Raw genomic sequence first — 57,671 nt, forward strand, 5'->3', positions numbered from 1 at the left:
ACACAAAATCAGTCGATTTTTTAAAGAAAGCCGATCGTTTTCACGGAGCATGGCCACATTGGCTGGATGATAATACTGGTAAAGTGAAACCTTTCAGTAAATACGATAATGGCGGAGATTTGGTGGAAACTGCTTTTTTAATTCAAGGCTTGTTAACTGTAGCCGAATACTACAAGGAGGATACTTCAGAAGAGGCTAAAAAACTGGTTTCCGACATCCAGCAACTTTATGAAGAAGTGGAATGGGACTGGTACACAAAAGGTGAAAATGTATTGTATTGGCATTGGTCACCTCAATATGAGTGGAAAATGAATTTTCCTGTTGGAGGTTATAACGAATGTTTAATTATGTATGTTTTAGCGGCGGCTTCTCCCACGCATTCTATTTCTAAGGAAGTTTATGAGCAGGGATGGGCAAAGAATGGCGCTATCGCTAATGATACTACTTATTATGGTTTGGAAACTGAGTTAGACCATTACGAGCATAACCAAGATCCAGTTGGTCCGCTGTTCTGGGCGCATTATTCATATTTGGGATTAAACCCAAAAGGATTAAAAGATCAGTATGCAGATTACTGGAAACTCAATCGTAATCACGCTCTTATTCAATATCGCTATTGTGTAGACAATCCGAAAGACTTTAAAGGCTACGGTGAAAATTGTTGGGGACTTACATCCAGTTACTCAATGAGAGGCTATGCGGGACATCATCCTGGAAAAAGCGACTTGGGAGTTATTTCTCCAACTGCAGCACTTTCTTCTATGCCATACACACCAAAAGAATCTATGCAATTTGTAAGGTATATGTACAAAGAGCAAGATTCTTTAATTGGAAAATACGGTCCGTACGATGCGTTTAGTCTCGAAAATAATTGGTATTTGCCTAGATATTTAGCGATTGATCAAGGTCCGATTCCGGTTATGATTGAAAATTACAGAAGTGGATTGCTTTGGGATTTGTTTATGGAAAATGAAGACGTCCAGAAAGGACTTAATAAATTAGGTTTTACTTATGAAAAATAGATTAAAGTTAGTTAGCTTTTTTATTTTGTGTTTTCCCATGATTATGATAGCGCAACATGGTCTTTACGAAAAGAGTAATTTTGTTAAAGACGGGGATACGTTGCGCTATCGTATCATGCTTCCTAAAAACTTTACAGAAGGAAAAGAGTATCCTTTGGTGCTGTTTTTGCATGGAGCTGGAGAGCGTGGAAGCGATAATGAAAGTCAGCTAACTCATGGAAGTAGTCTTTTTGCTTCGGAAGAAAATCGAGAGAATTTTCCGGCGATAGTAATATTTCCGCAATGTCCAAAAGACTCCTATTGGTCCAATGCCGATGTTGATAGATCACCAGAGGGAGGCGTTAAACTCGTATTTAGTGATGGTAAAGAACCAACGAAAGCGTTAGGCTTAACTATGAATTTACTTGATGATTTTTTAGAAAAGCCTTTTGTGAAAAAAGATCAGGTTTATGTGGTCGGACTTTCAATGGGGGGTATGGGAACGTTTGAAATACTTTCTAGAAAACCAGAAACTTTTGCTGCAGCTATTCCTATTTGTGGAGGTGGTCGCGAGGAAGCGGTAAAGAGATATGCAAAAACACCTATTTGGGTTTTTCATGGCGCTTTAGACAATGTTGTAAGTCCTTTACACTCCGTAAAAATGGTAGAAGCACTTTTAGAAGCAGGCGGAAAACCAAAATTTACTCTTTATGATAATGCTAACCATAACAGTTGGGATCCTGCATTTGCTGAACCAGACTTTTTAAAGTGGTTATTCTCAAATACACTTACTAAACAATAAAATAATCTTTAACCGACTTAAACCTTAAAGGAAAAACAGAATACAATAAATATTTTAAAATGACAATACAAAAAAAGGTAGCGATGCTCATTGCTGTAATTTTTACTTCCGCAATGATGGCCCAAAATGACGAAAGAATTCCAGAAGTAGAATCACTTTTGGAAAAAATGACTATTGATGAAAAAATTGGTCAGCTGAATCTTTTAACACCAGGTGGAGGAGTAGCAACCGGTTCTGTGGTGAGCAAAAACGTTGAAGCAAAAATAAAAGCTGGAAATGTCGGTGGACTTTTCGGTGTTGCGAGTCCGGAAAAAATGAAAATGGCACAGGATTTAGCGGTAAAAGAAACTCGCTTACAGATTCCGCTGCTTTTCGGTTCTGATGTTATTCACGGATATAAAACAACATTTCCTATTCCGCTCGGACTATCCTCAAGTTGGGATATGGAACTTATTAAAAAAACAGCTCAAATTGCAGCTAAAGAAGCTACTGCAGACGGAATAAATTGGAATTTTTCTCCTATGGTAGATATTGCACGCGATCCACGTTGGGGTAGAATTGCCGAAGGGGCGGGAGAAGACCCGTATTTGGGTTCTGCGGTTGCAAAAGCAATGGTTACCGGTTATCAGGGAGACGATTTAACTGATAAAGAAACTATGTTGGCATGTGTAAAGCACTTAGCTTTATATGGCGCTGTGGAAGGTGGTCGCGACTATAATTCCGTAGATATGAGCAAGGTTAAAATGTTCAATCAATACCTACCTCCATACAAAGCGGCAGTAGATGCTGGCGTTGCAAGTGCCATGAGTTCTTTTAATGACATCGATGGTGTTCCGGCCACTGGAAACAAGTGGTTATTGACTGATTTGTTACGTGAACGTTGGGGTTTTAACGGTTTTGTAGTTTCTGATTATACTTCTTTAAATGAAATGATCGCCCATGGTTTGGGTGACTTACAAGCAGTTTCTGCATTGGCTTTAAAAGCAGGACTGGATATGGATATGGTGGGTGAAGGTTTTTTATCTACCCTTAAAAAGTCGCTGGAAGAAGGAAAAGTAACAGAAGAAGAAATAACCAATGCGTGTAGAAACGTATTGATTGCAAAGCATAAATTAGGATTGTTTGATGATCCTTATCGATATATTGATAGTTCCCGACCAAAAAAGGATATTCTTACCAAAGAAAACCGAGAAGTAGCTCGTAAGGCGGCACAACGCTCTTTTGTATTGCTTAAGAATGAAAACAATGTTTTACCGTTGGAAAAGACTTCCAATATTGCTTTGGTGGGACCGTTGGCAGATAGCCGAAATAACATGTTGGGAACATGGGCTCCTACAGGCGATTTAAAAAATGGAATCACCATTTTAGAAGGATTTAAAAATGTCGCTCCAAAAGCTACTATAAATTACGCTAAGGGAAGTAATATTTTAAACGACAAGACGCTGGCTAAAAACATAAATGTTTTTGGACCACGAGTGGAAATTAGTAAGGAATCTCCAGAAGAATTACTGAATGAAGCGCTAACCATTGCGAAAAAGTCGGAAGTTATTGTGGCTGTAGTTGGGGAAGCTACCGAAATGAGTGGAGAGGCTGCAAGTAGAACTGAGATTTCTATTCCAGATACTCAAAAGAAGTTGATAAAAGAATTAGTTGCCACTGGAAAACCTGTAGTTTTGGTGCTTATGAGCGGAAGGCCTTTGACTATTCCAGAGGAGTTCAATTTGCCGGTAAGTATCCTGCAAGTTTGGCATCCTGGAGTAGAAGCAGGAAACGCCGTAGCCGATGTTGTTTTTGGTGATTACAACCCTTCAGGTAAGTTAACCGCTACTTGGCCTCGTTCTATCGGACAAATTCCAATTTATCATAGTATGAAGATTACTGGAAGACCAGCGCCCGCTTCAGAAGAATTCCAAAAGTTTAAGTCGAATTATTTAGATGAAAAAAATTCGCCGTTGCTACCATTTGGGTATGGATTAAGTTATACCACTTTTGAATATTCAGATATAAAAATCAACAAAGAAACGATTCAGCAGGGAGAATCTGTAGAGGTTTCGGTAGCGCTTAAAAATACGGGAGCATACGATGGGGAAGAAGTGGTTCAGTTGTATTTGCGCGATGTGGTTCGCAGTGTAACACCACCAAGTCGTCAGTTGAAAGGCTTTAAAAAGGTGTTTTTGAAGAAAGGAGAAACTAAAACGGTTACAATTACACTTTCTCCGGAAGATTTAAAGTTCTATAATTCTGAACTTGAATTTGTAGCTGAACCAGGTAAATTTGAAGTATTTGTTGGCGGAAATTCCAACGCAACCTTAACAAAATCGTTTGTTTTAGAATAGCGATAGCGTATGAATTGTTTTCAGAAGAAATTATTTAAAAAACTAAAATCTTTCGTTGAACCAGTTTCAATGTCAGGTCGAGCGGAGTCGAGACCTTCTTTTGAAGGAATAACTGTTAAAAACCTCTCAACTCCGTTTGAGGGAATAATAAGAATTAAACGTTCTTCTAAAAACTATGTGATAGTTTTAATCTTTACTTTTTTCATATGGCAACTTTCGGCTCAAGAGCGTTTTAAAGATATTGTTTATAAAGAAGTTTCTTCAAAAACGTTTACGTACAAAGATACTTTGCAATTGGATTTTTATGATTCGGATGTTGATTCAAAAAATGAAAAGAATAAATTTCAGTTAGTGAAAAAACCGCTGCTCATGTTAGTTCATGGGGGCGGTTTTGCTTCTGGTAAGAGAGACAACCCTTTGGAGAAAAAGTTTTGTGAGGATATGGCAAGAAGAGGTTATGCCGTTGCTTCCATAAGTTATCATCTTGCACGCAAAGGAAAATCTTTTGGTTGCGATTATGCTTCCGAAGGAAAAACAAAAACATTTGATTCTGTAACTGAAGATATTGTTTCAGCAACAAAATTTTTACAAGAAAAATCTTCAGAATTAGAATTTGATCCCAACAAAATTATTTTGGTGGGGAGTAGTGCCGGTGCAGAAGCTGTATTGAATACGGTATTTGTTGAAAATAAACACCAAGGAATACATTACGCCGGTGTAGTGTCTTTTGCGGGAGCTGTCATAAGCTTAGACGGACTTACCAATGAAAATGCGGTTCCATCTATCTTTTTTCATGGGGAAAAAGACAATCTCGTTCCTTATGGCGTTGCTCCGCATCACTTTTGTAAAGAGGATGCGCCAGGATATCTACTTTTATACGGCCCGGAAGCAATGTCGGAAAAACTTGAAGCGTTAGGCGAGTCTTATTTATTGGTGCACGATCCAAACGGCAACCACGATTGGGCCAATATCGGTTATAGATATACCCAAGAGATTGCCAATTTTGTCGCAGAGACGATTATAAAAGGGAATAAAATTCAATCAAATCTTGAAATTATAGCTAAGAAATGAAACATCCATACTTAATTTTTTAAGCTATAGCAGGATTATTATATGGATGTTCCATGTGACATTTGAAAAAAACATAATTAAAGACACATGAAAATGATTTATAAAATACTATCATTGGTAACTTTCGTTTTGCTTTTCGCAAATTGTAAGAATGCAAATGAAAACACCACGGAAGAAGTAGCCGATAACAATGAAAAGCCAAATATATTGTTTATTATGGCTGATGATCACGCTTTTCAAGCCATCAGTGCGTACGGACATCCATTAGGCAAATTGGCGCCTACGCCAAACCTTGATAGGATCGCAGAAAATGGAGCCATTTTTAACCATACCTACTGCACCAATTCCATCTGCGGTCCCAGTAGGGCGGTAATCTTAACAGGAAAGCATAGCCACATTAATGGTTTCCGTCAAAATGGGGAGCGTTTTAACGGAGATCAACCTACCTTGCCTAAAAAAATGCAGCAGCTTGGCTACCAAACTGCTTTGGTGGGAAAATGGCATTTGTACGGTTATCCGCAAGGATTTGATTACTGGAACATTATAGACGACCAAGGCCATTATTATAATCCAGATTTTATTAGGATGGGCGATTCTATTCGAATCGATGGGTATGCTACCGATATTATTACAGAAGATGCGATTGATTGGTTAAAAAATAAAAAGACGACTGATAAGCCTTTCTTTATGATGCTTCATCACAAGGCACCGCATAGAAACTGGATGCCACCATTGCGCTACTTAACTGTGTATGATTCTATTCAATTTCCGTTACCGGATTCTTACTTCGATGCGCATGAAAATCAAATTGCAGCGCAACAACAATTGCAAACTATCTATGATGATATGTATGAAGGGCACGATCTTAAATTGAGCAAGGAATATGGAAGTACCGAACTTTCAGTAAATCCGTGGACAAACGATTTTGACCGTATGAGTGCGGAGCAACGCAAAATTTGGGATGAAGCTTATTTACCGAAAAACAATGCTTTTTGGAAGGCAAACTTACACGGAAAAGAATTAGCAGAATGGAAAGGGCAACGTTACATGCACGATTATTTGGCAACAGTAAAAGCTGTGGATGATGGTGTTGGAAAGGTATTGGATTATTTGGAAGAGAATGATTTAGCTGAAAATACAATCGTGGTCTACACTTCGGATCAAGGCTTCTATCTAGGTGAAAAAGGTTTTTTTGACAAGCGCTTCATGTACGAAGAATCGTTTAGGATGCCGATGTTGATTCAATATCCAAAATCAATAAAACCTGGAACAGTAATAGATGCACTTACCCAGAATCTGGATTTTGCACAGACATTTTTAGATTATGCAGGAGGAACCGAGCTCACCCAAGATATGCAAGGAAAATCGATAAGGCCACTTTTAGAAGGGAAGGTTAAGGATGATGATTTTAGGGATGCATTGTATTATCATTACTACGATTTCCCTGCTTTTCATATGGTGAAAAAACATTACGGAGTTAAAACAAAGCGTTACAAACTAATGCACTTCTATGATGATATCGACGAGTGGGAGTTTTACGATTTGCAGGAAGATCCGCAGGAATTGCACAATGCCATTGATGATGAAAAGTATGCTTCTGTTATTGAAAAAATGCATGCCAAATTAGATTCGCTTCAAAAAATTTACAAGGTAACCGACAAAGAGTTCGAGCAAGCACCGAAAAAGAGAATCGAAAACACGTACAAGAATTTTGATAGAATGCGTGGAACACCTATTGAGTGATTTAGAAATGAATTAAAAAGCTTAGGCTGTAAGTAAGTAAACATAGCACCGTATCTCCTCGAGCCCCCGCCTACCAAAGCATTTCGGGCAGGCAGTCGAGAGGTTATTAAGTGTGAAGTTTAAAAAATGAGGTCTCGACTGCGCCTGTCTGCCGACAAAGGCAGGCTCGACCTGACCTAGGCGATTTTTTATAGGATCAACTGCACAAGCTAGATAAAAATTTTATTCAGATGAAATCAACTATTTTCTTTGCTTTTTTAATCTTTTCCGTGTCGATGATCGGTCAAGATTTAAAAGTAATGACGTATAATATTAAATACGACAACCCGAAAGACACAGCAAACAATTGGGAGACTAGGAAAGCATTTCTAACCTCCCAATTAAATTTTTATGCGCCCGATATTTTTGGGACTCAAGAAGGACTACATCATCAATTGAAAGATATTGAAAACGGACTCCCAAGATATAAATTTGTGGGTGTAGGTAGGGACCATGGGAATAATGAAGGAGAGTTTTCTGCTATTTTTTACAACACGGAAAAATATAAAGTTAAAGAAGAAAGCACCTTTTGGTTATCAACCACGCCAGAGATACCCTCCAAAGGATGGGATGCAGCGATTAAAAGAATTTGTACGTATGCGATTTTTAAGGCAATAGAATCGGGTAAGGAGTTCATGGTTTTTAACACTCATTTTGATCACGTCGGTAAGCAGGCGCGTTTGGAAAGTTCAAAATTGATTCTGAAAAAGATAAGAGAAATTAATACTAAAAAACTTCCTGTAATTCTAACGGGCGATTTCAATTTGGAAAGTAATTCTCCAGGGGTTATTGCCATAAAAGAAGAACTTTTGGACACGCATTTAGAAGCTGGAAAAAATGCTTTCGGTCCAGAAGGAACCTTTAATGGCTTTCATTTTGAAAAACCTGTAAAGCGAAGAATTGATTTTGTATTTATTTCCAAAGATGATTTTGAAGTTGTAAAAAGCGGCATTTTAAGTGATTCCAAAAACTTAAAATACCCATCGGATCACTTTCCGGTAATCGCATATTTAAATTTTAAAAATTAAAAACGACAGTTACTTATTAATTTTAAAAGTACCTGTTTCATTATTAAAGGAAATAAGATCTTTTGGGAAGAGGTTTTGAAAACTCCCTTTAGAAATTAAATGGCAAGGCTCATCAAAAGTAGTTTCGTTTTTGTCTAAAATCAACATTTTATCGCACAACTGAATGGCCAGATCTATTTCATGTGTAGAAAATAGAATGGCTTTTCCCGTTTTCTTGGCAATTGTTTTCAGTAATTTTAAAATATAGGCTTTGTGATAAATGTCCAAATGCGTTGTCGGTTCGTCCAGCAGGATAATCGATGTGTCTTGGGCTAATGCACGAGCAATCATAACCCTTTGTAGCTGACCGTCACTCAGCTCAAAACAATTTTTGTGTTGTAAAGTGTCTAGACCGACTAGGGAGATAACTTCTTTTACTTTTTCTTTATCGATTTCGGAAAGACTTCCAATCCAATTCGTGTAAGGCTGTCTTCCGAGTGCAATTACTTCAATTACACTTAAATTTTTAGCTGGAATATGTTCTGTAAGAACCACACTTATTTCTCGCGCTAACTGAACTGGCGAATACCGTTTCAATTCTTTGCTTTTAACTTTTATTTCTCCGCTTAATCGGTTTTGTACGTTTGCTAGCGTTCTTAACAAAGTAGATTTACCAATTCCGTTTGCTCCCACCACAGCCACTAATTCACCCATTTCAATTTTAAATTGAATGTTTTCAGCAACAGAAATGTTTTCTTTTTTTGCTGAATATCCAACAGTTAGTTTATTGGTTTCGAGGATGATATTTGGATTTGTTGTCTCTATCTTTTTAAATTGAAGTTGTAAATATAAAATGAAATTAGGGATTCTTTTTTAAAACACCATTTTTCGCTTACGTACCAATAACCAAATAACCACGGGTGCACCAACGATGGAAGTGATTGCGTTAATGGGCAATGAATATTCGCTGGTTGGTAATTGCGAAATGGTATCGCATATCAACATTAAAATAGCGCCAAATAAGATAGTGGCGGGAACCAAGACATGATGGTTTTGCGATTTAAATAATTGACGGGTTAGGTGCGGCACCGCCAAACCAATAAAGGCAATGGGTCCTGCAAAAGCTGTAATTCCCCCTGCTAAAATGCTCGCAGCGAGTATTATTAAGAATCGCGATTTTTTAAGTTGAATACCCATGCTTCGAGCATAATTTTCACCTAATAAAAATGCATTTAATGGTTTTAAGACAGCAATTGTAATGAAAACCCCCAATAGGAACAGACCACTTAATAATGCTAATTGGGTCCAGCTTAAATTACCTAGACTTCCGAAGGACCAAAAAATGTATTGTTGCAAGCTTTCTTTACTCGTAAAATAGGATAGCACACTTACTACCGCCGTTGTAATGCTTCCAAACATGAGTCCGATAATGAGTAACGCCATTGTATCCTTTATTCGGTGGGCTACCACAATTATGGAAAGCAACACCAAAAAACTTCCGATAGTGGCTGCCATAGCAATGGAAAATCCACTTACTAAAAAAGAGGCAAATGTGCCCACAAAAAGTGAAGATCCCATGATAAGCAAAGCCACTCCCAAGCTGGCGCCCGAGCTAATCCCTAAAACAAACGGCCCCGCTAACGGATTTCTAAAAAGTGTTTGCATCAGCACACCACTTAGGGAAAGTCCGCCACCCACTAAAATAGCGGTAAAAGCCTTGGGTAATCTATAATTTACAATAATATATTGCCAAGATTCTTTTTCGATGGAATGACCCATTAGGATATTCAAGATGTCTCTTAAGGGAATTTTTACCGACCCCAAACTTATATTCAGAAGAAAGAAAAAGATCAGCAGAATTGCGAGCAATATGTATTGTAATTGGTATGTTTTAATTGAATTCAAGGTTGCAAGGGCTTAAAAAAGACCGGTTCATGGTCTTCTAAAATTTCAGGATGCAAAATATGGATTAAATCTTTTAAAACAATGTCTGGACGGGAAGGGGCTAATTCGTAAAAAAGTAAACCGCCGGTTTCTCCTTTAGTAAGACCAAATGTATAGATATTTTTATTTTTGAAAACTTCAAATTGTTCATAATGCTTATTGCTGTCACTTAATTGGGAATAACTTGTAAATTGACCTGAACCAATCCAGTAATCGGCGTTTTGGGCTTTTTCTAGCACGCTTTCAAAATTAAGGGATAAGCTGCCCGTGCCTTCTGATTCATTCCATAAATAATCAACATTGGCATCATTTAGAAACTGAGCCATCCAACTTTCTCCTGCGGGAACATACCAAATATCCCTAAACATCGATCCGCTTAGAACCGTAGGGCGTCGTTTGGTTTTTTTTGCCAAGGTTTTCGCTTTATTATAATTGGAAGCAACAGTTTTAAAAATACTATCGGCTAATTTTTCTTTTTTGAAAAGAAGTCCGAAAAATTTAATCCATTCTGCTTTTCCCAACGGACTTTCCTCCACCCAGTCGCCATTATAAACCACCGGAATGTTGGCATTTTGTATGTTTGAATAGGTTTTGTTTTCACCATTCACCGTGAACCCCATGACCATTTCTGGCTCTAAATCTAAAAGCACTTCCGTGTTTATCTGTTCGTTAAGTCCTAATTCTTTTATCCATCCTTCTTTAATTTTAGCTCTAATACCTTCCGAAGAAATATAATCTAAGCCTGGAAAGCCAACTAATTTATCACTTATACCTAGCGCTTCAATGGCGGGAATATGTGTAGTGGAAGTCGCCACAAATTTGTTGACAGGAGTCGGTATTATAGCATCGTATTGGGAAGCATCAAAAGTGATTGATTTTAAATCTTCCTTGTCAATCAAGGCATAAGTAAACGTTTTTGTGGCATTGGGCCAAGGAGCAGTAACCTTAACCGTAGTGATTTTTCCTAGATTTTCTATATGAAAACCTTTTGCATAATCAATCCTTACCGAAGTGTTTTGGTTTACAGGGAATTCACCGGAAATTGGTAGCGCTTCTTTTTTTGGAGCTTCTTTGCAATTTACTAGAAACAATACCAATAAAAACGTTAGTATTCTCATTTTGTACACTAAAAATTCAGCATTAAAATTAATATTATTAAATCTTTTTAAGGCAACCTTAAGGAAATTGTTTATTTTCGTGGCGAATTTATGGTTTTAAATCTGTTTTCAACGGATTTAAATTAAAAGGGAATACGGTGAAATTCCGTAGCTGTTCCCGCAACTGTAAACTTTATGCTGAGCGCGTTCCTTCTGAACTCGTTTCAGTATCTTTTAAAATTTGCTTTATGCTTTTTTAAAAGTGTGTTGTTTACTTCATAGAAACCACTGTTTTGAAGAAAATTTCGGAATGGGAAGGTGAAGCAACATAAAAGTAAGTCAGGAGACCTGCCATAATTCATGGATAATGTCAAACTTTCGGGATAAAGGTTTGCGTATGGGTAAACTCATACTTTTTTCCCTTTTATTAAAATCTAACAATGAACAAAAGAGTTATTTCTCTTTGTGCGCTAGGAATATTGTGTTCCATTGCCAACGCACAAGAAAAAAAGCAAGAAGAGGTTGAACAGCTGGAAGAGGTGGTTGTCTCTGATTCTCGATTTGAACTGAAACGTGAAAACTCCGGTAAAACGGTAATTACCATTTCTCAGGAGGAATTACAACGAAATCAAGGAAGGTCGGTTGCTGAAGTGATTAACACAAAAAGTGGCATTGAAATTAATGGAAGCCGAAGTAATGCCGGACAAAATCTAGGGACTTATGTACGTGGTGGAAATAACCGTCAAGTATTGGTGTTGGTTGACGGGATTCAAGTAAGCGATCCGTCATCATTGGCGAACGATTTCGATTTACGTTTACTGGATTTAAATCAGATTGAATCAATAGAAATAGTAAAAGGGGCTGCCAGTACTTTATATGGTAATAGAGCTGCTACGGCAGTAATCAATATTACAACCAAAAATGCAGGCGCTAAAAAGATAGCTGCTAATTTTGAGAGTAGTATCGGTTCCAATCAATCTTCAGAAGAAAGTGATTACAATCTAACAGATTTTTCCAATAGGGCATCCGTTAATGGAACTTTAGGCAAATTTACTTACTTGGCAGGATTTGGAAATCAATATACAGACGGACTTTCAGCAGTTATTGGGGAAGAGAAAGACCCTTTTAACCGCATTAACTCTAATGTTAATTTGGGCTATCAATTTTCTGAAAAATTTTCATTTAAAGTATTGGGATATTACGACAAGTTTAAAGCTGCTTTCGATAGTTCCTTGCCTTTAATGGATACCGATGATTATTCAGAAAGCGAGCAATTTAGAGTAGCTATAAGTCCGGAATATAAATACACCAATGGTAGTGTAACATTGAATGCTGCTTATAACACTATAGATAGGGATGTATATTCGGCTTATCCAAACTCGTACGGAGCTAAAAGTACAGTTGTGGATTTGTTCAATAAATATAACTTCAGTGATCAATTCTATACTATTATCGGACTTAACTATATTAAAAATGAAGCCGTTTTAGGCGCGGACACCGATTTTAGTATTACCGATCCTTATGCCAATGTGGTTTGGGTTTCAGAATTTGGACTGAATGTAAATGCGGGTGGACGTATGAATAATCACAGTGAATACGGGAATCATTTTACGTATAATTTAAATCCGTCTTACACATTAAAATTCGATCAGGATTATGTTAAGTTTTTCGGGTCGTACAGCACATCGTACATTGCACCCACGCTACCACAATTGTTCGGTGCTTTTGGTGCCAATCCCGATTTAGAGCCAGAAGAAGATAGAACTATTGAAGGTGGAGCAGAATACAACACAGATGTTTTTAGGTTAAGTGCTTTGTATTTTAATAGGTTTGAAGAAAATTTTATTGCTTATACTGATATCGGTTATGTAAATTCTGAAGAAGATTTTACGGTTCACGGAGTGGAGGTAGAAACTTCTCTTACCCCCATTGAGTCATTGATTATAGATGCCAATTACACTTTTACAGAAAATAGGGATAAGGTGGCCTTACGTATTCCAAAGCATAAAGCGAATGCCAGTATTCAGTATGAGTTATTTACAAAAACAAACTTTGGATTACAGTATCAATATACAGGAGAGCGATTAGACATTCAGTATAATCCAGACTTTACTTCTCAAAATGTTGAGTTGGATGCATTTTCATTACTGAATTTTAATGTAAACCATAGTTTCTCTGAGAAGTTTACGGTGTTTGTAAACTTTGATAATATTCTTAATGAAGACTACGAAGAAATTTTAGGGTACACTACCCGCGGAAGAAATATAAGAGCTGGCTTTAGGTTAGGTTTGTAGTAGAAAATGAAAGGGCGTAAGCTTTGGCTTACACCCTTTGTTTTTTACAGTTGGTTGACGAAAAGCCCCGATTTATCGGGGCTTTTTTTTAGTTTGCCCCACCTGCTAATTGTTCATCTGAAGGTAAGATGTACATTTCCTTAGAGAATTTTTTAGGCTTTAAATTTGATAAGGTTTTAAAAGTTTTCAGACCCTTAAACTGCTGTGTTCCTTTCGCGTTCATACCTGCTATGTCGTCTAATGTTACTCTTAATAAAACTTCATTGGTATCACCAAAGGGCAAAATATTTGCGGCAAAAGCAGCTTCTTCAATAGTTATATCTGGATCGAAACCATCATCATAATCGTTCTCATTCTGGCTGTTGAATATTTGGAATACAATGGGTTGCATTCCGAAGCTATGATTTGGATTTCTGTTTTCGCTATTTGTATAAGGAGCACCCGAATCGTAGACCGTAATAGAGCCTTCATTTTTACCTGTAGTTGTTTCGCCTATCAATCTTACAGGCATAAAAGGTAACAAACCATTTATGATCATTTCACTGGCAGAAGCAGTGCTGTTTGAACCAATTACGTATAACCTATTCAATGTGGTTAACCTATTCATAGGAATGTTTTCGCCTGTATATTCGAAGGTGGATTTATCGAACAAAAATACTTCATCAAAGAACGGATAAGCGAATCCTTCTTCTTCATCTCGTTTAGAGTTGTATTGCAGGTTAGCAAAAACAGTGTTTGTAGATCTGTTTCCGTCAATCATACTTGCCAAAAGAGCAGCTGTTAAAACAGAACCTCCTCCATTATAGCGTAAATCCAAAATCAATTCGTTAATACCCTCAGCTTTAAAATTGGCAAAAACATCATTGAGTTCACTATGGTAAGTTCCGACAAAACTGTTATAAACTAAATAACCGATTTTTTTGCCATTTTCTTCAATTATAGAATGAAAATGCACTGGGTTTTCGTTCAGCTGAACGGCCGTAAGATTTATATCTGAACTTCCTTTCACAAAACTTCCACCTTCAACCGTCCCTATTCCAATAGAAACATTGGGACTGGTTGGTGATAATAATTCATTGGCTTCACTAAATTCGTCAATGGTAAGTTCAATCCCATTCACTTTATAAATTAAATCCCCGCGTTTAACTCCGGCTTGTTCGGCAGGGGAATTTGGAATGACGTACGAAACAAAAACTACTGCCAAACCATCTCCGTCAGCTTGAATAATTTTTGGTTTTATGTTCAATCCAAAAGATTCAGAAATTCCAGCGAAAGCATTTTGTTGTTCTTCTACATCTTCAATAAACCATGAGAAGTCATCTTCTTTACTGAAAACAAGAGCGTTAAAAAGATCTTCAGGAGTGGAATAACTGTTAAGAAAGTTGAAATAAGAATTTTGATTATCATTTTTAGAATCGGCTAAATCGGCTACTTGATCTTGGTAGTAATACCAATAATTCATTCCTTCCCAAACAAAATCATTTATTTCGTTATCAAGAGTAGTAGGACCAGAAGCGTCATCATCATTACTACAGCTGTAGGTAAAAATCAAAGCAAAAATTAGTGCCCATTTTAAATTAAAGAGCTTTTTCATAGTGTATTTTTTAAAAATTATAATCAGTCAACTTAGGCTTTCAGTCGCTTAACTTATTAAAACCTATCAATTTGCGTGCCGATTATTCGTTAGCGTTATAAGCGTAATATTACTTACATTTATTGAAATAAAAAATTTATTGTAACAAAAACTAGCTTAGTTCGTCTTGAAAGTAGAGAGTGATGTAAAACATTGCTTAACCAAACCAAAAAATGCAACAAACGGAGTTTTTACATATTGTTACACCCTTTAAGGATAAACTGTTTCGGTTGGCAAAACGGCTGTTGGTTTCCACGGAAGAAGCCGAGGACGCCACACAGGAAGTGCTTTTAAAATTATGGTCGAATAAAAAAAAGATACATAATTATAAAAATATAGAAGCGTTTGCCATGACAATGACTAAAAATTATTGTTTCGATAGGTTAAAGTCCAAACAGGCGGGGAATTTAAAATTGGTACACACCAATTACGAGGATAACAACACCTCTCTTCAGAAAAAAGTAGAGGTAAACGACAGCCTCGATTGGATGCAAAAAATAATGAATGCCCTACCGGAACAACAACGGATGGTTTTACAACTTCGGGATGTGGAGCAATATGAATATAATGAAATTGAAGAAATGTTAGGTATGAACCCAACGGCAATACGGGTAACCTTATCGAGAGCACGTAAAGCAGTTAGGGAGCAATTATTAAAAAAACACAGTTATGGCATCAGTAAATAAGAATAAGAATTCTAAAAATAAAAACGTGAGAAGCATGTTTGATAACAACGATGCTCAAAAGAAATACTCCGTTAAGGAGATAGAACAACTATTGGAAAAATATTTTGAAGGTGAAACATCCATTGCTGAAGAAAATGGATTGAAACATTATTTTTCTCAAGATGGGGTAGCTGACCATCTGGAAGAGTACACACCGCTTTTTACTTATTTTTCCGTAGCCAAAGAAGAGAAAAGCACGCAAGACGTTCCATTACAACCTAGAAAAAATAGAACATATTTAAAATGGATTTCTGTTGCAGCCGTGGTTGCTATTGCCTTTGGAGTTTATTTAAACAGACCTGAAAGTCCGCAAGTGGTGCTTCAAGAGGAGTATTCACCAGAGGAAATTAAGTCTGCTCAATTGGCGCTGGCCTTGTTCACCAATAATTTTAACAAAGGAACGCAGGGTGCAGCTTATTTAAAAGAATTTGAAAAAAATACGAATCGTTTTTTACCCAATGAAAGTTCGAGGAATTAAAGAAACGTAAAGGTTCCTCAAAAAAACAATAAATTTAAACAGATGAAAAAGATAATTTTAATAGTAGCCTTGGCCATAGCGCCACTCTTTTCCCAAGCACAGTCTATTTTTGACAAGTATTCGGAAAACAACGAAGTAACCTTTGTTGCTTTGCAGCCCAAAATGTTTCAGATGTTGAGTAAAATCAACATCGATACAGACGATCCCGATGCGGAAGCCGTATTTAAATTGGTGAACAACATCACGAGTTTTAAGGTGATTACTACGGAAAACCCAAAAATCACCAAAGATATCGATGGTTGGGTAACCAATCACTTAAAAAGTTCGTCTTTTGAAGAATTGATGCGTGTACGCGATGGTGAATCCAATGTGAAGTTTTACGTAAAAGAAGGTGCCGACGAGAATCACGTAAAAGAGTTGCTCATGTTTGTAACCGACCTTAATTACGAAGAGTTGGAATTCAACGGAAAAAAACCAGAAACGGTATTACTTTCTTTAACGGGTAACATCGATTTACGCCAAATTTCGAAACTTACCAGTAAAATGGACCTTCCTGGCGGAGATCAACTGGGGAAAGCCGGAAATAAAAAATAAATTTTAGAGTTTAGTCATGCTGAGCTTGTCGAAGCATTCTTAAAGTTTGAAAAGCCCTTCCATAAGCTCAGGGTGACATCAATTATCGAGAATTTAGAATGAAATTTAAAATGAATAACATGAAAAATATAAAGAATACGATAGCATTCCTTCTTTTGGCAGTCATTTTGGTTGCTTGTGGCGATGGAGACCCAAGCCTTCAAGAATATTTTGTAACCAGAGGGGAGAACCCGAACTTTATTTCTTTGGATATTCCGTCCAGTATTTTGGATGTAAATGAAACTTCATTGGACGATAAACAGAAAGAAGCGTACGAATCCGTTAGGAAATTGAATGTATTGGCTTTTAAACTAAATGATGCCAATAAATCTGAATACGAAGCAGAGAGAAATACGGTACAAGACATTTTAAAAGATGAAAAGTACGAAGAACTGATGGTTATTAACAGCGGAAAAAACAAAGGCGTAGTAAAATTTTTAGGAGATGACGATTCTATTGATGAAGTGATTCTTTTTGGTAGCGACGATGAGCATGGTTTTGCTTTGGTACGTGTACTGGGAAAAAAGATGAAACCCGAAAATATGATGACTTTGGTTGAAGCAGTGGAAAAAGGAGCTGTTGGAACGGGAGGCCTTGAAGGGCAACTAAAAGGAATTTTCAACTAAAAATGTAACTATCTTTGTGGTTTTAGGTAATTGACAGTAATGAATAACGTAGAAAACAAAGAGTTTCTTTTAAAGTTAGCCTATGCAAAAATGCCCTTTGGGAAATATAAAGACCGATATCTTGTGGATATTCCTGAGCCCTATTATGTTTGGTTCAAACAAAAAGGTTTTCCAAAAGGTCAATTAGGAAAACAGTTGGAGGCCATGTACGAGATAAAAGTAAACGGCTTGGAAGGTCTAATCCACGGAATACGAAAAGCAAAATAGCGATTTTTTAAGCAATAGGTGAAAGTCGAAGTGCTGTAAAAAACAATAGTAAAATCAAACGGCCAGAGGGCCGTTTTTTTAATTCTTATTTGTATTTTTGCCGCGATATTTTTAAGAAGCTTTTTTGAGGCTTTTTTCAGGGCATAGCGAAATTTAAGACAACTAAGAATAGATAAATGGCAGATACCAAATACATTTTTGTTACGGGTGGTGTAACCTCTTCATTGGGGAAAGGAATTATAGCAGCATCATTGGCGAAACTTTTACAGGCTAGGGGGTATAAAACTACAATTCAGAAACTCGACCCATACATCAATGTAGATCCGGGAACCTTAAATCCTTATGAACATGGAGAATGTTATGTTACCGATGACGGTGCAGAAACCGATTTAGATTTAGGTCATTACGAGCGTTTTTTAAATGTAAACACTTCTCAAGCAAATAACGTTACTACTGGAAGAATTTACCAAAGTGTTATTGAAAAAGAGCGTAAAGGTGAATTTTTGGGGAAGACCGTTCAAGTTGTTCCCCATATCACAAACGAAATTAAAGAACGTATCCAAATTTTAGGTAAAAGCGGAGATTATGATATTGTGATTACTGAGATTGGTGGTACAGTTGGTGATATTGAGTCGTTGCCATATATTGAAGCTGTAAGACAGTTGATGTGGGAGCTTGGCGATAACAACGGCTTGGTTATTCACTTAACGTTGGTGCCTTACTTGTCGGCTGCTGGAGAGCTTAAAACAAAACCTACACAGCACTCTGTAAAGACGTTGATGGAAAGCGGAATTAAAGCTGATATACTAGTTTGTAGAACAGAACATGAGCTTTCAGATGATCTTCGTGAAAAGCTTGCTTTATTTTGCAATGTGAAACGTGAAGCGGTTATTCAATCCATTGATGCTTCTACAATTTATGATGTTCCTAATTTAATGTTGGGCGAAGGACTTGACAAAGTTGTTCTTAAGAAGTTGTCTTTGGAAGAGCGTTCTGAACCCGATTTGGTACGTTGGGATCAATTTTTAGATCGTCATAAGAATCCGAAAGATGAAGTTCATATCGGGTTGGTAGGAAAATATGTTGAGCTTCAGGACAGTTATAAGTCTATTTTAGAGGCTTTTATCCATGCCGGAGCAGAAAATGAAGTTAAAGTGAATGTAGAATACATTCATTCAGAATATATTGATACAAAAGTCCTTCAGAATAAAATTGCCAAATTAGACGGTGTTTTGGTAGCGCCTGGCTTTGGTGAACGTGGAATTGAAGGGAAGATAGAAGTTATAAAGTATGCCCGTGAAAACGATATTCCTTTCTTGGGAATTTGTTTGGGAATGCAAATGGCAGTGATTGAGTTTGCCAGAAACGTTTTGGGTATTAAAGATGCCAATTCTACGGAAATGAATGCTGGTTGCAAAAACCCTGTTATCGATTTAATGGAAGAGCAGAAGAACATTACCCAAATGGGGGGAACTATGCGACTGGGAGCTTGGGATTGTAATATTGCTGAAGGTAGTTTGGTAGAAAAAATATACGGTTCCAATGCTATTTCCGAACGTCATAGACACCGTTACGAATTCAATAATAAATACAAAGAGCAAATTGAGGCTGCCGGTTTAAAAGCTACGGGATTAAATCCTGATACTGGATTGGTAGAAGTGGTAGAATTGCCTACACATCCTTGGTTTGTTGGGGTACAATATCATCCCGAATATAAAAGTACGGTGGCAAACCCGCATCCATTGTTCGTTGGGTTTGTAAAGTCTGCTTTGCAGCACAAATTGAATAAATAGTGTCAGTTTGACATAAATAAAGGTTTTGGACATATCTTTGAAAGCTAAATAGCTAAAGAAGATTGTCCTTCTTTTTTAAAGAAACAATCTAATTAATCGTAATTAAATGGAAGAAAAGAAATTTGACATCAACTCAATACTTGGTTTTGTGCTAATCGGAGCCATTTTAATTTGGGTGATGTACAATAATCAACCTACTGAAGAAGAAATTCAAGCAGAGAAAGCAAAGCAAGAGCAGGTTGAAAAAGCAAAGCAGGAAGAAAAAAATGCAGCGGTAATCGATGAGGTTCCTTCAGTAGATTTACAAGATTCTACTGCGTTGGAGCAGTATAAAGGTACTTTGGGTGCATTTGCTTACTCAGCAACGTTACCTTCAGCCAATGATAATGTTACTACCTTCGAAAATGATTTGGTTCGTTTTAAAATCAGTAACAAGGGTGGACAGATAGTAGAAGCTGTGCTGAAGAATTTCAAGACATTTGATTCTATCCCAGTTTACTTGGTTAAAGATGGAAACGCAACTTTCAACTTAACTTTTGGCACAACAGACAATAGAACGTTAAATACTCAAAACCTTTATTTTGAGCCCAAGTTAACTAAGAATGGGGAAAATCAAGTGCTCTCCATGAAGTTAAAGACTGCTGCGAATAAATTTTTAGAATATCGTTACGAATTAAAGCCGGACGATTATTTAGTGGATTTTACCATTAGATCTCAAGGGTTGAATAATGTAATTAACAGTTCGCAGCCGGTAACCCTAGACTGGAATTTAAAAGGAATTCGCCATAGCCGAAGTATAAATTATGAAAATCGTTATACCCGTTTAACGTACCAACATGACGGAAGTACGAGCAAACTTTCCCAAGGTGGGGATGACGATGAAACTGAAAAAGATGTTAAATGGATTTCTTACCGTCAGCATTTCTTTAGTTCTATTTTGGTAAATGCCAATGCAGGCTTTTCAGAAGCAGCTCTTACTTCAAAACAGTTGTTTGAGGACGAAGGTCCGGAAGAAAAGTTTGTAAAAATGTACACTACAACAACTCCATTAGAATTAAAAGGAGGGGAGTTGAATGAAAACTTAAAGTGGTACTACGGACCAACCGATGCTAGAATCTTCAAAAAGTACAAAGATTATAATTTAGCAGATTCCATTCCATTTGGTTGGGGAATCTTCGGTTTCATAAATAAACATGTATTTACACCGCTATATGACTTTCTGAGTTCAGTTTTCCCTTACGGAATTGCCATTATTGTTATGACGATTATTGTAAGAATTGCTTTGTCGCCGGTTACCTACAAGTCGTATGTTTCCCAAGCTAAAATGAAAGTAATAAAGCCAGAGGTTACTGAAATTTCCCAAAAGTATAAAGACAACCCAATGAAGCGTCAGCAAGAAACTATGAAGCTTTATAGAAAAGCGGGCGTAAGTCCTATGAGTGGTTGTGTTCCGGGATTATTACAAATACCCGTATTTTACGCATTGTTTATGTTTTTCCCAACGGCTATTATGCTTCGACAAAAACCATTTTTATGGGCAGACGATCTTTCCTCTTATGATATAGTGTATGAATTCCCTGAAGGATTTAGCATTCCATTTTATGGAGATCACGTGAGTTTGTTCCCGATTTTGGCTTCTGTGGCTATTTTCTTTTATATGAAAATGACTACCGGTCAACAACAGGCAATGCAGCAACCGGCTCAAGAAGGAATGCCAGATATGGGTAGCATAATGAAGGTGATGATTTACATTTCACCAATCATGATGTTGTTTTTCTTCAATAATTACGCGAGTGGATTGAGTTTGTATTATTTTATATCTAACTTAATTACCATTGTGATTATGTTGGTTATTAAGAACTATATCATTGATGATGAGAAAATCCATGCGAAGATTCAGGAAAACAAGAAAAAACCTAAAAAGGAGAATCGTTTCCAGAGAAAGATGCGTGAAATGATGGAGCAGGCAGAGCAGCAACAGAAAAAGCGCTAATATTCAAATATGAAAGCATACAAAAAGCCCCAAGATTTTTTAATCTTGGGGCTTTTTGTATGTTGGGAAATTAAGAAATTATCCGTGAATCGTTTCTTTTTTGCTTAAATCTTTCATGATCTGTGCTTCAAATTCCAATAGCGACTGCCATTTTTCATTTACCTTCTCGGTATCGCCATATTTACGGGCAAATTGTAGAAACATGGTGTAGTGATTGGCTTCGCTTACCATTAAGTTTCGGTAAAAGGTAGCCAGTTCTTCGTCTTCCAGTTCTTCAGAAAGTAAACGAAAGCGCTCACAGCTTCTCGCTTCAATAAGAGCTGCATACAACAATTTATTTACAAGGAAATCGGTTCTGCTACCTCCTTTCGGAAAGAAAGTCATCAGCTTGTTAACATAATCGTCTTTTCGATCCCTTCCTAATGTCCAGCCACGCTCCAATATTTTGTCATGCACCATTTTAAAATGACTTATTTCTTCTTTAACCAAAGCAGTCATTTCCTGAACTAACTCAGAATATTCTGGAAATAAAACAATAAAAGAAATGGCTGTGCTCGCCGCTTTTTGCTCGCAGAAAGCGTGGTCGGTTAATATTTCTTCAATGTTTTTCTCTACAATATTTACCCACCGCGGATCGGTAGGAAGCTTTAATCCTAACATAACTCCAATAAATTGTTTGTTTGCAAATATACTACCATTTGCTGGATGTTGCAGGAAATGTGTGGCTCAGAAGATGGTTGAACTTTAAACATCATATTTGTTATGGTAAATTAATAGGTGATTGTTCCCGTAGTTTCCAAAATGGGATTATGGGATGTAAAGCAAATCTACAGACACCAATTTTTGATTCACTAGTTTTACAACGTAGAGATTAGCGTTATTAGTGTCTTCAATGTCCTCATAGCGATCTTCACCAATTATTTTATTTACTAACACGGGAACGGTGTTGCTGTGACCCACAATAAGCACATTTTCATGCCCTTTTTTAAATATCTCCAAGAGGTTTAAGTTTTCCGGTTCGTACTTAATTATGTCCAAATTGTTTTTATATGCGGTTGGCGATGCGGTTTCTACCGTGCGTGTATAGGCTGTGGAATAAATTGCATCAAAAGTTATATTCTTAAAAACATCGCTCCATTTTTTAGCTCTTGCTAAGCCTTTTTCTGTTAAGGCGGGGTCTTTATCATTGGGATTTTCCCTGTTTTTTTCTGCATGTCTTATAAAATAGAGGGTCGTAATGGTATCTGCTTTATCTACATCAGTAGTATTACAAGCAGTTAGTACTATGGCGAAGAATGCGAAAAGTATAGTTTTCATTCAAATGTATATTTATTCAAAGAGGTTCTTGCTTCAAAATTAACATAATGTAGCTTTTGGGCAAACAGAAAACGGTTTAACGAGATTTTCCGAGGTTTCATAGTGTTTCTAGAACTGTGAACTGATAAATTTCGTAGGTGGTTTTAGAAACTCATAATTCATATTTCAAAAAATACCTATGCATTTCATCGAAAAAATAGGTTTTTAAACGATTTTTATTTTTTGTTTAATACATTTGGTATATGAAAATTGAAAACGAATTTTAAATCCGATTCAATTTTTCAAGTAATAAGAGTTTAAGAAGTACCCAAATTTTTTAAAACGCTACTTATGAAAAAGTTAACAGCAACCATCGGAATTTTATTCACGCTATTTACCGCAAATAGCTTCGGTCAAAAAATCAATGCTCCTGAATTGCATTTTGAATTCGCCTGTGTGAATACCTCTTTTAATACATTTAATGCTACTTTTTCTTTTGATGAAAAACCATTTAATGCAGATAATAAATTTTATATTGAGTTGTCTGACAAGAATGGTGCATTTTCATCTCCAACGGTTTTAAAGACAATTGAAGGTGAAAACTTTTCATTTAAGTTCGATGCCTCTTTTTCACTTCCAGAAAAGGTTTACGGAGAAGATTATAAAATTCGTTTGCGAAGTACCTCACCTGCTATTACGGGGCCTTCAACAGCTCCTTTTGATGCTTTTTTCGTACCTAATGAAAATTTGGTGTTAAACGAATATCAAGATGTTAGCTTATGCGGTACATCTGGAGCTACTATAGAATTGAATCAAGATATTGCAGATGAGTATGTGTGGTACAAGAATGGTGAAATTTTGAAGGTTACGAAGGATAATTTTTTAAAGGTGACTGAAGCTGGTGAATACTATGCGGAGCCTTACTATGGAAATTGTACTGGTAAAATATATTCTAATTTGGTTATTGTAAATCAAGGTGAGGCTTTTGAAGTTTCTATTTTGGGAAATAAAAGTATTGAGGCCTGTACAGAAACCAGTATCGTTTTACAAGCTTCCATAGATGAGGAAAACTATATTTATACATGGTTTAAAGACGACGCTAAAATAGATGGCTTGTCTAGTTATATGCCTAAATTGGAATTAGACAATTCCAAAGGGGATAATTTGGGAGCATACAGAGTAGAGATTACCAATGGTGGTGGTTGTACATCTTCATCGGAAACTGTGAATATTCTGCAGAACAAATCTACCATTGTGGAAGTTACTTCACCTTTGAATGCAGTTATCATTGGAGATAATACGGCAACACTTTCCATTAAAACTAATAGTAAAGAGAACGAGATAACTTGGTTTAAAAATAGTGAGGTGATTCCAAGTGCTTTCAACCAATCAAGTATAGTTGTAAGCACACCTGGGGAATATTATGCTGAAGTTGCTTCAAGCAATTCTTGCGCAGGAAATGTAACTTCCGAAACTTTTAGAATCTTCGAGCCAATTGCTTTCAATGCAAGTTTGGTGACAGACGCTGGGTATGAAGCTTGTAAAACCGCTACTGCGACACTTAAAATGGATGGTATTGTAGGAGCTTTAAAAAATGGGGATCGAGTAACCATTGGAGAAGATTACTTTCATAATTTTAATGTAAGATGGTTGAAGGATGGTAATTACTTAAAAAATACTAGCAATTCTTTGGCATTAGACTATAAGGCGAATGGCAATTATCAGGTGGAAATTACTTACAAAGGACAAAGCTATTTGTCTGATAAAAAAGAAATGGTTCTTGGTTTGCCTAGTTTAAACTTACAAATTGAAAGACCTGTAACATGTGCAAACTTAAATGGAGTTCTTTCTGTTACTGCTATAGATGGTGCAAACTACAAGTGGTATAACGGAAACACGCTGATAAATGAAGGAAGCTTAAATAGCCTTACAACCGCCAGCCTTGGCGAGTACCGCGTAGAAGTTGCTTATGGTGGTTGTGCTATAACATCTAAAACCGTAACCTTAGATCAAAACACAGACGATTTGGTAGAGGTTTATCCTGGAGAGCAAATTACGATTTCTCCAGACAGAGTTGTGGAGGCTACGGCTACAGGAGCAGATTCTTATCAGTGGATGGATGCTGAAGGAAATATTCTTAGTAAAACAGCACTGTTTAGTATTTCTGAAGAGGGCGTTTATACGTTAATTGCCAAAGTAGGGGAGTGTGTTGTGGAAAAAACGTTAACAGTGGATTCTAACAATGTCGTGGAAATTCCGAACGTTATTAGTCCAAATAACGACTCAGTAAATGATAAGTGGACACTTCCGCAGAAATTTATCAACGACCCAGAGGTAGAGGTGATTATTTGTGATTCGTACGGGGCAACTGTCTTGAAGACAAATAAATACGAGAATAACTGGCCCAATTCTTCTATGAATAATACCGTAGAAACTCCTGTTTTCTATTATTTTGTTAATAAAAAAGGTAAGAATATTAAAAAAGGTTCTATTACATTAGTGAACTAAAAGCTAAAATTAACCCCAAATTAGTTTAGTTCTATATGGCAAAGAAATACCTACTTACCTTTGGTTTGCTGCTCACGTCGTATGTGCTATTTTCTCAAGTTGAAAACAGAAGCGTTACCGTAGATTGGCGACAGCAAAACCTTGCCAAATACAATCGCTTTTTGGTAAACCCGACCTACAGTATTGTTGGGAACAACACCAAAGCCGTGAGTTTTTGGAGTAGGATTCAGTGGACGGGCATTGAGAATTCGCCGCAAACATACCTGCTAAGCTATTCTGGTAAGGTAGGAAAGAGGTCTGGTGCCGGACTAGGGCTTTATCAACAAAATTTAGGACTGCTTACCGATTCTGGTTTACTGCTTAACTACGCATACAGCGTTCCTTTTAGCGATGAAACATCCTTAACCGTGGGGTTAAACTCCACTATGTTTCGACGCGGACTTAATAAAAACGCCATTAATTCTACCGAGCCTGATCCAGCTGTTTTGGAGAACCAAGACGACTTTTTATGGTTGGTAATGCCAGGGATTAATTTAACGGTTGGAAGCTTCGATGTAGGTTTTTATGCTGAAAACTTATTCGATTATAACTTTAATGACTCCAATACCGTTACCGATTTTTCAGATAAGATATTTTCAGGACAATTGGCCTATAGCAAAACTTTTGACCGTGCAGTAGGCTTTATGGATAATGCCGTTTGGAGAACAGTAGTTTATGGAAAAACACTTCCAAATGAAGACTTTCAGATTGGATTTAATTCCATTATCGATTTACCTTACACCGGTTGGTTCCAAGCTGGTTATAACACAAACTATGGTATTGCCGCTGGTTTAGGGGTTAAAGTTGGTGAAGGGATAAGTATAGGTATTAATTACGAAAACGGTACCAGCAATACAAACAATTCCTTTGGAGCGACTTACGAGGCAATTGCAACTATTGAATTAGGTCCGCGGGAAATGCGTAAAAACCAAGCACCAAGTGGAGGTAAAGCGGTTGCGACTAAAAATGTTAATGAAGAAGATTATATCACGTCTGAAGAGCTTCGTCAAAAAAGAGAAGAGGATGTAAGCAAGATGTTGAATTCTTCATCTTCTGAAGAGGTAGTGGCAGAGAAATCAACAGAATCTACGGAAGATGCTACTTCAAAATACGCCCTTTATGGAAGAGAAGCTAAAACAAATGAAGATAAGAATGAAGTTGTAGATACTTCAGTAAGCAAAACAGCTGCTGAGAATAAGTCAGTTGAAGAGAAATCAACCGAGGCAGCCAATAATAAGTATGCCTTGTATGCAGGTTCCGCCAAGAAAACTTCAGAAAAAAATACAGGAAAATCAGAGGCTACGGAAATTAAAAATGATGTGGCGGATGAATATGCGATTTCTGAAAAAGCTTCAAGTCATAATGAAGTTGCTGATGATACTTCTGAGGAATATGTTTCAAATACATCGGCCACTTCAAATACTGCCAAATCTGAAGAGAGCAACGACGTTTCAGAATATCCTAAAAGTCAAGCATCCGTTACGACTTTAGAAAAAACTGAAAAAACAGATGTGGATGAATACAATGTAGCGGTGCCAACTTCAGCAGTCGTTTCCGCAAATGCTGTGGATAATGTTGATGAGTATGGAAAAGCACCTAGTAATGCTGAAGAAAATAACAAAGCAGTTGTTTATGAAGCGGATGCAGAGGAATATGCAAAGGCAGCCCAAGAACAGTTTAATGCTACCGCTAAAAAAGATGAGAACACAAATGTTAACAATACTGAGACCGCAACGCGCACGGAAGAAGAAATTATTGAGGCAGAGTATCAGGCATTCTTAAGAAAAAGCGATTCGCTGGCAAATACTATTCAGACCAAAAGTGTAGATAGCACCGCAGTAACCGCAGAAATTTTTGGTGCAGATACAAGTTATAAAACCATAAGCAGTGCGCCGGGGATTGAAAAAGGGTTTTATTTGGTTGTCAATGTCTTTTCTAAGGCGTCCTATTTTAATGAATTTGTAGACGATTTAAGAAGTCGTGGTTTCGAGCCTAAATTCTTTATCAATCCGGAAAACGATTATTATTATGTGTATTTATATAAAGCCGACCGATACTTAACCATAAAAAGCCTGCAACGCAACAATGTAAACGACACTTATTTTGCCGATAAATGGGTACTTTGGGTAAAATAGGGGTCTCTAAAATAGATAGGTATTGTTGTTGCTAGGCGCTTAAGCTCTTTTCAGATTTTTGGGAAGGGCTTTTTTTAAAGTACAAAATGGAGGCCTAAATTGTTCTGAAATTTCCGAAGATAACACTGCATAAAGCACAGGATGGTCTGCTTAGCTCACTAATTGTTAAAATGTAGAAAATGAAGGTTTGTTTGGAAATTAAATCATTCTAGTTCAAATAAACGGATGCTTTGCTTAAGAAACCTCAAAAAAGCTAAAAACACTTCCACCGTATTTGCGAGCTTCTGTGAATCCTTTAAAATCGCTCAAATCGGTGTGTTTTGAATGTTCTATTATCAAAATACCTTCTTCTGATAAAAGATTATTTTCGAAAATAAGAGTAACTATCTTTTGGAATTGCTCTAAATCAAAATTGTAAGGAGGATCCGCAAAAACAATATCTGCCTGTTGGGTAGTTTTTTCTAGGAAGGCAAACACATCACTCTTAATCGGCTTTATAGGGAAATCCAGCTCATCTTTAATTTTACTTATGTATTTTACACAACCTGCATCGCCATCTACGGATGTGATGCTCAAAGCGCCTCTGCTCGCAAATTCATAGCTGATGTTTCCTGTTCCGGAAAATAAATCCAACACCGTTGTTTCATCAAAATAGAATTGATTGTTCAGAATGTTAAATAACGCTTCTTTGGCAAAATCGGTAGTGGGTCGCACCGGTAATTTGCTGGGCGCAATTAGTCTTTTTCCTTTGTATTTTCCAGATATGATTCGCATTAAAGACTGTTTAGTAAAATGACTGTGTTTGAATTTGTGTTTATTTCCCCTAAATTTTGGACTTCCTTATTATTTGAAGATATTTCAATTATCTCAAGGTTTCGAATGTACTTGTAAGCGAGGGTATAAAGGGCATGCTCTTTAGATATCGCTCCAAAAAGATAGGTAGGTGTTTCCTCAGGATTTAAGTTTAGTTGCTCGATGGTGAACAGAAGATAATAAAGAAAATCTTCCTTTTCTTGGTAGGAGAATGTGTTGTAAAGAATAAGTTTCTTCTGATGCAGAACGACAATTTCAAAATGATTTTCACAAACATGAACAAATACCGTTTCCGCATCATTTTTTTTAGGGACTTTAAATAGTGTTTCTAGAAGAACAGTAGAAAAATGTTTGTATTCAAAGTCACCAAACTTTTCAAATAGATAATTATTAATGTTTGTAAACGGAACATACACGTTGAAAATATCGTGAGAGGTTAGCTCGTCATAATTAATATAATCAGTCTCTAAAAGCTTGACATTATATTTTAGGTAATTGGAAAGATTGCTTTCGTTGAAGAGGGATTTTGGTATAAAAGCAGAAAGTTCATTTTCATGAATAACATTAATCCTTTGAAAGTTTATGCTTTTAATACTTTCTTTTTCAAACCAAGTATTCAGGTGTGTTTGAAGTTTTTCTGGTGTTACCTTTTGATTAAAGGAGACAGTATCTAGCTTTTCAATTTTATTTTGTGCAGTATCTAGGATACAAAAAGAAAGTCCACTCAAGCTAACTTGAATGGACAGTTCTTTAAAATTTTTAGAAAGTGTATTACTTGTTGTCTTTTGTGTCATAATAAGGTGGCCAGTTTGCGCTTGTACTTACCTTGGTAAGACTACCTACTTTTATTTCAGGGCCATTAACTTCTTCCACCGAAATAGCTGCTTTTTCATTAGCAACAAGATCTTCCGGTTGGTCGTATAGCAATACAGACTTGTCAACTTTCACTTCAAATACAGGAGCTGTAAATCCGTTAGCGTTAATGGTTTTAGCGCTCATGTCGAATTTCTCGTTGTTTTGCGCATAAGGCACAGACGCTAGGTTTTTGTAGGAATCAGACCCACCAAACAAAGAATCTTTTACAGGAACAAACCCTAATGTGTCAATAATTTTAACCTCTCTTTCCATGTCAATTTTATACACTTTATCATACTCCATGTAAGAGGAATCCCTTTGCTGTGTAAGCGTGTACTGTGCAGTATCAATAAATTTAATAAGGCTAGGGAAATCTTTCGCGAACTTTCCTGTAACAGTTCTGTGCGCTTCTTGTGCATCCCTAATGTCTTTTAATTTTTCAATAGCGGCCGAGTATCTTTCTTTTTTGATTTTATCAAATTTAATAGGTCCCATAACCGATTGATAGATTTGGTAACCGAAAAAGATGCTTAAAAGCCAAAGAGCAATTTGTATTACTGTCTTCATTTTCTAATTTTTGAATTAAAGAGGTTTTACGCAAATCTACAATTTTTTTTTATTCATGAAAGGTATAGCTCAAAAAAACATCAGTAATTTTGGGTCTGAAAACGATTTTATGGACGCCGCATCATTTTATAAATTACTAAAAGAAAAGTTTCCGCATACCCCTACTTTGAAGCAAGATATTGTGCTTCAACAACTTTCGGATTTTATTTTTTCAGAAAATAAAAATGAACTGTTTTTGTTGAAGGGATTTGCAGGAACGGGAAAAACTACAATTATTGGTGCTGTGGTTACCAATTTATGGAAAACCTTAAAAAAATCGGTTTTATTGGCACCTACTGGTAGGGCAGCCAAGGTTATCACAAATTATTCTGGAACTACAGCGCATACCATTCATAAGCATATTTATTTTCCGAAGAAAGAAAAAGGAGGGGGTGTTAAATTTGTTTTGTCGCCCAATAAGCATAAAAACACCATTTTTATTGTGGATGAAGCCTCAATGATTTCCGATACGTCTTCCGATTCTAAAATTTTTGATAATGGTTCCTTATTGGATGACCTTATTATGTATGTGTATTCCGGACATAAATGTAAATTGATTTTAATAGGGGATACTGCACAGTTACCGCCTGTAAACACAACCCTTAGTCCGGCACTGAATGAAAACACACTTTCCTTGAATTACAACAAGGAAGTAAAGAAAATGGAACTCGACGAGGTGGTGCGTCAGCAATTGGATTCTGGAATTTTACTGAATGCAACCAACCTTCGTGAGCAGCTTCAAGATGATTTTGTTGATGATTTTAAATTTCAGTTGGGGAACTTTAAGGACATTGTTCGTTTAATTGATGGTTATGAAATACAGGACGCCATAAACGATTCCTACAGTGAAAACGGAAAAGAAGAAACAGCCATTGTGGTTCGCTCCAACAAACGCGCCAACCTTTATAATCAACAAATCAGGGGGCGAATTCTTTTTTTGGAAAATGAATTGGCTACAGGCGATTATTTAATGGTGGTCAAGAACAATTATTTTTGGTTGAAACCAACTTCGGAAGCCGGATTTATTGCTAATGGTGATATTGTTGAAGTGTTGGAGATTTTTGCCATTAAAGAATTGTACGGATTTAAATTTGCAGAAGTAAAAGTCCAAATGGTCGATTATCCAAATATGAAACCTTTTGAAACGGTCCTAATGTTGGATACCTTGGATATAAATTCGCCTTCGCTTTCTTACGAGGATGGAAATAAATTGTACCAAGAAGTGATGTTGGATTATGAGGAAGAGACTTCAAAATACAAGAAATTTCTAAAGGTTAAGAATAATAAGTACTTCAACGCATTACAAGTGAAATTCTCTTATGCCGTTACCTGTCATAAAAGTCAGGGTGGTCAATGGGATACGGTATTTGTAGAGCAGCCTTATTTGCCAAATGGAGTGGACAAGGAGTATTTACGCTGGTTGTATACCGCAGTAACCCGTGCCAAAAGGAAACTATACCTAATCGGATTCAAAGACGAATTTTTTCAAAAGTAATTTCGAGCTATACTTATCTGCAAAGTTTCTATTGTAAAAAATGCTTACATTTATATAAATGCAAGGTAAATGACTTCAGAAACAATAATAAGTATATTTTTAGGGGTTGGCTTGGCGGCTTCGGCCGGCTTCCGTGTTTTTTTGCCTTTGTTTATACTCAGCTTGGCAGCACACTTTAACGTAATAGACGTGAGCGGTAACTGGGAATGGATAGGTTCCGTAGCAGCTATAATCACACTTGGGGTAGCCATGCTATTTGAAATTTTTGCTTATTACATTCCATTTGTAGATAATGCGTTGGATACAATTGCGGTTCCGCTGGCAGCAATTGCTGGTACGGCTGTAATGGTTTCAACTATTGCCGAGCTTTCTCCAGTAGTAACTTGGGCTATGGCTATTATCGCTGGAGGCGGAACAGCAACTTTGGTAAAAGGAGCCTCAGCGGGGACCAGATTAACTTCTTCTGCAACAACGGCTGGCTTGGGAAACCCTGTTGTTTCTACTGTGGAGACGGGTAGCGCGTTATTTATGTCTGTTGTGTCCGTGTTTTTTCCCTTTTTAGCAGTTATATTTACTATTTTAATATTGTTGTTAATTTTTTGGTTTTATAAAAAACTGAGACCAAGTAAGAACTAAATTCTCGATTATATCCTTATTTTTGTTCAGAAGAAATGCAAAATAATATGAAAATCATTTCCATGATACCGGCACGTTATGCCGCTTCCCGCTTTCCAGGAAAACTTATGCAAGACCTTGGAGGCGAGACTGTAATCCTCCGAACATACAAAGCAGCCCTCAAAACAGGACTTTTTGACGATGTTTTTGTAGTGACCGATAGTGAGATTATTTACCAAGAGATTGAAGATAATGGAGGAAAAGCAATCATGAGTATTAAAGAACATGATTGTGGTAGCGACCGAATTGCCGAGGCGGTAGAAAACATGGATGTGGATATTGTGGTGAATGTGCAAGGGGACGAGCCATTTACCGATAAGGAAAGTTTAGCAAAGGTAATCGAGGTTTTTAAAGAAGACGAAGCTAAGGAAATAGATTTAGCTTCTTTAATGACCAAAATTGAAGATTGGGACGAGATTAACAATCCCAACACGGTTAAAGTAATTACTGATAACCGCGACTTTGCACTTTATTTTTCACGTTCCCCAATTCCTTATCCGAGAGATAAAAGCGTAAAAGTAAATTACTTCAAGCACAAAGGCGTTTACGCTTTTAGAAAACAAGCTATTGTAGATTTTCAAAAGCTACCCATGCTTTCTCTGGAGGCTACAGAAAAAATTGAAGCTATCCGTTATTTGGAGTACGGGAAGAAAATAAAAATGGTCGAAACCGATTCGGAAGGAATTGAAATTGATACTCCAGAAGATTTAGAACGCGCTAAAAAGGTTTGGAAGTGAATAAAGAAAGTATAAAGGTAATCGGTTTTGATGCTGATGATACCCTATGGGTTAACGAAACCTATTTTAGGGAAGCAGAACAAGAGTTCGCAAAGCTTTTATCAGGATATGAGACTGAGAATAAAATAGATCAGGAACTTTTTAAAATGGAAATGCAAAATCTGGAAATCTATGGTTATGGAATAAAGGGTTTTATGCTTTCTATGGTAGAAAGTGCCATCGATTTGTCAAATGGTAAGGTTGATAATGCAACCATTTCCAAAATTTTGAATCTTGGAAAAGAGATGCTTAACAAACCAGTGGAAGTTTTAGATGGGGTAGAAGAGGTTTTAAAGACGTTGGTGGATAAATATCGCATCATTTTATTGACAAAAGGAGACCTGCTGGATCAAGAAAGAAAGCTTGAAAAATCCGGACTTTCAAAATATTTTCACCATATTGAAGTTTTAAGTGATAAAAAGGAAGAGAACTATAAAAACTTATTGGAACATTTAGAAATAGATGTAAACGAGTTTTTAATGGTAGGGAATTCATTAAAATCAGATGTTTTGCCCATTGTGAATATTGGTGCAAAAGCTATTCACGTACCCTTTCATACAACTTGGGCGCACGAAATGGTAAAAGAAGAAGATGCAAGCGGTAATTATAAAACTGCCGAACATATAAAGGAGATATTAAAGTGGTTGTAATATCCCAAAATTATAGATTGAAGAGTAAACAGAGTAAGATATAAATTCAAAAAGCATACATGAAGTATAAAAATTTTCCAATGGTTCCAAGAGTGGTTTTTGGACGAGGAAGCTTTAGTCAACTCGACGAAATATTGATGCCTGAAAGAAAAAATTCTGAGGCACCATTTATATTTTTGGTAGATGACGTTTTTGAGAATGATGAAAAAATGCTTTCCAGGATCCCATTGTTATTCAATGATCAAATCGTTTTTATTCCAACGGAAGAAGAACCGAAAACCGATCAAGTGGATGTGTTGGTTGATAAAATAAAAGGTATAAGTGAAGTTACACCTTCCGGAATAGTTGGAATAGGTGGTGGAACCGTAATGGATTTAGCCAAAGCTGCCGCTATCATGCTTACCAATCCTGGTAAAGCAGAGGACTATCAAGGATGGGATTTGGTGAAAAGAGAGGCGGTGTACCATGTTGGTATTCCAACAATAAGTGGTACTGGAGCCGAAGTTTCTCGAACAACTGTATTAACAGGACCCGATAAAAAGCTGGGTATTAATTCCGATTTCACCCCGTTTGATCAAGTAGTATTGGATCCTGAGTTAACAAATGGAGTGCCAAAAGAGCAATGGTTTTACACAGGTATGGATTGTTTTATTCACTGCGTAGAATCCCTGAATGGAACTTACCTGAACGCTTTCAGTGAAAGTTATGGCGAAAAAGCGGAAGAACTTTGTAAAGAAGTTTTTTACAATGGGAATTTATCTAAGGAAGAATCCCAAGACAAACTGATGATGGCTTCCTGGCACGGAGGTATGAGTATTGCTTATTCTCAAGTTGGGGTGGCACATGCTATGAGTTACGGACTTTCATATGTTCTGGGAACAAAACACGGTATTGGAAATTGTATAGTTTTTGATCATCTAGAGGAATTTTACCCAGAAGGCGTGGCCATGTTCAAGAAAATGAAAGATAAATACAACATTCAATTGCCAAAAGGTTTATGTGCTAATCTTACGGATAACGAACTGGATACCATGATTAATGTTTCGCTTGGTTTAGATCCTTTGTGGGAAAATGCTTGTGGAAAAAATTGGAAAGACATCATAACCCCTGAAAAACTAAGGAGTCTCTTTAAGAAGATGTAATGAGTAAATTTTCGGGTTGGATTTTTAGAAAAATTTTGGGATGGAAGCTCGTTGGGGAGTTTCCAAACTTAAAGAAATATGTAATAATTGTCGTGCCGCATACCAGCTGGCACGATTTTTATTTAGGCGTGTTAGTGCGCAGTATGGTTGCTATTGAAATGAACTACGTTGCCAAAAAAGAGTTGTTTGACTCTCCGTTGGGATGGTATTTTAAATGGACCGGCGGTGCCCCTATTGATCGTTCTAAAAATAGCAATACAGTCGAAGCTGTTGTTAAGCTTTTTAATGGGAAAGAAGAATTTAGATTGGCACTTTCCCCAGAAGGAACCCGAAAAAAAGTTAAAACTTGGAAAACTGGCTTTTATCATATAGCCAAAGGAGCCAAAGTGCCCATCGTTATGGTGGCTTTTGATTATAAAAATAAAGAGGTTCGTATAGAACCTCCTTTTTATCCTTCAGATGATATGAAATCTGATTTTGATTTTATGTATGCAAATTTTGACGGCGTACAGGGAAAAATTCCTGAATATTCTTTTCAAATAGATTAATCCTCTTCGGAAGATTCTTCCATCGTGTGATATACATTTTGTACATCATCGTCTTCTTCGATTTTTTCCAAAAGCTTTTCAACGTCTGCTGCTTGTTCTTTAGTTAACTTTTTAGTTACCTGTGGAATACGTTCGAAACCAGAAGAGAGGATTTCAATATTTCTTCCTTCCAGTTCTTTTTGAATGGCTCCAAAGCTTTCAAACGGAGCATAAATTAAAATACCATCTTCATCGGCAAAAACTTCTTCTGCACCGAAGTCGATCATTTCCAATTCCAGTTCTTCAGGGTCGATGCCTTCCGCAGGAATTCTAAAGTTGCAGGTATGGTCAAACATAAATTCAACAGAGCCGCTAGTTCCCAAGCTGCCGTTACATTTATTAAAGTAACTGCGAATGTTGGCGACAGTTCGGTTGTTGTTGTCGGTAGCTGTTTCTACCAAAATAGCGATTCCATGGGGCGCATAGCCTTCAAATAAAACTTCTTTATAGTCCTGGGTTTCTTTATCGGAAGCTCGTTTTATGGCTCTCTCGATGTTATCCTTCGGCATGTTTACCGACTTGGCATTTTGGATAACTGCACGTAAACGGGCATTGGTATCGGGATCGGGACCTCCTTCTTTTACCGCCATTACAATATCTTTTCCAATGCGTGTAAAAGCTTTGGCCATTGCCGACCAACGTTTCATTTTTCTTGCTTTTCTAAATTCGAAAGCTCTTCCCATAAAATCTATTATTAAAATTTCTGAACAAAAATAATTAATACCAGTTCTTTTGTGAAATACCACAGCAAAAAAATGAATATTTTTTTATGAAGCGAATTAGAAAATCTAAGCATAGCCTTAGCTACGGTTTTATTTTATACTAAAGCATCATGAAAAAAGAACATTTTTTTCAAGGTAATTTTACATCAGAAAAGGTATATAGCGTTTAAAAGTAGAAAGTTTAGTGCATCAATTTCTAGCGCCAAAAATACTACTTCCAATACGTACCATGTTACTGCCACATTCAATGGCGATTTTGTAGTCGCCACTCATTCCCATGGATAAAATGGTAAAATCGAGTTTTTGGGATGTGGGAAATTCATTTTTGGTGGTATCAAAAAGCTGCTTTAAATATTCAAATTCACTTTTAACCCTTTCTTCATTGTCGGTAAAAGTAGCCATTCCCATCAGTCCGACTATCTTCACATGCTTCATTTCTTTAAAACTTTCCGAAGCAAGAAGTTCGTGGACTTCCTCTTTATCCATTCCAAATTTAGTTTCTTCTTTGGCGATATGAATTTGTAGCAAGCAGTTAATTACACGATTGTTTTTCTTCGCTTGTTTCTCGATTTCTTTAAGGAGTTTTAAAGTGTCCACTCCATGGATTAATCTTACGAAAGGAGCCATGTATTTCACTTTATTTCGTTGAACATGACCAATCATGTGCCATTCGATGTCTTTTGGCAATGCTTCCCATTTCTGGGTCATTTCCTGAACTTTATTTTCTCCAAAAACGCGCTGTCCGGCATCATAAGCTTCTAAAATATCTTCATTCGGTTTGGTTTTGGAGACGGCTACCAAAGTAACGTCTTTTGGAAGCTCTTTTTTTATATTTTCTAAATTCTCTTTGATTGACATTCTATAGTTTTTATCAAATAATAAATTTAAAATTCGTAAATCGTAAGTCCGCTTTTTAATTTTGGTTCGATGTACGTAGTTTTAGGAGGCATTTTTAAACCATCATCTGCAATTTGCTTCATTTGCGAAACTTCAACAGGAAAAAGACTAAATCCAACGGAAAACTGACCAGCATCAATCGAATCTTTCATTTTGATAGTGTTGTATTTGCCAGAACCGTATTGAATACGTTTGTCTTTTCTTAAATCTTTTATGCCTAAAATAGGTTTTAAAATAGTGACAAACAAAATTTGGGCATCCAGTTTGCTTAGAGAATCGGTAAAAGTATAATTTTTCCGAAGATAAAGGGAATAAAATTCTCCGTCTAAATACATGCCGAAATGGTGAATTTTAGAAGGTTTGTATAAATCGGCACCATGATTTTCTATTCTAAAATGGGTGTCCAATTGTATAAGAAACTCCTCTTTGGTTAGTCCGTTTAAATCTTTCACCAGTCGGTTGAATTCATATATTTTCAGATTGGATTCGGGAATTATATAGCTCATAAAAAAATTATAAGATTCTTCCCCAGAATGGTCTTTATTCTCCTTTTTAAGTTCCTTTGCTAACAAGCTTGAAGAAGCCGAACGATGATGTCCGTCGGCAATATACATACATGGTATTTCATCAAAAGCTTGTTGAATTTTTAGAATAATTTCCTGATTATCTACCTTCCATAAATAATGAATGGACTTATCGGTAGTAGCGAATTCAAAATCGGCGGGTTGTTGAGTAACCGATTGTAAAATCGATTCAATTTCTTGGTTATCTGGATAGGTGAGCAGCACAGGTTCTGCATTGAATCCTACAGTTTTCAAATAGTCCTTAAAGAGTTTCTCTCTATTTTTTAGCGTGGATTCATGTTTTTTAATGGCATTATTTTGATATTCTTTTACGCTTGCTCCGGCAAAAATTCCGCAGAAAACCGTTTTCTTGGTTTTCATTTTATAAATGTAAAAGGAAGGAGATTTGTCTTTTTGAAAAATTCCTTCTTCCAAAAATTCTAAATACCGATTGCGAACTAAAGAAAAACGCTTTTCACCGGAAATATCATGATGAAATTTATAGCCCGGATTTACAATGTGTAAAAACGAAAAAGGGTTGTATTCCAGCGTAGTGTTTAATTCGTCTGCAGGATAATCTTCGTATGAACGCGAAACTACCAAACCAACATTGGCTTTAGTAGGTCTTACAGCTGCAAACGGAATTATTTTAGCCATTGTTTAGAGCCTGTTTATAATTTATATTAATTGTTTTTCTATGCCTATTTTTGCGCATGATTTCGTTAAAATTTCATCAAGTAGCCCAGCTATTATCTTCAATTTTGCCTTATCCTGCATCAAAAATGGGCTATACAAAATGTCAATCATACAAATTTAAACAGGCTCTTAATTATTTCTGAAATTGCTTCGAAATGGTTTCCGCTTTTTTATTTTCAGAATAATCATAAAACCCTTCTCCTGATTTCACCCCTAATTTGCCAGCAGTTACCATGTTTACTAAAAGCGGACAAGGAGCGTATTTTGGATTTTTGAAACCATCGTACATTACATTTAAGATAGACAAACACACATCAAGACCGATAAAATCTGCCAATTGCAGTGGTCCCATAGGATGCGCCATTCCCAATTTCATTACCGTATCGATTTCATAAACGCCTGCAACTCCGTTGTAAAGCGTCTCGATAGCCTCATTTATCATGGGCATTAAAATTCTGTTGGCAACAAAACCGGGGTAATCATTTACTTCAACCGGAACTTTTCCAATGGCTTCAGAAAGAGAAAATATGGTTTTAAGGACATCGCTGCTGGTATTGTAGCCTTTTATTACTTCTACCAATTTCATAATCGGTACGGGGTTCATAAAATGCATTCCGATAACCCGTTCTGGATTTTCAACCGCTGTTGCAATTTTAGTAATGGAAATAGAAGATGTATTGGTCGCCAGAATGGTTTCTTTTGAACAAAACTCATTAAGGTCTTTAAAGATTTTTAGCTTTAGAGTTTCATTCTCTGTGGCAGCTTCTACAACCAAGTGAACATCTCTTACACCACTCTTTACATCGGTGTTGGTATTTATGTTGGACAAAGTATTTTTCTTGTCAGACTCTGTTATTTTTTCCTTGGCTACCATTCTGTCAAGATTTTTCTCAATGGTTCCCATGCCTCTTTTGAGAGAGTCTTCAGAAATATCAATAAGTTGAACTTTGTATCCGTTTTGCGCAAATGTATGGGCAATTCCATTTCCCATTGTTCCTGCGCCAATTACGGCTATGTTTTTTATTTTTTTCATTTTATAAACTTAAAATTTGTTTGACTGGTTGAGTTTCTGTTCGGGACACAACTTTCCTATATCGAAAACCCAGCAGAGCAATTTTCACTGTAAACTTTAAATAATCGAATACTCGATTTACTTTTCAACCAACGCAACTATTTCCATGGCAACCTTTAAAGCTGCTGTACCGTCTTCTAGACTTACCGGTGGTTGTGTGTCGTTATAAATAGCGTCTGCAAACGATTCTAGCTCATCTAAAATGGCGTTGTTTTGGGTTACTTTAGGGTTTTCAAAATAGATTTGCTTTTTATCGCCTTCAGCATTTTGCAAAACTAAAGCATATTCATCAGGCTTTTTAGGCGCATCTTTCATTTTAACAACTTCCACTTGCTTTTCCAAAAAATCTACAGAAATATAAGCGTCTCTTTGAAAAAATCGGGATTTACGCATGTTTTTCAGGGAGATTCTACTGGCCGTTAAATTTGCCACACAGCCATTTTCAAATTCAATCCGTGCATTGGCTATATCGGGAGATTTACTAATTACCGAAACTCCACTGGCGTTAATTTTTTTTACAGGTGATTTTACCACGCTTAAAATAACGTCAATATCGTGTATCATTAAATCCAAAACCACTGGCACATCCGTTCCCCTCGGGTTAAACTCTGCCAAGCGGTGTGTTTCAATAAACATTGGGTTTTCAACCTTTTCCTTAACAGCTATAAAAGCAGGATTAAAACGCTCAACATGCCCAACTTGTCCCTTTACATTGTTCTCTTTAGCCAGGGCAATTAGTTCTTCGGCTTCTTCCACCGTTTTGGTAATCGGTTTTTCCAAAAAAACATGTTTTCCTTTCTTAATGGCTTTTAAAGCGCATTCGTAATGGGAAAGGGTAGGGGTGACAATATCAACTACGTCCACCGCATCAATAAGTTCTTCTATAGTTGGGAAATATTTATAACCGAATTCTTTTACAATTTTTTTAGCGTTTTTCTCATCAGGGTCGTAAAATCCAACAAGTTCATATTTGTCGGATTGATTGATAAGCCTTAAATGAATTTTCCCGAGGTGACCCGCACCTAGAACACCAGCTTTAAGCATAGAATATGTTTTTAAACAAAAATAAGGTTATTGTGGCATAATCCCAATGAGTATGCAGATTTTAAATTAAGTATTTCCTCGCCTGTTTCTAAGATATCACGAATGAATCTCAATTGTGTACGACGCCCGAAATGTATTTTTAGGAGACAACCTAAGAATTCCTTCTTTGTTTTCTATATCACCATTTGTATCTGCATGATCTGTTATACCGAGCCAAGGCTCGATACAAATAAAATCTCCGTTTGTCTTTGCCCAAATCCCCACGTAATCAAAGTCTGAAAAACGAACAGTAAGAATTTTTCCTTTTGAAGTATGAGCTAAATGAATGCTTTTAGAATTTAAATCTTTAAAGATGAGCGCATCACTTTTAAATAAATCGTGCGTAAGTGGGAGGATATCGCCATCATTGAAAAAAGGCTCGGTTTTTCCGTTTTGTAACCCATTTTCATCAATTAAAAAACGGGCACTGTTTTCTTTTTCTGAAAATTGCAGTTCATAATCACTATACTTTTCTCCATCATTCAGTGGACATTTAAATGCTGGATGACCGCCAAGGGAGAACAAAAGCTCATTATCTCCATGATTTATAACTTCATGGAATATTTTAAGCTGTCGTTCATGTAAAGAAAATGAAATAAGAAACTCAAATTTAAATGGATAGTTTTTAAGTGTTTCTTCGGAATATTTATATTGAAAAGAGATGCTGTCTTCGGAATGATTTTTTACAGTTAAATCTTCATTATGTCTGATAAATCCATGTTTAGGAACCGAGTATTTTTTTCCTTTATAATTGAAGAATCCATTTTTTAAAGCACCAATTATAGGGAACAAAACAGGAGCATGGCTTCCCCAAATGGCTGGGTCTGCTTGCCACATAAACTCTTTACCATCTTTGTTTTGGATACTGCAAAGTTCTGCACCAATTTTGGTGATTCCAATTTTTAAAAAAGGATTTTTAATGGTTAGTTTTTCAATATTTTTCATGAATGGTTATGGATTTATGTCGACTCATCAAAAGTATAAATTCTGAAGCTATAATTAGAAAAACTTCGCTATCTTGTTCTTAATCTTTTCAACGTAATAGGTATTCTATGAAAAAAATACTAGCGCTCTCCGGAAGCAATTCCTCTACTTCCATAAACTATGAACTTGTTAAATATACCGTTTCCCTGGTAGATGATTTTGATATTCAGTTATTGAATATGGCGAACATGCCTTTCCCTCTTTTCAGCGAAGACGATGAACGAAAATACGGTTACAAAAATTCGCTTGTAGAATTAAAAGATGATTTTACCGAAGCAGATGGAATTATTTTGAGTGTAAATGAGCACAACAGTAATCCTTCAGCGTATTTTAAAAATGTTGTGGATTGGCTCTCCCGATTGGAAAGAAAGTTTTTAGATGATAAATATGTGTTTTTAATGGGGACATCCGCAGGTAAAAGAGGTGCTAAGGGTGCTATTACCGTAACGGAGAATATGTTACCCCGATTTGGTGCAAAAGTGGAAAATGTATTCTCCCTACCGGAATTTGACATGAATTTTTCAACAAAAGCGGGTGCTATTACCAATCCTCAATTAGAGAAAGAACATAAAGCCCAATTGGATGATTTTCTAGGAAAACTGATTACGGCGTAGGTCCCGTATCTAAATTCTTTTGAGCTAATTCATCGGTGATAAAGGGAAGGCTTATGTGAAAAGAGAGGTAATGACCTCGGTTATTTCCATCAATAAAAGAATTTTTAAAAGCATCCGTAAAACTTTGACTATACCGAAGGCTAACATACAAACCTTTTCCGTGTCTTTTATATCGTAAATAGTAACTTAGGTTGGCTATCAAACCGTAATCAATATCATTTGTGTGAATGCCAACAGCTTGTTCAAACTTTCCAATGTCTGAACTAAATTTGGCATCTACATTTTGTTTAAAAGAAACCTGTGGAGCTAAACCAAGACGCCATTTGGAATTGGGTATGTTATAATAAAGAAAAATGGGCAAAGTGATATAATCTATGGAAATGGTAGCGGGTACATTTTGATAGATGTTGTCCAAATAAGCATCTCCGCTGTTTAGCGAAAAAGATTCAATGTCAAAACTCCGCTTGGAAAGAAAGTAAGCAGTCGGACTTAAAGACCAGCGCTCATTAATTTTCAGGTTTCCTGCAATCCCAAAATTTATGCCCAGATTGGGACTGTTCCCGTCAATATTGCTGTAATTTGTAAGTGGAACCCCAATTTCCATACTTACATTAAACTTTTCCGAAGCAACTTTATCTCCAAATAGAGCGGCTAGAATGGCGGCTTGAGCATTGGAAATAAAGGGGAAGAACATGAAAAAACCAAGTAAAACGAAATATAAGATTTTTAGATTAGATTTTTTCATGAGTTCCTGTAAACAAGCTTATTATCAAATATAACGTAATTGCGTTAAAAGAGCTTTTCCATTTTAGCTTTTATTTCTTCTAAGCATAAATTCCCTAAACTTCCCTTGTGCGAGTGATTTATATCTCTTTTCGGAACAAACTCACCACGTTGTATTTCTTCTCCCATTTTTTTGTAGGCATCCCTAAACGGCATTCCGCTTAGTACCAAATCGTTAAGGGTATCTACGCTGAAGAGATAATCGTATTTTTTATCTTCAAGGATTTCTTCTTTTACAATAACATTTTTAATGGAAAAAATCATCATTTCCAAACACGATTTTAACTCTTGAATAGCAGGAACAATAATTTCTTTTGTTAGCTGAAGGTCTCTATGATAACCGCTAGGTAAATTGGTTGTAAGCATGGCCAACTGATTAGGAACGGCTTGTATTTTATTACATTTTCCTCGGATAAGCTCAAATACATCAGGATTTTTTTTATGCGGCATTATACTCGATCCGGTAGTCAATTCGTCTGGAAAAGTGATGAAATCAAAATTCTGACTCATATACAGGCAAATATCCATTGACATTTTTGAAAGTGTAGCGGCAATGCTGCTTAAACCAAAAGCGGTACTTTTTTCAGATTTTCCACGACTCATTTGTGCGGCAACGACATTGTATTTTAAAGTTTCGAAAGCCAATTCTTTGGTTGTAAAATCACGATCGATTGGGAAAGAACTTCCATATCCCGCAGCACTTCCCAGCGGATTTTGGTCTACTATTTTGTGCGCAGCATCGATAAAATATAAATCGTCTATTAAACTTTCCGCATAGGCCGAAAACCATAATCCGAAAGAAGAAGGCATGGCAATTTGCAAATGGGTATAGCCGGGCAGTAAAGTTTCTTTATGTTTTTCCGCTAGGTTTATCAAAACATCAAAAAGGGCTTTGGTTTCATTTTTAATTTGAGTTAGTTCCTCTTTCAAATAAAGATTTACCGCCACTAAAACTTGATCATTTCTTGACCGTGCGGTGTGAATTTTTTTACCTGTATCGCCTAATCTTTCGGTTAAAAGAAATTCAATTTTGGAATGTGCATCTTCAAAGTCATCTTCAATTATAAAAGCGCCATTTTCTATTGATTTTCCAATTTTTTTCAATTCCTCAACCAAGTCATCTGACTCCTTTTCCGTAAGTAAATCAATTTTTTGAAGCATTTTAGCGTGTGCTATCGATGCCAAAACATCATATTTTGCAATCACCAAGTCCAATTCCCTGTCGGAACCTACCGTGAATATGTCTATTTTCTTATCTGTAGAAAAACCCTTTTCCCAAAGTTTCATATGCGTTGTATGTTGTGAAGTTTAAAGTTTGTAAAGTTATAAAGTTATTAGTTTGAAAAGTTGTAAAGTTGAATGTTTGTAAAGTTATGGATTAATAAAATTAGCCGATTAAACTCTATAGCCACATTTTTAATTATTAAGAACCTTCCCAAGTAGTTTTATGTACAAATCGATTCCTTCTTCAATTTCATGTACATAAATAAATTCATTGGCCGAATGCGAGCGTGTTGAATCTCCTGGGCCTAACTTTAAAGAAGCACAGCTTAAAGTAGCTTGATCTGATAAAGTTGGAGAACCATAAGTTTCTCGACCTAACTCAATTCCCGCTTTTACCAATGCATGATCTTTTGGAATGGCAGATGAATTCAACCGAAGGGATCGTGGTGTAACCTCGCAAGGAGCTAGTTCCTTAAGGGTATCGTACACTTCTTGATTACTGTATTTGTCGTTTACCCGCACATCTATTACTAATTTCACTTCAGCAGGAACAACATTGTGCTGATTTCCAGCTTCTATCTGCGTAACTGTCATTTTTACCGGACCCAATACTTCAGAAACCTTTTCAAATTTATAATCTTTAAACCACTGCAATACTTCAATAGTTTTATAAATCGCATTATCATCGTTGGGGTGTGCGGCATGGCTTGGAGTTCCTTTTACTGAACCATCAAAAACCACGAGTCCTTTTTCGGCAATGGCTAAATTCATTAAAGTAGGTTCGCCAACAATTGCCACTTCAATTTCCGGTAAGTGTTTTAAAACTGAATTTAAACCATTTGGTCCCGAACTTTCTTCTTCTGCTGAAGCTACAATAACGATATTGTATTTTAAATTTTTCTGATGGTAGAAATACGTAAATGTTGCAATGAGCGACACCAAACAGCCTCCTGCATCATTACTTCCCAAACCGAAGAGTTTTCCGTCTTCAACATGCGGATGGAAAGGGTCTTTCGTATAAGCGGTATTTGGTTTTACCGTGTCGTGATGAGAATTTAATAGAAGTAATGGTTTTCCTTCGGAATAATCTTCGTTAAATGCCCAAATATTGTTGTTTTCCCTTTTAAACGGAATATTATATCGCTTAAACCACGCTTCAATCAATGCAGCGGTCTTATCCTCTTCCGAAGAAAAAGATTGCGTACTGATGAGTGATTTTAATAATTCTATCGCTTCTTGAGTGAGTTGTTTTATGGTCATTTTATTATTGATGTTGAATGTTTTAATGTTGAATGTTTGTAAAGTTTAGAGGTTTAAAGTTAATTTGGTTTAGCATTCCTTAGAAACGAATATTATTGCTTTGTCATGCTGAGCTTGTCGAAGCATTTTTTACAATAACCCTTCGACAGACTCAGGGTGACACTTTCTATTTAGGTAGCATACTACAAAGTTATCGTTGTTCTTAATTCTTCATCATTGCCAAGCATGTCTATACTGCCAATATAAACTTTACGTACATTTTTTTCCAATGCATTGAAACAGTTATGCAGTTTTGGGAGCATACCATCGGCGATGATATTTTCTTTTACAAGCGCTTGGTAAATTTCAGTGTTAATATCGGTTATTACTGAATTTTCATCTTCAATACTTCGAAGCACTCCTTTTTTCTCAAAACAGTAGTATAGTTCAACTTCAAATCCATGTGCTAACGCCGTAGCTATTTCTGAAGCAATCGTATCTGCATTTGTATTAAATAATTGTCCGTTTTTATCATGTGAAATAGCACAACAAACGGGCGTAATGTCATTATTCAGCAGTAAAGAAAACATTTCGGCATTTACCTCAGTAACATCACCAACAAAACCAAAATCATGCGTCTTTACAGGTCTTTTAACCGATTTTATACTGTTTAAGTCCGCTCCTGAAAGACCCAGTGCGTTGCAGTTATTGGCTTGAAGTTTTGCCACAATAGTTTTGTTGACCAAACCGCCATAAACCATGGTGATAATGTTAAGAGTTTCTCGGTCAGTTATCCTTCTTCCTTCTACCATTTTGGTTTCAACACCTAATTTTTCTGAAAGTTTTGTAGCCATTTTTCCACCGCCATGCACTAAAATCTTGGCACCTTCGATTTTAGAAAAATTTGAAAGGACGGTTTCCAGCACTTGCTCATCTTCAATTAAATTCCCGCCTATTTTTATTATGGATAGTTTCATATTTTGTTTTAAAGTTTGTAAGGTTGAAGGTTTGTAAAGTTTAAAGGATATGTTTATTTAAGACCCAAGACCCAAGACCCAAGACCCAAGACCCACTTCCTATTTTCCTCTTTGCTCCAATATCTCTTTTAAAACAGCTTGTGCTGCATAGGTTCTGTTGTTAGCTTGCTGAATTACCAACGATTGATTACTGTCCAGAACTTCGTCGGCGACAATCATATTTCTTCGTACGGGTAAGCAATGCATGAATTTAGCTTGTTTAATTTTTTCCAGCGTAATCATCCAGTTTTTGTCAGTGCTTTTTATTTGACCGTAATCATTATAACTGCTCCAGTTTTTTGCATACACAAAATCTGCATTTTTAAGGGCTTCATCTTGATTGTAAACAATAGGAGTGTCACCGGTTATTTTCGGATTTAATTCGTAGCCTTCAGGATGAGTAATCACAAAATCTACATCTATCATCTGCATCATTTTAGCAAATGAATTTGGTACGGCGTGTGGTAAAGCTCTCGGATGCGGTGCCCAAGTAAGTACAACCTTCGGTCGCTCTTTCGTTTGATGTTCTTTTATGGTAATAGCATCGGTTAAAGCTTGTAAAGGGTGCGCCGTAGCACTTTCCATATTTACAACCGGAACAGAGGCGTATTTTTGAAAGCTTTTAATTATTTGTTCTTCTTCGTCCTTAGCTTTATCAGAAAGAGTAGGGAAGGCCCTTAGAGCAATGATATCTACATATTGGGAAATTACAGCCGCGGCTTCTTTAATATGTTCCGCTGTACAGGCATCCATCACGGTGCCATCTTCGAACTCTAAACCCCAACTGTCGGAATTTAAATTCATAATCATCACTTCCATGCCTAAGTTCTGGGCCGCTTTTTGCGTGCTTAGACGGGTCCTAAGACTTGAATTAAAGAACAGCATTCCAATAGTTTTGTTTTTTCCGAGTTCTTTGTGGGCAAAAGGATTGTTTTTTAAGACAATCGCTTTTTCAATTAGGGAGTCCACATTATCGATGTCTTCTAGATCTATGTACTGTTGCATGAGCATTACAAATTTTTAGGTTTTATGGTAGTAAAAGCGCTGGTGTTTTTTACCGCTTCAACTATAAAATTTTCTTTGAGTCCGTTTACAATCCAAGTTTCGATGCCTGCTTTTGAAGCAATTTCTACGGCATCTACTTTCGATTTCATTCCTCCTGTTCCGTGGGAAGATTTACCATCGGCGACCTCTTGAATCAAACTTTCAAAACCAATCACTTCTTTAATAGTTTCCGGTTGCTCACTTTGCAGGGATGCTTTGGTGTAAATACCATTGGTGTTGGTTGCAATAATCAATAAATCGGCTTTTAAAAGGGCTGCTGTCATAGCTGCTAATTTATCATTGTCGCCAAACTTGATTTCGTCGGTGGCTACGGTATCATTTTCATTGATTATTGGGATGTATTCATTTTCCAGTAAAATATTTATGGTATTCACAATATTTTCTTTGGAAGTATTACTTTTAAAGTCGGAGTAGGAGAGTAGGCATTGAGAAATAAGTAAACCTAATTCCCTAAAATTTTCTTGATAGATACGCATTAGGTGCAGCTGGCCAATAGAAGCTAAAGCCTGTTTTACGTAAATCTCTTTACCATTGCTTTCCAAATTTACAAATTGCTTAGCAGCCGCAATGGCTCCCGAACTTACTACAATAAATTCATAACTTTCTTTAAGCGCCTCAATTTGTCTGGCGATATCTTCAATTTTACCGCGGGAAATGTGGTTGGTTTCCCGAGTTAAGGTGTTGGAACCTATTTTAAGAACAATTCTTTTTTTGGTTGGGCTATTCATTCTTAGTTGAAACAAAACATAAAAACGCCCGAAAAGCATCGCTTTTGTATCGGAATACAGGCTGTTATTTACTTTTCGGGCGTTTTTTCTATATAACTTCTATTTATTTAAAAATCATTCAATTTTTGTAAAAGCAGTATTTTGATTGATGGTATTCAGAATAAAATTATCCTCTAAACCATTCACAATCCAAGTCTCGATATTGGCTTTATTGGCAATTTCCAAAGCAATAACTTTAGAACTCATACCGCCAGTACCGTGAGAAGATTTATCTTCATCTACTACTTCTTTCTTAAGATCTGAGAAATTTTCTACTTCTTCAATCGTTTCCGGCGAACCATCTTTGAAAGACTGTTTTGTATAAATACCGTTTGTATTTGTAGCAATAATCAATAAATCTACCTTCAATAAAGCGGCTGTTAAAGCTGCCAATTTATCGTTATCTCCAAACTGAATTTCATCCGTGGCAACGGTATCATTCTCATTAATAATAGGAATGTACCCGTTGTCTACCAAGATGTTGATAGTATTTACAATGTTTTCCTTGGAAACATCTTTCTCAAAATCTGAATAAGAAAGCAAGCATTGAGAGGCCAAAAGACCTAACTCCCTAAAACTTTCTTGAAATATACGTATCAGGTGAGGCTGACCAATAGATGTCAACGCCTGTTTTACGTTAATATCTTCGCTATAAGTACTTTCTAAGTTTACGAACTGCTTAGCCACTACTTTAGCTCCAGAACTTACAATAACAAATTCGTAATCGTCTTGTAGTTCTGCAATTTGGCGACCAATATCCTCTAATTTACCTCTTGATATCTGATCTGATTCTTTTGTAAGCGTATTTGATCCTATTTTTAAAAGAATTCTTTTCTTCTTTTTTTTGGGCTTACTCATTTTTTTGTGTTTATAGTTATGTTATAGTTGTGTGCTCGTTGTAGAGCTTTTTGATTTATGTTTTTAATCCGAGTAGGATTTGTTACTTATCTAATTTGCCCATTTCCATGAACATACCATTTGTTGGTAACCAAGTGTTCCAATCCAATTGGGCCACGTTGGTGTAACTTATCGGTACTAATGGCCAACTCACCACCTAAACCTAACTGTCCACCGTCAGTAAAACGAGTAGAAGCATTATGATAAACGGCAGCTGTATCTACGGTAGCCATAAATAAGTCTGCAGCTTCTTGGTCTGTCGTAATAATCGATGCAGAGTGTCCACCAGAATATTTGTTTATTTTGGCAATGGCATCTTCTACATTATTAATTACACCAATAACAATTTTGTAATCCAAAAACTCTTCATACCAAATATTATCGTCGTTGATAACGGTAACATTGTCAAGGTCTTTCAAGTCTTCATCTACATGCATATCAACTTTAAACTCATCCAATTTCGCTTGAATTCTTTTTACGAAATCTTTGTAGTTTGGAATATTGGTATCAATTAATACTTTATCCAATGCGTTACAAGCTGATATTTTCGCGGTTTTAGCATTTACAATTACCTTCAACGCCAAATCAAGGTCGGAATTTTCATGAACATATACAAAGTTATTTCCACGTCCACTCACGATTACCGGACAATTTGCATTTTCTTTTACAAATTGAATAAGGCGTTCACCACCTCTAGGCACAATTAAGTCAATTTGTTGCGTAGGGTTCTCTAAAAATGCTTGTGTTTCTTGGCGGTTGTATTGTAAATACTCCACCCATTCGGTAGAAACACCGTGCTTTTTCATGGCTTTATGCCAAAGATCTACAATTAAAAGGTTGGAATTTAACGACTCCTTACCTCCTTTTAAAAGTATTTTATTTCCTGATTTAAAAGCAATACCTGCTGCTTCTACAGTTACATCGGGTCTAGATTCATAAATAATCATGATAGTACCAAATGGTGCTGTTTTGTTGTAAACATCCATTCCGTTATCATGCTTAAAATGAAATCTTTCTTTTCCTAACGGATCTTCTTGAGATGCCAATTCTTTCAAGGATGCAATCATCCCGTCTATTTTAGCATCGTCTACTTTTAGACGGTCTTCCATGGCAAGGTCTTCACCACTATAACCATCTAGGTCTTTCTTGTTTTCTTTTATGATAGCATCTTTTTCCTCGCGGATAAGGGTTGCCATCGTTTCTAATACATTATTTCTTTCGGAAATTGTTAGTATTTTATTCATTACAAGTTGTGATTTTTTAAGACATCAGACAACGAATTTACAAACGTGTCTATATGATGCTTTTCAATCGTTAATGGCGGTAAAATTCTTAATAAGTTCTTATTTGACGAGCCGCCTGTAAATATTTTTTTCTCGTAAATAAGCTCTTTTCTTATTTCTGATACATTATGTTCAAACTCCATACCAAGCATCAATCCTCTACCTTTAAGTTTTTGTAAACTATTGATTTCCTTGGTTTTTTCAATAAAATAAGCAGAAATTTCATTTACATTATCAATCAATTTTTCATTTTCGATAACGTCTAGAACGGCAAGCGCAGCGGCACATGCCAAGTGATTGCCTCCAAAGGTGGTGCCCAACATTCCGTGCTTTGCGTCGTATTTAGGGTGGATTAACACGCCTCCAATTGGGAAACCGTTACCCATCCCTTTAGCAACTGTAATTATGTCAGCCTCTATGTCATGATGTTGAAATGCGAAGAATTTGCCACTTCGGCCATAGCCAGATTGAATTTCATCCATGATGAGTACGACATTATATTTATCACATAATTTTCGTACACCTTGTAAAAATTCAGTTGTGGGTTCGTCCAGTCCGCCAACACCTTGAATGGGTTCAATAATAACCGCACAAACGTCACCGAACGCTAATTCATAATCTAAAGAGTGAAGTTGGTTAAAAGGAAGGAATGTGGTGACGCTGTGCTGGTTATTAATAGGTGCGTTGATCGCCCTATTATCTGTTGCTGCTACTGCTGCTGATGTTCTTCCGTGAAACGCATTTTTAAAAGCAATCACACGTGATTTGTTGGTGTGAAAAGAGGCTAATTTTAATGCGTTTTCATTGGCTTCTGCTCCAGAATTACAAAGAAATAGGTTGTATTCTTCGCAATTAGAAAGCCTTCCTAACTTTTCTGCCAATTCCACTTGAAGCGGATTTTGAATGGCGTTGGAGTAGAAGCCAAGTTTGTTTACTTGTTCGGTAATGCGTTCTACATAGGTAGGGTGCGCATGACCAATCGAAATTACGGCGTGACCTCCGTAAAGATCTAAATATTCGGTGCCGTTTTCATCGTAAACATACAATCCTTTTCCCGTCTCGGGAGTTACATTGTATAAAGGATAAACATCAAACAGTTTCATTTATTGTATGTGAGTTGATCTAATTTACCGATATTGAAAATAACTAACATTGCTATTGGGTTATGTTATAATTTTCATCAATTTAACTTCGGTAAAAACTTAATTAATATTACTAATTCTATTGTATGCGGCCATAATACCTTTTATTACCGCAGAGCTTAATCCGTTGTGTTCCATCGCGTTCAATCCTTCAATAGTACATCCTTGAGGGGTTGTTACGTTATCAACTTCCACCTCGGCGTGCGTACCATCTTCAATTAAGGCTGCTGCACCAATGGCCACTTGGGCTGAGATTTCTTGTGCCTCGTGAGGGTGAAAGCCCATTTGTACCCCACCTTGGGTAAGCGCGCGTAAAAAACGTAAAAAGAAAGCTGTACTACTTGCTCCCAATACGGTTGCTGCCTGCATAAGATGCTCTTCAATAGTCATTGTTTTACCAATGGTACCAAACATTTTTTCTACAAATTTTACATCGTCATGCTCAATATCGTCAGCACAGATAAACGACATGGATTGTTGTTTTACGGCTGCTGTATTTGGCATTGCTCTAATAACTTTATTTTGGGGAACCACTTCGTTGATTTCACTTATGGAAACTCCTGTTACAGTAGAAATTAAAACTTGATCCTTGGTTAAATGGTTTTTAATTTCGTGAAGCACAACTTTTAAAATTCTAGGCTGAATACAAAGTATTACCCACTTTGAATCTTTAATGGCTTCAATATTGTCAGATGTTACAGAAACACCTGCTTGTTTTTTAATGATTTTAAGATTTTCATCTGATTTGTCTGCTACTAAGATATCCTTTGAATCGAGCAAATCGCTGGATGCAATTCCTGTGATGATTGATTTTCCTAGATTTCCTGATCCAATAACGGTAACTTTCATTTGTTTAATTTTTGTTTGTTTTTGTTTTTTAGAAATAACTTCCTTTTAAATTTAATCCGTCACTTTCATTAAATCCGAAAAGTAAATTCATGTTTTGTACTGCCTGTCCAGAGGCGCCTTTAATTAAATTATCGATAGCACTAGTGATTAGCAATACACCTTCGTGTTTATGAAGATGGATAAAACAATGGTTGGTATTTACCACTTGTTTTAAATGAATTTCTTTTTCAGATACATGTGTGAACGGGTCTCTAACATAAAAATCCTTGAATAAATTCCAAGTTTCTTCCAAACTATTTTCAAATTTCAAGTAAGATGTTACAAAAATACCCTTGGTGAAATTACCGCGTTGAGGTAACATAAAGATAGTTGGTTGTTGGTTCTGGAGACTCTCAATACTTTGATTGATTTCTCCCAAATGCTGGTGTGTAAAAGGCTTGTACCAAGAAATGTTGTTGTTTCTCCAACTGAAATGAGATGTCGCAGAAGGGGAAACTCCAGCTCCGGTACTGCCGGTAATAGCATTAATATGAATATCGTTGTTTAAAAGCTTGTTTTTTGCCAGCGGAAGCAACGCCAATTGTATAGCTGTGGCAAAACAGCCTGGATTTGCGATATTTTTTGCTTCAGAAATGGCTTCTTTCTGAAGTTCTGGAAGTCCGTAAACAAATTCCCTTCCATTGTAAGTAGCATCCTTTTTCAGTCTGAAATCATTGCTTAAATCAATAATTTTAGTGTTCTCTGAAAAAGTATGCTCATCTAAAAAAGCTTTGGAATTACCGTGCCCTAGGCATAAAAACAATACGTCAACATCTGGGTTGATGGTGCCTGTAAACTTCAAGTCCGTACTGCCCAAAAGGTCTTCGTGAGTTTCTACAATAGATTTTCCGGCACGGGTTGTGCTAAATACAAAATCAATTTCTGCATGCGGATGATGCGTTAAAATTCGTATTAGTTCGCCCCCAGTGTATCCCGAACCACCTATAATTCCTGCTTTTATCATTTTTTGTTCTATTGTTTAAGTGTTTACTTGTTAAGATAAAACCCTTCAATTATTTAATTCTTCAATTTTCAAATTGATAATTTCACTATCAACTATCAACTATCAACTATCAACTATCAACTATCAACTATCAACTATCAACTATTTTCCGTTAACCGCTTGATGGATTTTTGCAGCGTTGGCATTAATTTTTATAAAACCTTTTGCTTCTTCAGCAGTCCATCCTTTGTTCATTTCGCCATAACTTCCAAATTTAGCGTTCATTAAATCGTGTTTAGACTGTATTCCGTCAATAAAGAATCGGTACGGATATAAACTCACCCATACATCCCCGGTAACATTTTTCTGTGCATCGGTCATAAACGCTTCTATGTTGCGCATAACTTCATCTAAGTAATTTCCTTCGTGCAGTAACATTCCATACCAGTTGGCCAAGTAATCTTTATGTTGTTGCTGCCATTTTGTAAGTACATGTTTTTCGAGTGTATGGTGCGCTTTGATCATAATCATTGGTGCTGCGGCTTCAAATCCAACTCTACCTTTAATACCAATAATGGTGTCACCAACGTGAATATCTCTTCCTATGGCGAAGGCAGAAGCTATTTTGTCTAATTTTTCAATTAAGTTAATAGGTTTGTCTTTCTTGCCGTCAATCGCTGTAAGCTCTCCTTTGGTAAAAGTAAGTTTCATCTTTTGAGTTCCCATATTTTCAAGCTGACTTGGGTATGCTTCATTCGGTAAGGGTAGGTGAGAAGTTAAGGTTTCGTCACCACCAACACTTGTTCCCCATAAACCTTTGTTAATGGAATATTTAGCTTTTTCCCATTGCATGTTAACTCCTTTAGATTTAAGGAAGTCAATCTCTTCTTGCCTTGAAAGTTTGTTGTCTCTAATTGGAGTGATGATTTCAATTTCCGGAGCTAAAATTTGGAATATCATATCAAAACGAACTTGATCGTTTCCAGCACCAGTACTTCCGTGAGCGATGAATTTTGCATTGTTTTCCTTGGCAAAGTTTACAATTTCTATTGCCTGTACAATTCTTTCAGCACTTACCGATAAAGGGTAGGTATTATTCTTAAGCACATTTCCGTAAATAAGGTACTTCACCACCTTATCATAAAACGTTTGCACGGCATCGATGGAGGTGTAAGTCTTGGCGCCAAGTGCAATGGCTTTTTCTTCAATATTTTTAATTTCTTCCTTAGAGAAGCCTCCTGTATTAACACTTACAGCGTGTACTTCATAACCGTTTTCAGATAAATGCTTTGCGCAATATGATGTATCTAATCCTCCGCTGTATGCTAAAACTAATTTTTTCATTCTGGTATGCTATTTATTATTCTCTTTTTCCTTTTTAAGAAAAAGTGTTTGTTTAATGCTTTTTAATCTTGTAAATACTTTAGAGTCGTATTTGTGTTTCTTTTTTGTTTTTTCTTTTTCAACAGGGTCGTAGAGCATTCCTGTGCAAAGACACATCTTGCCATCATTTCGGGTAAGGATGTCGAAATTTTTACAGGTTTTGCAACCGTTCCAAAAGCTGGGATCATCTGTTAATTCAGAGAAAGTAACGGGTTCGTAGCCAAGATCGTAATTGATTTTCATTACGGCCAGTCCCGTGGTGATACCAAAAATTTTGGCATCGGGGAATTTGTTCCTACTGTGTTGAAAAACTTTCTTTTTAATTTCGGTGGCCAAACCTTGTCCCCTAAAATCTGGATGCACAATTAATCCGGAATTGGCTACAAATTTTCCATGGCCCCATGTTTCGATGTAGCAAAATCCCGCAAATTTACCATTGTCTATAGCAATTACCGCATTACCATTCTGTATTTTGGTGGTAATATATTCAGGAGTTCTTTTGGCGATACCGGTCCCACGCTGTCGAGCGGACTCATCTATGGTATCACAGATCTCTTGAGCATATTTAATATGCGTTTCGTTTGCAATAACTATTTGCATTCAATTACTAATTAAAGAATTATTAAAAAATGAATAAATGTTTGTTTTGAAAAGGGAGCCGGACACACCTTAGCTCCATAAAGTAGAAATCACCCTTACGGGCGACGGCGACGAGGAAAGCGAACTTGGCGTACAGGAACCAATACATAAGAGGGAGTTGTTGTAGAAAACAACTTCTCTAAAATGGTTTGTATTTTAATTGCTAATTTTTGCATTACGCAAGTGTTCGTTCTTTGTTTTAATTACACTACAATATTATGAATAAAAATTAAATTAAAAGTCGTATTCTTTGTTAAATTTGTAACAACAATAAAAACCAGGAAATTTCTATGAGGAGAGCAATTAAACATTTTAATATAGACCATATTGAAATGTTTAAAAAGAAACTTTTTCAATGGGCATCCCAATTTGAAGAAGTAGTTTGGTTAGATAGCAATTTTTACAAACAAACTTACAGCAGCTACGAAGCTGTTCTTGCTGTGGATGCGTTTACTTCCATAAAAACAGATTATCATAACGCTTTTGAAGATCTTAAAGAATACCAAACAACTACTGCCGATTGGATTTTTGGATATTTAACTTACGACCTGAAAAATGATGTAGAAAATCTTTCTTCTGAAAATTTTGACGGACTCCATTTTCCAGACCTCTTTTTCTTTCAACCAAAACGGTTGATTTTTCTAAAAAAAGATTCAGTTGAGTTTCATTATTTAGGAATGATAGATGATGAAATAGAAGAGGATCATCAAAACATACTCCATTCTTTAACTTCGGAAATACTTTCCGAAGAAAATAAAGAAGACGTTAAAATAAAAATGCGTATTCATAAGGACGCTTATTTTTCTAAGGCAAATGAAATGTTGGCACACATACATCGAGGCGATATTTATGAAGCTAATTTTTGTCAAGAGTTTTATGCTGAAGACACCGAGATTGACCCTCTAAAGGTTTTTCAAAATTTAAACGAAATTTCCCAACCGCCTTTTGCTACTTTTTTAAAGCATGAAGGAAAGTATCTGCTTTCCGCCTCGCCAGAACGTTTTCTAAAAAGAGCAGGGGAAGAATTGATTTCGCAACCAATAAAAGGAACAGCCAGAAGGGCAGCGACTCCGGAGGAAGATAAATTGCTGTTAACCGAATTGGAAAGTAATACAAAAGAGCGCTCGGAAAACGTAATGATTGTGGATTTAGTGCGAAACGATTTATCACGTGTTGCTGTAAAAGGAAGCGTGAAGGTAGAGGAGTTGTGCAAAGTCTACACCTTTATGCAAGTGCATCAATTGATATCTACGGTAAAAGCCACCGTTCCAAAAGAAATCCACTCTGTTGACATTATTAAAGCAGCTTACCCTATGGGGAGTATGACGGGAGCTCCCAAACTATCTGCTATGAAAATTATTGAAAAGTTGGAAGAAACCAAACGCGGTTTGTACAGCGGTGCCGTGGGTTATTTTAGTCCGAAGGGCGATTTTGATTTTAACGTTATCATCCGCAGTATTTTGTATAATTCAGAAGACAAGTACGTTTCTTTTTCCGTGGGTAGTGCCATTACTGCAAAGTCATTACCCGAAAACGAATATGAGGAATGTTTAGTAAAAGCCAAAGCCATGCGGCAAGTGCTTGGCGTTTAATCTTTAAGCGTCTAAAAACTTAGCTTTTTGTTCTGGAGTGGGAAGCGGACAAGCTTCTTTTTTACCAAACCATTTATAACGGTTTTTAGCAATAAAGTCGTAAATGGTATCCCGAATGGATTTGGGGAGAATATAATCAAAAACCGATAGTAATTGCCAACCTCCACCAAGTTCTTTGGCGATTTCTATGGCAGCATCAGATTTTGTGTAGTATGCAATATTGGGTTCAATAAGCACAATGGAATCGGTTTCGTTGGGGTCGATATTTCGTTCTGCTAACAGTTTCATGCCAATATCACTTTGTAAAGAGGCAAACTGAAATACATTTTTTGTGTCCCTTTTTATTACAAATTGAACACTATTGTTGCAAAGGTTGCAAACCCCATCAAACAAAATTATTTTTTTATTGGTCTCCTTTTCCATAAATGCTTACTTCCCTACTTTTTAATCAAAGATAAGCGAGCAATGCTGAAAAATAAACAGTCTTTTGTCTTTTTTAACGTCCTTAAATTCGCTTTTCAACTTATTTACCAATAAATTTGAGATTTACTGCTAATTCTAATTTTAGATTACAGTAATATGAAATGTTGAATTATAATTTTGAAAAATTATGTAGATATTTTTGTTGTCTATAAGTGCTCATAACTGAAAGTCACCTCGAGCGCAGTCGAGAGTTCTTTTGGATTTGAAGCATAAAATAGGTCTCGACTGCGCTCGACCGGACAAGTAAGTTTGTTTTACGTGGAATTTTTCAATTTCAACCATATAATTATCAATAATAAATTTAAACGAGAGTCTTTAATTTTTATCAAATGAAAAAAATACTTTTACTTTTTCTATTCATTTCCTACAGCTGTATAACGGCGCAAGAAGAATTCAGTGTAAAAGATTATTACACAAAAAAAGAAGTTTCCATCCCGATGCGCGATGGGATAAAGTTACATACCACTATTTACAGTCCGAAAGACACCTCACGGGAATATCCTATCATTATGCAACGTACGCCTTACAGTTGCCAGCCTTATGGTGAAGATCAATTTCGTTCTAAAATTGGTCCGAATGAAACCATGATGAAAGATGGTTATATAATCGTTTATCAAGATGTACGTGGCCGTTGGAA

The 57,671-nt window shown here is 36.5% G+C and carries 54 protein-coding genes and 1 riboswitch (2 of these 55 only partly in view); of the genes, 25 read left to right on the forward strand and 29 right to left on the reverse strand.

The annotated features are described in order from the left end of the window. The 6 genes from NDQ75_RS07705 to NDQ75_RS07730 form a co-directional block, all read left to right on the forward strand. A protein-coding gene (locus NDQ75_RS07705; RefSeq protein ID WP_202026894.1) for a glucoamylase family protein crosses the window boundary here: on the forward strand, window positions 1-1,022 show its 3' portion. It extends 364 nt beyond the left edge of the window; the window shows 1,022 of its 1,386 coding nt (coding positions 365-1,386); the start codon falls outside the window, past its left edge; the stop codon is at window positions 1,020-1,022. After that, window positions 1,012-1,803: a carboxylesterase family protein gene (locus tag NDQ75_RS07710; RefSeq protein ID WP_202026896.1), complete on the forward strand. Its 792-nt coding sequence runs from the start codon at window positions 1,012-1,014 to the stop codon at window positions 1,801-1,803. Before NDQ75_RS07705 ends, NDQ75_RS07710 begins: the two co-directional genes overlap by 11 nt. Before the next feature lie 113 nt (window positions 1,804-1,916). After that, window positions 1,917-4,139 (forward strand): beta-glucosidase BglX, encoded by a 2,223-nt coding sequence (gene bglX / locus NDQ75_RS07715; RefSeq protein WP_394368754.1) that lies wholly within the window; start codon window positions 1,917-1,919, stop codon window positions 4,137-4,139. A 69-nt stretch (window positions 4,140-4,208) separates the two neighbouring features. Next, a complete protein-coding gene (locus NDQ75_RS07720; protein WP_202026899.1) occupies window positions 4,209-5,210 on the forward strand; it encodes an alpha/beta hydrolase in 1,002 nt (333 codons plus the stop codon). A gap of 93 nt (window positions 5,211-5,303) precedes the next feature. Then, window positions 5,304-6,953 (forward strand): sulfatase family protein, encoded by a 1,650-nt coding sequence (locus NDQ75_RS07725; RefSeq protein WP_394368755.1) that lies wholly within the window; start codon window positions 5,304-5,306, stop codon window positions 6,951-6,953. Between the two features lie 230 nt (window positions 6,954-7,183). Further along, window positions 7,184-8,020, forward strand: coding sequence for an endonuclease/exonuclease/phosphatase family protein (locus NDQ75_RS07730; protein WP_202026903.1), 837 nt, complete (start codon window positions 7,184-7,186; stop codon window positions 8,018-8,020). 9 nt (window positions 8,021-8,029) lie between these two features. Here the strand turns inward: NDQ75_RS07730 and NDQ75_RS07735 are convergent, their stop codons facing one another. The 3 genes from NDQ75_RS07735 to NDQ75_RS07745 are packed head-to-tail and all read right to left on the reverse strand — an operon-like array spanning window position 8,030 to window position 11,061. Next, window positions 8,030-8,824 (reverse strand): ABC transporter ATP-binding protein, encoded by a 795-nt coding sequence (locus NDQ75_RS07735; RefSeq protein ID WP_202027708.1) that lies wholly within the window; start codon window positions 8,822-8,824, stop codon window positions 8,030-8,032. Between the two features lie 48 nt (window positions 8,825-8,872). After that, entirely contained in the window at window positions 8,873-9,904 is a 1,032-nt protein-coding gene (locus NDQ75_RS07740) for a FecCD family ABC transporter permease (protein WP_202026905.1), read from the reverse strand. Continuing rightward, on the reverse strand, window positions 9,901-11,061 hold the full coding sequence (locus NDQ75_RS07745; RefSeq protein WP_202026906.1) for an ABC transporter substrate-binding protein: 1,161 nt from the start codon (window positions 11,059-11,061) through the stop codon (window positions 9,901-9,903). Before NDQ75_RS07745 ends, NDQ75_RS07740 begins: the two co-directional genes overlap by 4 nt. A gap of 74 nt (window positions 11,062-11,135) precedes the next feature. After that, a riboswitch (cobalamin riboswitch) is annotated at window positions 11,136-11,410 on the forward strand. 70 nt (window positions 11,411-11,480) lie between these two features. Between NDQ75_RS07745 and NDQ75_RS07750 the strand changes: the two genes are divergently transcribed. Further along, on the forward strand, window positions 11,481-13,334 hold the full coding sequence (locus tag NDQ75_RS07750; RefSeq protein WP_202026907.1) for a TonB-dependent receptor plug domain-containing protein: 1,854 nt from the start codon (window positions 11,481-11,483) through the stop codon (window positions 13,332-13,334). Between the two features lie 88 nt (window positions 13,335-13,422). Here the strand turns inward: NDQ75_RS07750 and NDQ75_RS07755 are convergent, their stop codons facing one another. Then, window positions 13,423-14,928: a S41 family peptidase gene (locus NDQ75_RS07755; protein WP_202026908.1), complete on the reverse strand. Its 1,506-nt coding sequence runs from the start codon at window positions 14,926-14,928 to the stop codon at window positions 13,423-13,425. Window positions 14,929-15,140: 212 nt separating this feature from the next. Here NDQ75_RS07755 and NDQ75_RS07760 point away from each other — a divergent pair, with 212 nt between their 5' ends. The 7 genes from NDQ75_RS07760 (at window position 15,141) to yidC (ending at window position 21,482) form a co-directional block, all read left to right on the forward strand. Further along, window positions 15,141-15,653, forward strand: a complete 513-nt coding sequence (locus NDQ75_RS07760; RefSeq protein ID WP_202026909.1) for an RNA polymerase sigma factor — start codon at window positions 15,141-15,143, stop codon at window positions 15,651-15,653. Beyond that, window positions 15,637-16,170 carry a hypothetical protein gene (locus tag NDQ75_RS07765; RefSeq protein WP_242513603.1) on the forward strand — a complete coding sequence of 178 codons (534 nt, stop codon included), beginning with the start codon at window positions 15,637-15,639 and terminating at the stop codon, window positions 16,168-16,170. Before NDQ75_RS07760 ends, NDQ75_RS07765 begins: the two co-directional genes overlap by 17 nt. A gap of 42 nt (window positions 16,171-16,212) precedes the next feature. After that, a complete protein-coding gene (locus tag NDQ75_RS07770; protein WP_202026910.1) occupies window positions 16,213-16,764 on the forward strand; it encodes a DUF4252 domain-containing protein in 552 nt (183 codons plus the stop codon). Window positions 16,765-16,883: 119 nt separating this feature from the next. Beyond that, the gene (locus NDQ75_RS07775) at window positions 16,884-17,429 is read left to right on the forward strand and encodes a DUF4252 domain-containing protein (RefSeq protein ID WP_202026911.1); all 546 of its coding nucleotides are present in this window, start codon (window positions 16,884-16,886) and stop codon (window positions 17,427-17,429) included. Window positions 17,430-17,468: 39 nt separating this feature from the next. Continuing rightward, entirely contained in the window at window positions 17,469-17,696 is a 228-nt protein-coding gene (locus tag NDQ75_RS07780) for a DUF3820 family protein (RefSeq protein ID WP_202026912.1), read from the forward strand. Between the two features lie 176 nt (window positions 17,697-17,872). Then, window positions 17,873-19,489: a CTP synthase gene (locus NDQ75_RS07785; protein WP_202026913.1), complete on the forward strand. Its 1,617-nt coding sequence runs from the start codon at window positions 17,873-17,875 to the stop codon at window positions 19,487-19,489. Between the two features lie 106 nt (window positions 19,490-19,595). Further along, entirely contained in the window at window positions 19,596-21,482 is a 1,887-nt protein-coding gene (gene yidC, locus NDQ75_RS07790; protein ID WP_202026914.1) for a membrane protein insertase YidC, read from the forward strand. A gap of 78 nt (window positions 21,483-21,560) precedes the next feature. Here the strand turns inward: yidC and miaE are convergent, their stop codons facing one another. Together miaE and NDQ75_RS07800 are read right to left on the reverse strand one after the other, a co-directional pair. Beyond that, window positions 21,561-22,142, reverse strand: coding sequence for a tRNA-(ms[2]io[6]A)-hydroxylase (gene miaE, locus NDQ75_RS07795; RefSeq protein ID WP_202026915.1), 582 nt, complete (start codon window positions 22,140-22,142; stop codon window positions 21,561-21,563). A 147-nt stretch (window positions 22,143-22,289) separates the two neighbouring features. Next, window positions 22,290-22,799, reverse strand: coding sequence for a phosphoglycerate mutase family protein (locus tag NDQ75_RS07800; RefSeq protein WP_202026916.1), 510 nt, complete (start codon window positions 22,797-22,799; stop codon window positions 22,290-22,292). Between the two features lie 330 nt (window positions 22,800-23,129). Between NDQ75_RS07800 and NDQ75_RS07805 the strand changes: the two genes are divergently transcribed. Both NDQ75_RS07805 and NDQ75_RS07810 read left to right on the forward strand, forming a co-directional pair. Continuing rightward, on the forward strand, window positions 23,130-25,286 hold the full coding sequence (locus NDQ75_RS07805; protein ID WP_202026917.1) for a T9SS type B sorting domain-containing protein: 2,157 nt from the start codon (window positions 23,130-23,132) through the stop codon (window positions 25,284-25,286). Window positions 25,287-25,321: 35 nt separating this feature from the next. Next, window positions 25,322-27,460: a PorP/SprF family type IX secretion system membrane protein gene (locus NDQ75_RS07810; protein WP_202026918.1), complete on the forward strand. Its 2,139-nt coding sequence runs from the start codon at window positions 25,322-25,324 to the stop codon at window positions 27,458-27,460. Window positions 27,461-27,694: 234 nt separating this feature from the next. On the opposite strand, the gene NDQ75_RS07815 is transcribed toward NDQ75_RS07810, so the two are convergent. The 3 genes from NDQ75_RS07815 to NDQ75_RS07825 are packed head-to-tail and all read right to left on the reverse strand — an operon-like array spanning window position 27,695 to window position 29,695. After that, on the reverse strand, window positions 27,695-28,234 hold the full coding sequence (locus NDQ75_RS07815; protein WP_202026919.1) for an RsmD family RNA methyltransferase: 540 nt from the start codon (window positions 28,232-28,234) through the stop codon (window positions 27,695-27,697). Then, window positions 28,234-29,067, reverse strand: a complete 834-nt coding sequence (locus tag NDQ75_RS07820; protein ID WP_202026920.1) for a DUF3822 family protein — start codon at window positions 29,065-29,067, stop codon at window positions 28,234-28,236. The genes NDQ75_RS07815 and NDQ75_RS07820 overlap by 1 nt, the downstream gene beginning before the upstream one ends. Next, on the reverse strand, window positions 29,045-29,695 hold the full coding sequence (locus tag NDQ75_RS07825) for a hypothetical protein (protein WP_202026921.1): 651 nt from the start codon (window positions 29,693-29,695) through the stop codon (window positions 29,045-29,047). Before NDQ75_RS07825 ends, NDQ75_RS07820 begins: the two co-directional genes overlap by 23 nt. A 109-nt stretch (window positions 29,696-29,804) precedes the next feature. Between NDQ75_RS07825 and NDQ75_RS07830 the strand changes: the two genes are divergently transcribed. The 6 genes from NDQ75_RS07830 to NDQ75_RS07855 all read left to right on the forward strand — a co-directional run bounded on the left by NDQ75_RS07830 (window position 29,805) and on the right by NDQ75_RS07855 (window position 35,020). Continuing rightward, window positions 29,805-31,229: an ATP-dependent DNA helicase gene (locus tag NDQ75_RS07830; protein ID WP_202027710.1), complete on the forward strand. Its 1,425-nt coding sequence runs from the start codon at window positions 29,805-29,807 to the stop codon at window positions 31,227-31,229. 69 nt (window positions 31,230-31,298) lie between these two features. Continuing rightward, entirely contained in the window at window positions 31,299-31,865 is a 567-nt protein-coding gene (locus NDQ75_RS07835; RefSeq protein WP_202026922.1) for a DUF4126 domain-containing protein, read from the forward strand. Between the two features lie 47 nt (window positions 31,866-31,912). Beyond that, window positions 31,913-32,641, forward strand: coding sequence for a 3-deoxy-manno-octulosonate cytidylyltransferase (gene kdsB, locus NDQ75_RS07840; RefSeq protein WP_242513604.1), 729 nt, complete (start codon window positions 31,913-31,915; stop codon window positions 32,639-32,641). After that, window positions 32,632-33,330 (forward strand): HAD family hydrolase, encoded by a 699-nt coding sequence (locus NDQ75_RS07845; RefSeq protein WP_202026923.1) that lies wholly within the window; start codon window positions 32,632-32,634, stop codon window positions 33,328-33,330. Before kdsB ends, NDQ75_RS07845 begins: the two co-directional genes overlap by 10 nt. A gap of 59 nt (window positions 33,331-33,389) precedes the next feature. Continuing rightward, window positions 33,390-34,472: an iron-containing alcohol dehydrogenase family protein gene (locus NDQ75_RS07850; protein ID WP_202026924.1), complete on the forward strand. Its 1,083-nt coding sequence runs from the start codon at window positions 33,390-33,392 to the stop codon at window positions 34,470-34,472. Next, window positions 34,472-35,020 (forward strand): 1-acyl-sn-glycerol-3-phosphate acyltransferase, encoded by a 549-nt coding sequence (locus NDQ75_RS07855; RefSeq protein ID WP_202026925.1) that lies wholly within the window; start codon window positions 34,472-34,474, stop codon window positions 35,018-35,020. The genes NDQ75_RS07850 and NDQ75_RS07855 overlap by 1 nt, the downstream gene beginning before the upstream one ends. On the opposite strand, the gene NDQ75_RS07860 is transcribed toward NDQ75_RS07855, so the two are convergent. From NDQ75_RS07860 to NDQ75_RS07885, 6 genes are all read right to left on the reverse strand, one after another. Next, window positions 35,017-35,742 carry a YebC/PmpR family DNA-binding transcriptional regulator gene (locus NDQ75_RS07860; protein WP_202026926.1) on the reverse strand — a complete coding sequence of 242 codons (726 nt, stop codon included), beginning with the start codon at window positions 35,740-35,742 and terminating at the stop codon, window positions 35,017-35,019. The genes NDQ75_RS07855 and NDQ75_RS07860 overlap by 4 nt on opposite strands. Window positions 35,743-35,970: 228 nt before the next feature. Further along, complete coding sequence (locus NDQ75_RS07865) at window positions 35,971-36,639, reverse strand: YggS family pyridoxal phosphate-dependent enzyme (RefSeq protein ID WP_202026927.1); 669 nt, start codon at window positions 36,637-36,639, stop codon at window positions 35,971-35,973. A gap of 26 nt (window positions 36,640-36,665) precedes the next feature. Continuing rightward, entirely contained in the window at window positions 36,666-37,898 is a 1,233-nt protein-coding gene (locus NDQ75_RS07870; protein WP_202026928.1) for a DUF1015 domain-containing protein, read from the reverse strand. Window positions 37,899-38,070: 172 nt separating this feature from the next. Further along, the gene (locus NDQ75_RS07875) at window positions 38,071-38,961 is read right to left on the reverse strand and encodes a 3-hydroxyacyl-CoA dehydrogenase family protein (RefSeq protein WP_202027712.1); all 891 of its coding nucleotides are present in this window, start codon (window positions 38,959-38,961) and stop codon (window positions 38,071-38,073) included. 126 nt (window positions 38,962-39,087) lie between these two features. Beyond that, window positions 39,088-40,053 (reverse strand): Gfo/Idh/MocA family protein, encoded by a 966-nt coding sequence (locus NDQ75_RS07880; RefSeq protein WP_202026929.1) that lies wholly within the window; start codon window positions 40,051-40,053, stop codon window positions 39,088-39,090. A 96-nt stretch (window positions 40,054-40,149) separates the two neighbouring features. Continuing rightward, the gene (locus NDQ75_RS07885; protein ID WP_202026930.1) at window positions 40,150-41,037 is read right to left on the reverse strand and encodes an aldose 1-epimerase family protein; all 888 of its coding nucleotides are present in this window, start codon (window positions 41,035-41,037) and stop codon (window positions 40,150-40,152) included. Window positions 41,038-41,144: 107 nt separating this feature from the next. Here NDQ75_RS07885 and NDQ75_RS07890 point away from each other — a divergent pair, with 107 nt between their 5' ends. Continuing rightward, window positions 41,145-41,690, forward strand: coding sequence for an NADPH-dependent FMN reductase (locus tag NDQ75_RS07890; protein WP_202026931.1), 546 nt, complete (start codon window positions 41,145-41,147; stop codon window positions 41,688-41,690). Here the strand turns inward: NDQ75_RS07890 and NDQ75_RS07895 are convergent. From NDQ75_RS07895 to NDQ75_RS07955, 13 genes are all read right to left on the reverse strand, one after another. After that, entirely contained in the window at window positions 41,680-42,435 is a 756-nt protein-coding gene (locus NDQ75_RS07895; protein WP_202026932.1) for a porin family protein, read from the reverse strand. The genes NDQ75_RS07890 and NDQ75_RS07895 overlap by 11 nt on opposite strands. A 44-nt stretch (window positions 42,436-42,479) precedes the next feature. After that, the gene (gene argH, locus NDQ75_RS07900) at window positions 42,480-43,760 is read right to left on the reverse strand and encodes an argininosuccinate lyase (RefSeq protein ID WP_202026933.1); all 1,281 of its coding nucleotides are present in this window, start codon (window positions 43,758-43,760) and stop codon (window positions 42,480-42,482) included. A 129-nt stretch (window positions 43,761-43,889) separates the two neighbouring features. Continuing rightward, on the reverse strand, window positions 43,890-44,957 hold the full coding sequence (locus NDQ75_RS07905; RefSeq protein WP_202026934.1) for a M20 family metallo-hydrolase: 1,068 nt from the start codon (window positions 44,955-44,957) through the stop codon (window positions 43,890-43,892). A 182-nt stretch (window positions 44,958-45,139) separates the two neighbouring features. Next, window positions 45,140-45,913: an acetylglutamate kinase gene (gene argB, locus NDQ75_RS07910; RefSeq protein WP_202026935.1), complete on the reverse strand. Its 774-nt coding sequence runs from the start codon at window positions 45,911-45,913 to the stop codon at window positions 45,140-45,142. A 99-nt stretch (window positions 45,914-46,012) separates the two neighbouring features. Next, a complete protein-coding gene (locus tag NDQ75_RS07915) occupies window positions 46,013-46,957 on the reverse strand; it encodes an N-acetylornithine carbamoyltransferase (protein WP_202026936.1) in 945 nt (314 codons plus the stop codon). Between the two features lie 5 nt (window positions 46,958-46,962). After that, window positions 46,963-47,745 (reverse strand): glutamate 5-kinase, encoded by a 783-nt coding sequence (gene proB, locus NDQ75_RS07920; protein WP_202026937.1) that lies wholly within the window; start codon window positions 47,743-47,745, stop codon window positions 46,963-46,965. A gap of 114 nt (window positions 47,746-47,859) precedes the next feature. Continuing rightward, entirely contained in the window at window positions 47,860-48,642 is a 783-nt protein-coding gene (gene proB, locus NDQ75_RS07925; protein WP_202026938.1) for a glutamate 5-kinase, read from the reverse strand. Window positions 48,643-48,728: 86 nt separating this feature from the next. Then, window positions 48,729-49,925, reverse strand: a complete 1,197-nt coding sequence (locus tag NDQ75_RS07930; RefSeq protein ID WP_202026939.1) for a glutamate-5-semialdehyde dehydrogenase — start codon at window positions 49,923-49,925, stop codon at window positions 48,729-48,731. Next, window positions 49,925-51,067, reverse strand: coding sequence for an aspartate aminotransferase family protein (locus NDQ75_RS07935; protein WP_202026940.1), 1,143 nt, complete (start codon window positions 51,065-51,067; stop codon window positions 49,925-49,927). Before NDQ75_RS07935 ends, NDQ75_RS07930 begins: the two co-directional genes overlap by 1 nt. Before the next feature lie 99 nt (window positions 51,068-51,166). Continuing rightward, window positions 51,167-51,955, reverse strand: a complete 789-nt coding sequence (gene proC, locus NDQ75_RS07940; RefSeq protein WP_202026941.1) for a pyrroline-5-carboxylate reductase — start codon at window positions 51,953-51,955, stop codon at window positions 51,167-51,169. A 28-nt stretch (window positions 51,956-51,983) separates the two neighbouring features. Beyond that, window positions 51,984-52,958 carry an N-acetyl-gamma-glutamyl-phosphate reductase gene (argC, locus tag NDQ75_RS07945; protein ID WP_202026942.1) on the reverse strand — a complete coding sequence of 325 codons (975 nt, stop codon included), beginning with the start codon at window positions 52,956-52,958 and terminating at the stop codon, window positions 51,984-51,986. Between the two features lie 141 nt (window positions 52,959-53,099). Beyond that, on the reverse strand, window positions 53,100-54,281 hold the full coding sequence (gene argG / locus NDQ75_RS07950) for an argininosuccinate synthase (RefSeq protein WP_202026943.1): 1,182 nt from the start codon (window positions 54,279-54,281) through the stop codon (window positions 53,100-53,102). A gap of 9 nt (window positions 54,282-54,290) precedes the next feature. Next, window positions 54,291-54,920 carry a GNAT family N-acetyltransferase gene (locus NDQ75_RS07955; protein ID WP_202026944.1) on the reverse strand — a complete coding sequence of 210 codons (630 nt, stop codon included), beginning with the start codon at window positions 54,918-54,920 and terminating at the stop codon, window positions 54,291-54,293. A gap of 329 nt (window positions 54,921-55,249) precedes the next feature. On the opposite strand from NDQ75_RS07955, the gene pabB reads away from it, so the two are divergent. After that, window positions 55,250-56,551, forward strand: coding sequence for an aminodeoxychorismate synthase component I (gene pabB / locus NDQ75_RS07960; protein WP_202026945.1), 1,302 nt, complete (start codon window positions 55,250-55,252; stop codon window positions 56,549-56,551). A 3-nt stretch (window positions 56,552-56,554) separates the two neighbouring features. On the opposite strand, the gene NDQ75_RS07965 is transcribed toward pabB, so the two are convergent. After that, window positions 56,555-56,974: a thiol-disulfide oxidoreductase DCC family protein gene (locus tag NDQ75_RS07965; RefSeq protein WP_202026946.1), complete on the reverse strand. Its 420-nt coding sequence runs from the start codon at window positions 56,972-56,974 to the stop codon at window positions 56,555-56,557. A gap of 389 nt (window positions 56,975-57,363) precedes the next feature. Between NDQ75_RS07965 and NDQ75_RS07970 the strand changes: the two genes are divergently transcribed. Then, window positions 57,364-57,671, forward strand: partial view of a CocE/NonD family hydrolase gene (locus NDQ75_RS07970; protein WP_202026947.1) — the beginning only. Its footprint extends 1,534 nt past the window's final position; the window shows 308 of its 1,842 coding nt (coding positions 1-308); the start codon lies at window positions 57,364-57,366; the stop codon falls past the right edge of the window.

The sequence above is a fragment of the Galbibacter mesophilus genome (genome assembly GCF_023721415.1).
GTDB lineage: Bacteria > Bacteroidota > Bacteroidia > Flavobacteriales > Flavobacteriaceae > Galbibacter > Galbibacter mesophilus.

What these genes read in the sequence shown, in the direction of transcription:
- NDQ75_RS07800 (WP_202026916.1), bottom strand. Translation starts at nt 22,799, where the DNA reads ATGAAAACTATACTTTTCGCATTCTTCGCCATAGTACTAACTGCTTGT.
- NDQ75_RS07835 (WP_202026922.1), top strand. Translation starts at nt 31,299, where the DNA reads ATGACTTCAGAAACAATAATAAGTATATTTTTAGGGGTTGGCTTGGCG.
- NDQ75_RS07865 (WP_202026927.1), bottom strand. Translation starts at nt 36,639, where the DNA reads ATGTCAATCAAAGAGAATTTAGAAAATATAAAAAAAGAGCTTCCAAAA.
- NDQ75_RS07720 (WP_202026899.1), top strand. Translation starts at nt 4,209, where the DNA reads ATGTCAGGTCGAGCGGAGTCGAGACCTTCTTTTGAAGGAATAACTGTT.
- NDQ75_RS07895 (WP_202026932.1), bottom strand. Translation starts at nt 42,435, where the DNA reads ATGAAAAAATCTAATCTAAAAATCTTATATTTCGTTTTACTTGGTTTT.
- NDQ75_RS07760 (WP_202026909.1), top strand. Translation starts at nt 15,141, where the DNA reads ATGCAACAAACGGAGTTTTTACATATTGTTACACCCTTTAAGGATAAA.
- NDQ75_RS07805 (WP_202026917.1), top strand. Translation starts at nt 23,130, where the DNA reads ATGAAAAAGTTAACAGCAACCATCGGAATTTTATTCACGCTATTTACC.
- NDQ75_RS07955 (WP_202026944.1), bottom strand. Translation starts at nt 54,920, where the DNA reads ATGCAAATAGTTATTGCAAACGAAACGCATATTAAATATGCTCAAGAG.
- argH (WP_202026933.1), bottom strand. Translation starts at nt 43,760, where the DNA reads ATGAAACTTTGGGAAAAGGGTTTTTCTACAGATAAGAAAATAGACATA.
- bglX (WP_394368754.1), top strand. Translation starts at nt 1,917, where the DNA reads ATGATGGCCCAAAATGACGAAAGAATTCCAGAAGTAGAATCACTTTTG.
- NDQ75_RS07730 (WP_202026903.1), top strand. Translation starts at nt 7,184, where the DNA reads ATGAAATCAACTATTTTCTTTGCTTTTTTAATCTTTTCCGTGTCGATG.
- NDQ75_RS07930 (WP_202026939.1), bottom strand. Translation starts at nt 49,925, where the DNA reads ATGAATAAAATACTAACAATTTCCGAAAGAAATAATGTATTAGAAACG.
- NDQ75_RS07710 (WP_202026896.1), top strand. Translation starts at nt 1,012, where the DNA reads ATGAAAAATAGATTAAAGTTAGTTAGCTTTTTTATTTTGTGTTTTCCC.
- NDQ75_RS07780 (WP_202026912.1), top strand. Translation starts at nt 17,469, where the DNA reads ATGAATAACGTAGAAAACAAAGAGTTTCTTTTAAAGTTAGCCTATGCA.
- proB (WP_202026938.1), bottom strand. Translation starts at nt 48,642, where the DNA reads ATGAGTAAGCCCAAAAAAAAGAAGAAAAGAATTCTTTTAAAAATAGGA.
- NDQ75_RS07785 (WP_202026913.1), top strand. Translation starts at nt 17,873, where the DNA reads ATGGCAGATACCAAATACATTTTTGTTACGGGTGGTGTAACCTCTTCA.
- argC (WP_202026942.1), bottom strand. Translation starts at nt 52,958, where the DNA reads ATGATAAAAGCAGGAATTATAGGTGGTTCGGGATACACTGGGGGCGAA.
- miaE (WP_202026915.1), bottom strand. Translation starts at nt 22,142, where the DNA reads ATGTTAGGATTAAAGCTTCCTACCGATCCGCGGTGGGTAAATATTGTA.
- NDQ75_RS07935 (WP_202026940.1), bottom strand. Translation starts at nt 51,067, where the DNA reads ATGAAACTGTTTGATGTTTATCCTTTATACAATGTAACTCCCGAGACG.
- NDQ75_RS07770 (WP_202026910.1), top strand. Translation starts at nt 16,213, where the DNA reads ATGAAAAAGATAATTTTAATAGTAGCCTTGGCCATAGCGCCACTCTTT.
- NDQ75_RS07905 (WP_202026934.1), bottom strand. Translation starts at nt 44,957, where the DNA reads ATGACCATAAAACAACTCACTCAAGAAGCGATAGAATTATTAAAATCA.
- NDQ75_RS07965 (WP_202026946.1), bottom strand. Translation starts at nt 56,974, where the DNA reads ATGGAAAAGGAGACCAATAAAAAAATAATTTTGTTTGATGGGGTTTGC.
- NDQ75_RS07825 (WP_202026921.1), bottom strand. Translation starts at nt 29,695, where the DNA reads ATGAAGACAGTAATACAAATTGCTCTTTGGCTTTTAAGCATCTTTTTC.
- NDQ75_RS07750 (WP_202026907.1), top strand. Translation starts at nt 11,481, where the DNA reads ATGAACAAAAGAGTTATTTCTCTTTGTGCGCTAGGAATATTGTGTTCC.
- NDQ75_RS07745 (WP_202026906.1), bottom strand. Translation starts at nt 11,061, where the DNA reads ATGAGAATACTAACGTTTTTATTGGTATTGTTTCTAGTAAATTGCAAA.
- kdsB (WP_242513604.1), top strand. Translation starts at nt 31,913, where the DNA reads ATGAAAATCATTTCCATGATACCGGCACGTTATGCCGCTTCCCGCTTT.
- NDQ75_RS07810 (WP_202026918.1), top strand. Translation starts at nt 25,322, where the DNA reads ATGGCAAAGAAATACCTACTTACCTTTGGTTTGCTGCTCACGTCGTAT.
- NDQ75_RS07775 (WP_202026911.1), top strand. Translation starts at nt 16,884, where the DNA reads ATGAAAAATATAAAGAATACGATAGCATTCCTTCTTTTGGCAGTCATT.
- argG (WP_202026943.1), bottom strand. Translation starts at nt 54,281, where the DNA reads ATGAAAAAATTAGTTTTAGCATACAGCGGAGGATTAGATACATCATAT.
- NDQ75_RS07885 (WP_202026930.1), bottom strand. Translation starts at nt 41,037, where the DNA reads ATGAAAAATATTGAAAAACTAACCATTAAAAATCCTTTTTTAAAAATT.
- argB (WP_202026935.1), bottom strand. Translation starts at nt 45,913, where the DNA reads ATGAAACTATCCATAATAAAAATAGGCGGGAATTTAATTGAAGATGAG.
- NDQ75_RS07850 (WP_202026924.1), top strand. Translation starts at nt 33,390, where the DNA reads ATGAAGTATAAAAATTTTCCAATGGTTCCAAGAGTGGTTTTTGGACGA.
- pabB (WP_202026945.1), top strand. Translation starts at nt 55,250, where the DNA reads ATGAGGAGAGCAATTAAACATTTTAATATAGACCATATTGAAATGTTT.
- NDQ75_RS07860 (WP_202026926.1), bottom strand. Translation starts at nt 35,742, where the DNA reads ATGGGAAGAGCTTTCGAATTTAGAAAAGCAAGAAAAATGAAACGTTGG.
- NDQ75_RS07755 (WP_202026908.1), bottom strand. Translation starts at nt 14,928, where the DNA reads ATGAAAAAGCTCTTTAATTTAAAATGGGCACTAATTTTTGCTTTGATT.
- NDQ75_RS07765 (WP_242513603.1), top strand. Translation starts at nt 15,637, where the DNA reads ATGGCATCAGTAAATAAGAATAAGAATTCTAAAAATAAAAACGTGAGA.
- NDQ75_RS07820 (WP_202026920.1), bottom strand. Translation starts at nt 29,067, where the DNA reads ATGACACAAAAGACAACAAGTAATACACTTTCTAAAAATTTTAAAGAA.
- NDQ75_RS07855 (WP_202026925.1), top strand. Translation starts at nt 34,472, where the DNA reads ATGAGTAAATTTTCGGGTTGGATTTTTAGAAAAATTTTGGGATGGAAG.
- NDQ75_RS07880 (WP_202026929.1), bottom strand. Translation starts at nt 40,053, where the DNA reads ATGCTTAAAGCTGGTGTTCTAGGTGCGGGTCACCTCGGGAAAATTCAT.
- NDQ75_RS07915 (WP_202026936.1), bottom strand. Translation starts at nt 46,957, where the DNA reads ATGCAACAGTACATAGATCTAGAAGACATCGATAATGTGGACTCCCTA.
- proC (WP_202026941.1), bottom strand. Translation starts at nt 51,955, where the DNA reads ATGAAAGTTACCGTTATTGGATCAGGAAATCTAGGAAAATCAATCATC.
- NDQ75_RS07870 (WP_202026928.1), bottom strand. Translation starts at nt 37,898, where the DNA reads ATGGCTAAAATAATTCCGTTTGCAGCTGTAAGACCTACTAAAGCCAAT.
- NDQ75_RS07830 (WP_202027710.1), top strand. Translation starts at nt 29,805, where the DNA reads ATGGACGCCGCATCATTTTATAAATTACTAAAAGAAAAGTTTCCGCAT.
- NDQ75_RS07815 (WP_202026919.1), bottom strand. Translation starts at nt 28,234, where the DNA reads ATGCGAATCATATCTGGAAAATACAAAGGAAAAAGACTAATTGCGCCC.
- proB (WP_202026937.1), bottom strand. Translation starts at nt 47,745, where the DNA reads ATGAATAGCCCAACCAAAAAAAGAATTGTTCTTAAAATAGGTTCCAAC.
- yidC (WP_202026914.1), top strand. Translation starts at nt 19,596, where the DNA reads ATGGAAGAAAAGAAATTTGACATCAACTCAATACTTGGTTTTGTGCTA.
- NDQ75_RS07725 (WP_394368755.1), top strand. Translation starts at nt 5,304, where the DNA reads ATGATTTATAAAATACTATCATTGGTAACTTTCGTTTTGCTTTTCGCA.
- NDQ75_RS07890 (WP_202026931.1), top strand. Translation starts at nt 41,145, where the DNA reads ATGAAAAAAATACTAGCGCTCTCCGGAAGCAATTCCTCTACTTCCATA.